The sequence below is a fragment of the Amycolatopsis antarctica genome (assembly GCF_002262875.1).
GTDB classification, from domain to species: Bacteria; Actinomycetota; Actinomycetes; order Mycobacteriales; family Pseudonocardiaceae; genus Amycolatopsis; species Amycolatopsis antarctica.
This window is the reverse complement of record NZ_NKYE01000004.1, coordinates 112,846-170,516: the sequence shown is the minus strand read 5'-3', so window position 1 is coordinate 170,516 and position 57,671 is coordinate 112,846. Positions and strand designations below refer to the sequence as shown.

Annotated in this window: 39 protein-coding genes and 1 tRNA gene (1 of these 40 running past the window's edge); 22 read left to right on the top strand and 18 right to left on the bottom strand. The window is 70.0% G+C overall.

What is annotated here, in order from left to right:
- Positions 1–361: 361 nt before the first annotated feature.
- From CFN78_RS08630 to CFN78_RS29490, 6 genes are all read right to left on the bottom strand, one after another.
- Positions 362–4,963 (bottom strand): non-ribosomal peptide synthetase, encoded by a 4,602-nt coding sequence (locus CFN78_RS08630; protein WP_094862105.1) that lies wholly within the window; start codon positions 4,961–4,963, stop codon positions 362–364.
- 7 nt (positions 4,964–4,970) lie between these two features.
- Positions 4,971–17,465 carry a non-ribosomal peptide synthetase gene (locus CFN78_RS08625; protein ID WP_165777490.1) on the bottom strand — a complete coding sequence of 4,165 codons (12,495 nt, stop codon included), beginning with the start codon at positions 17,463–17,465 and terminating at the stop codon, positions 4,971–4,973.
- 11 nt (positions 17,466–17,476) lie between these two features.
- Positions 17,477–23,872: a non-ribosomal peptide synthetase gene (locus CFN78_RS08620; protein ID WP_094862103.1), complete on the bottom strand. Its 6,396-nt coding sequence runs from the start codon at positions 23,870–23,872 to the stop codon at positions 17,477–17,479.
- Positions 23,873–23,940: 68 nt separating this feature from the next.
- Positions 23,941–25,269, bottom strand: a complete 1,329-nt coding sequence (locus tag CFN78_RS08615; RefSeq protein ID WP_094862102.1) for a serine hydrolase domain-containing protein — start codon at positions 25,267–25,269, stop codon at positions 23,941–23,943.
- A 304-nt stretch (positions 25,270–25,573) separates the two neighbouring features.
- The gene (locus CFN78_RS08610; protein ID WP_205660464.1) at positions 25,574–28,144 is read right to left on the bottom strand and encodes an FtsX-like permease family protein; all 2,571 of its coding nucleotides are present in this window, start codon (positions 28,142–28,144) and stop codon (positions 25,574–25,576) included.
- Between the two features lie 3 nt (positions 28,145–28,147).
- On the bottom strand, positions 28,148–28,816 hold the full coding sequence (locus CFN78_RS29490) for an ABC transporter ATP-binding protein (protein ID WP_205660474.1): 669 nt from the start codon (positions 28,814–28,816) through the stop codon (positions 28,148–28,150).
- A 390-nt stretch (positions 28,817–29,206) separates the two neighbouring features.
- Here CFN78_RS29490 and CFN78_RS08600 point away from each other — a divergent pair, with 390 nt between their 5' ends.
- Positions 29,207–30,463 (top strand): sensor histidine kinase, encoded by a 1,257-nt coding sequence (locus tag CFN78_RS08600; protein WP_094862100.1) that lies wholly within the window; start codon positions 29,207–29,209, stop codon positions 30,461–30,463.
- Entirely contained in the window at positions 30,451–31,095 is a 645-nt protein-coding gene (locus CFN78_RS08595; RefSeq protein WP_094862099.1) for a response regulator, read from the top strand. Before CFN78_RS08600 ends, CFN78_RS08595 begins: the two co-directional genes overlap by 13 nt.
- Before the next feature lie 11 nt (positions 31,096–31,106).
- Here CFN78_RS08595 and CFN78_RS08590 read toward each other — a convergent pair whose 3' ends face one another.
- The 5 genes from CFN78_RS08590 to CFN78_RS08570 form a co-directional block, all read right to left on the bottom strand.
- Entirely contained in the window at positions 31,107–32,288 is a 1,182-nt protein-coding gene (locus CFN78_RS08590) for a pyridoxal phosphate-dependent aminotransferase (protein WP_094862098.1), read from the bottom strand.
- Complete coding sequence (locus tag CFN78_RS08585; RefSeq protein ID WP_165777489.1) at positions 32,285–33,313, bottom strand: isocitrate/isopropylmalate dehydrogenase family protein; 1,029 nt, start codon at positions 33,311–33,313, stop codon at positions 32,285–32,287. The genes CFN78_RS08590 and CFN78_RS08585 overlap by 4 nt, the downstream gene beginning before the upstream one ends.
- Positions 33,314–33,390: 77 nt before the next feature.
- Positions 33,391–34,023, bottom strand: a complete 633-nt coding sequence (leuD, locus tag CFN78_RS08580) for a 3-isopropylmalate dehydratase small subunit (protein WP_094862096.1) — start codon at positions 34,021–34,023, stop codon at positions 33,391–33,393.
- Positions 34,024–34,031: 8 nt separating this feature from the next.
- Positions 34,032–35,435, bottom strand: a complete 1,404-nt coding sequence (gene leuC / locus CFN78_RS08575; RefSeq protein ID WP_240519342.1) for a 3-isopropylmalate dehydratase large subunit — start codon at positions 35,433–35,435, stop codon at positions 34,032–34,034.
- Complete coding sequence (locus tag CFN78_RS08570; RefSeq protein WP_094862094.1) at positions 35,432–36,610, bottom strand: LeuA family protein; 1,179 nt, start codon at positions 36,608–36,610, stop codon at positions 35,432–35,434. The genes leuC and CFN78_RS08570 overlap by 4 nt, the downstream gene beginning before the upstream one ends.
- Before the next feature lie 372 nt (positions 36,611–36,982).
- Between CFN78_RS08570 and CFN78_RS08565 the strand changes: the two genes are divergently transcribed.
- On the top strand, positions 36,983–37,639 hold the full coding sequence (locus CFN78_RS08565) for a CatA-like O-acetyltransferase (protein WP_205660463.1): 657 nt from the start codon (positions 36,983–36,985) through the stop codon (positions 37,637–37,639).
- A 50-nt stretch (positions 37,640–37,689) separates the two neighbouring features.
- Here CFN78_RS08565 and CFN78_RS08560 read toward each other — a convergent pair whose 3' ends face one another.
- The gene (locus CFN78_RS08560) at positions 37,690–39,009 is read right to left on the bottom strand and encodes a carboxylesterase family protein (RefSeq protein ID WP_205660462.1); all 1,320 of its coding nucleotides are present in this window, start codon (positions 39,007–39,009) and stop codon (positions 37,690–37,692) included.
- Between the two features lie 562 nt (positions 39,010–39,571).
- On the opposite strand from CFN78_RS08560, the gene CFN78_RS28705 reads away from it, so the two are divergent.
- Entirely contained in the window at positions 39,572–40,015 is a 444-nt protein-coding gene (locus tag CFN78_RS28705; protein ID WP_165777488.1) for a hypothetical protein, read from the top strand.
- A gap of 702 nt (positions 40,016–40,717) precedes the next feature.
- On the opposite strand, the gene CFN78_RS08555 is transcribed toward CFN78_RS28705, so the two are convergent.
- On the bottom strand, positions 40,718–41,515 hold the full coding sequence (locus CFN78_RS08555) for a GntR family transcriptional regulator (protein WP_094862091.1): 798 nt from the start codon (positions 41,513–41,515) through the stop codon (positions 40,718–40,720).
- 113 nt (positions 41,516–41,628) lie between these two features.
- On the opposite strand from CFN78_RS08555, the gene CFN78_RS08550 reads away from it, so the two are divergent.
- The 16 genes from CFN78_RS08550 (at position 41,629) to CFN78_RS08485 (ending at position 50,299) form a co-directional block, all read left to right on the top strand.
- Positions 41,629–41,970: a hypothetical protein gene (locus CFN78_RS08550; protein WP_094862090.1), complete on the top strand. Its 342-nt coding sequence runs from the start codon at positions 41,629–41,631 to the stop codon at positions 41,968–41,970.
- 600 nt (positions 41,971–42,570) lie between these two features.
- The gene (locus CFN78_RS08545) at positions 42,571–42,888 is read left to right on the top strand and encodes a hypothetical protein (protein WP_094862089.1); all 318 of its coding nucleotides are present in this window, start codon (positions 42,571–42,573) and stop codon (positions 42,886–42,888) included.
- Positions 42,881–43,012, top strand: a complete 132-nt coding sequence (locus CFN78_RS30085) for a hypothetical protein (protein WP_276307328.1) — start codon at positions 42,881–42,883, stop codon at positions 43,010–43,012. The genes CFN78_RS08545 and CFN78_RS30085 overlap by 8 nt, the downstream gene beginning before the upstream one ends.
- Positions 43,009–43,404: a hypothetical protein gene (locus CFN78_RS08540; RefSeq protein WP_094862088.1), complete on the top strand. Its 396-nt coding sequence runs from the start codon at positions 43,009–43,011 to the stop codon at positions 43,402–43,404. The genes CFN78_RS30085 and CFN78_RS08540 overlap by 4 nt, the downstream gene beginning before the upstream one ends.
- The gene (locus CFN78_RS29100) at positions 43,405–43,674 is read left to right on the top strand and encodes a hypothetical protein (RefSeq protein ID WP_094862087.1); all 270 of its coding nucleotides are present in this window, start codon (positions 43,405–43,407) and stop codon (positions 43,672–43,674) included.
- Positions 43,674–43,826 (top strand): hypothetical protein, encoded by a 153-nt coding sequence (locus CFN78_RS29095; protein WP_165777483.1) that lies wholly within the window; start codon positions 43,674–43,676, stop codon positions 43,824–43,826. Before CFN78_RS29100 ends, CFN78_RS29095 begins: the two co-directional genes overlap by 1 nt.
- Positions 43,823–44,035 carry a hypothetical protein gene (locus tag CFN78_RS08530; RefSeq protein ID WP_240519340.1) on the top strand — a complete coding sequence of 71 codons (213 nt, stop codon included), beginning with the start codon at positions 43,823–43,825 and terminating at the stop codon, positions 44,033–44,035. Before CFN78_RS29095 ends, CFN78_RS08530 begins: the two co-directional genes overlap by 4 nt.
- A gap of 139 nt (positions 44,036–44,174) precedes the next feature.
- On the top strand, positions 44,175–45,611 hold the full coding sequence (locus CFN78_RS08525; protein WP_240519339.1) for a type IV secretory system conjugative DNA transfer family protein: 1,437 nt from the start codon (positions 44,175–44,177) through the stop codon (positions 45,609–45,611).
- A 21-nt stretch (positions 45,612–45,632) separates the two neighbouring features.
- A complete protein-coding gene (locus tag CFN78_RS08520; protein WP_094862086.1) occupies positions 45,633–45,845 on the top strand; it encodes a hypothetical protein in 213 nt (70 codons plus the stop codon).
- Positions 45,846–45,855: 10 nt separating this feature from the next.
- Positions 45,856–46,290 carry a hypothetical protein gene (locus tag CFN78_RS08515; RefSeq protein WP_094862085.1) on the top strand — a complete coding sequence of 145 codons (435 nt, stop codon included), beginning with the start codon at positions 45,856–45,858 and terminating at the stop codon, positions 46,288–46,290.
- Positions 46,287–46,520 carry a hypothetical protein gene (locus tag CFN78_RS08510; RefSeq protein WP_094862084.1) on the top strand — a complete coding sequence of 78 codons (234 nt, stop codon included), beginning with the start codon at positions 46,287–46,289 and terminating at the stop codon, positions 46,518–46,520. Before CFN78_RS08515 ends, CFN78_RS08510 begins: the two co-directional genes overlap by 4 nt.
- 20 nt (positions 46,521–46,540) lie before the next feature.
- A complete protein-coding gene (locus CFN78_RS28700; protein WP_133116305.1) occupies positions 46,541–46,849 on the top strand; it encodes a hypothetical protein in 309 nt (102 codons plus the stop codon).
- 6 nt (positions 46,850–46,855) lie between these two features.
- Positions 46,856–47,521, top strand: coding sequence for a DUF2637 domain-containing protein (locus CFN78_RS08500; RefSeq protein ID WP_094862083.1), 666 nt, complete (start codon positions 46,856–46,858; stop codon positions 47,519–47,521).
- 95 nt (positions 47,522–47,616) lie between these two features.
- Positions 47,617–48,972, top strand: coding sequence for a replication initiator (locus tag CFN78_RS08495; RefSeq protein WP_094862082.1), 1,356 nt, complete (start codon positions 47,617–47,619; stop codon positions 48,970–48,972).
- Positions 48,969–49,145, top strand: coding sequence for a helix-turn-helix transcriptional regulator (locus CFN78_RS08490; RefSeq protein WP_094862081.1), 177 nt, complete (start codon positions 48,969–48,971; stop codon positions 49,143–49,145). The genes CFN78_RS08495 and CFN78_RS08490 overlap by 4 nt, the downstream gene beginning before the upstream one ends.
- Positions 49,145–50,299: a site-specific integrase gene (locus CFN78_RS08485; protein ID WP_094862080.1), complete on the top strand. Its 1,155-nt coding sequence runs from the start codon at positions 49,145–49,147 to the stop codon at positions 50,297–50,299. The genes CFN78_RS08490 and CFN78_RS08485 overlap by 1 nt, the downstream gene beginning before the upstream one ends.
- A 79-nt stretch (positions 50,300–50,378) precedes the next feature.
- Here CFN78_RS08485 and CFN78_RS08480 read toward each other — a convergent pair.
- A tRNA-Leu gene (locus tag CFN78_RS08480) sits at positions 50,379–50,455 on the bottom strand.
- Between the two features lie 176 nt (positions 50,456–50,631).
- On the opposite strand from CFN78_RS08480, the gene CFN78_RS08475 reads away from it, so the two are divergent.
- Positions 50,632–51,309: a VldE C-terminal domain-containing protein gene (locus CFN78_RS08475; protein WP_094862079.1), complete on the top strand. Its 678-nt coding sequence runs from the start codon at positions 50,632–50,634 to the stop codon at positions 51,307–51,309.
- A 72-nt stretch (positions 51,310–51,381) separates the two neighbouring features.
- Here CFN78_RS08475 and CFN78_RS08470 read toward each other — a convergent pair whose 3' ends face one another.
- Positions 51,382–52,707: an NAD(P)/FAD-dependent oxidoreductase gene (locus CFN78_RS08470; RefSeq protein WP_094862078.1), complete on the bottom strand. Its 1,326-nt coding sequence runs from the start codon at positions 52,705–52,707 to the stop codon at positions 51,382–51,384.
- Between the two features lie 190 nt (positions 52,708–52,897).
- The gene (locus CFN78_RS08465) at positions 52,898–53,599 is read right to left on the bottom strand and encodes a uracil-DNA glycosylase (protein WP_094862077.1); all 702 of its coding nucleotides are present in this window, start codon (positions 53,597–53,599) and stop codon (positions 52,898–52,900) included.
- Positions 53,600–53,664: 65 nt separating this feature from the next.
- Here CFN78_RS08465 and CFN78_RS08460 point away from each other — a divergent pair, with 65 nt between their 5' ends.
- On the top strand, positions 53,665–55,143 hold the full coding sequence (locus CFN78_RS08460) for a S10 family peptidase (RefSeq protein ID WP_094862076.1): 1,479 nt from the start codon (positions 53,665–53,667) through the stop codon (positions 55,141–55,143).
- Positions 55,144–55,437: 294 nt separating this feature from the next.
- Here the strand turns inward: CFN78_RS08460 and CFN78_RS08455 are convergent, their stop codons facing one another.
- Positions 55,438–57,168, bottom strand: coding sequence for a S8 family serine peptidase (locus CFN78_RS08455; protein ID WP_094862075.1), 1,731 nt, complete (start codon positions 57,166–57,168; stop codon positions 55,438–55,440).
- 308 nt (positions 57,169–57,476) lie between these two features.
- Positions 57,477–57,671, bottom strand: partial view of a Ppx/GppA phosphatase family protein gene (locus CFN78_RS08450; protein WP_094862074.1) — the 3' end only. The gene runs 762 nt beyond the window's last position; only the last 195 of its 957 coding nucleotides appear in the window; the start codon falls outside the window, past its right edge; its stop codon occupies positions 57,477–57,479.

The following is a 57,671-nucleotide window of genomic DNA, read 5'->3' as shown; positions in this document are numbered from 1 at the left end:
AGGCGCGAGCACCGACTGGTGCCCGCGCCTGTCCCGGAAGCCGTTCCCGAACTGCTGATCTACCGTCGCGGCAAGGGTTTCGCCGCCGCGACGGGACGTGGAGCGCCTCAGACAGTCAGGATCACGTTGATGGTGACGGCCACGACGACCACCGCCAGCAGAATCCACGGCCACGTGGGCCGCTCTTTCCTCGGCTTCCAGCCCGAGGACTCCGACATCTGGCACTCCTTCATCATTTCCGGCAGGCCTTATTACCCCCGGAATACGTGTTCGAGATTAACACGGCGAACAACACCTCCACCATCACCGCCGCCCTTTGGTGGGGTTCCACCGGCGGACGGATAACGGTGACCGGCCACCCTTATCCGCCGCCACACAGTTCGCGCAGGTCCGCCATCATCGCGCCGGCCACCCGCTCGATCTCCCCCCTCTCCTGTACCGCAGCGGAATAGGTCCAGGTGAGCTCCAGACATCCCGATTCGACCGCCGCGACGATGTCCACGAGATGGCTGCGCGGGCCGTCCGGGGCGTGATCCGCCCCGCCGTGCGGCAACTGTGCGCGAAGCAACCCGTTCGCGGGGTCGGTGCTGCCGTCGAATTGCCCCAGGTAATTGAAACTGATCTCCGCGCTCGCCGATTCGGCCAGACGTTGGGCCGATTCATCGGCGGAGCCGAGGTACCGCAACGCCCCGTGACCGATGCCGCGGTTCGGCAACTCCCGCAGTCGGCGCTTCACCGTCCGCAGGGCGTCGGTCCACGACTGGTCCGCCCGGACTCCGGGCGCCACCGGATAGATCGAGGTGAACCAGCCGACCGTGCGGGTCAGATCCAGCTCGTCGAACAGTTCCTCCCGCCCGTGCCCCTCCACGTCGACGAGCACGTCCGCACGCCCGGTCCAGCGCGACAGCGCCCGGCCGAGCGCGGTGAGCAGCACGTCGTCGACGCGGGTGCGGTATCGGCCGGGCACGGTGCGCAGCAGGGTCTCGGTGCCCGAGGCGTCGAGGCGGACGGTGACCCGGTCCGTCGAGCCAGTCGTGTTGGCACCCGGCCCGCGTACGGGCAACCGGGTCCGGTCCGCGCCCGCCACTTCGAGCCAGTAGTCCAGCTCGCCGTCGAACCCACCGCCGACGGCATGCTCGCGCATCCGCCGTGACCAGTCCCGGAACGACGAGGTGCGGGCCGGCAGCGCGATCGGCTCGCCCGCCGCCAGGCAGGCGTACGCCTGTTCCAGGTCGGCGAGCAGGATCCGCCAGGACACCCCGTCGACGACGAGGTGGTGCACGGTCAGGAACAACCTCGGCGGCCGCCCGGCACACTCGATCAGCACCGCCCGCAGCAGCGGGCCGTCCGTCAGCCGCAGACCGGCCTGCGCCCGGCGGACGAGTTCGTCCACCGTCCGGTCCCGATCCACCGCCGGCAGGCCGGACAGGTCGTACGTGTCGAAGGCCCAGCGTCCGGCCGCCTCGCCCGGGTTCTCCTGCCGCCAGTGGCCGTCCACCGGTTCGAACCGCATCCGCAGCGCGTCATGCCGTTCGACCAGCACCGCCAGCGCAGCGCGCACCGCCGCCGGGTCGGCGTCCGGTGCCAGCTCCAGCAGCACCGACTGGTTGAAGTGGTGCGGCGAGGCACCGGCGTTCGCGAAGAACCACGACTGCACCGGGGACAGTGGCACCTCCCCGGTGACCGGGCCGGTGTCGGCCGCCTGCTCGTCCTCCGCGACGACGAGCACCGCGGCGAGTTCGGCGACGGTCTGGTTGCGGAACAGGTCCTTCGAGGTGAAACGCAGCCCGGCGGCTCGGCACCGGGACACGAGCTGGATACTCAGGATCGAGTCGCCGCCCAGCTCGAAGAAGTTGTCCCGCGCACCGACCGGCCCCACCCCGAGCACGTCCTGCCAGATCCCGGCGAGCACCGGCTCGACCGGCCCGGAGGGCGCGGTGAACTCGCGGTCCGACCGGTCCACGGCCGGTGCGGGCAGCACCCGGTGGTCCACTTTTCCGTTGCCGGTCAACGGGAACGCGTCCAGGCACACGACGGCCGAGGGCACCATGTACGGCGGCAGTTCCCCCGCGACGGCGGCTCGCAACTCCACCCCGTCCGGCTCTGCGGCCCCCGCGCCGGCGACGACGTAGGCCACCAGGTGCTCCCTGCCCGCGTCCTGCCTGGCCACCACGAGCGCCTCGGCGATCCCCGGTCTGCCCAGCAGTACCGCCTCCACCTCGCCCGGTTCGATCCGGTAACCCTTGATCTTGACCTGGGTGTCGGCCCGGCCGAGGAAGTCGAGGGTGCCGTCGGCGCGCCAGGCCGCCAGGTCCCCGGTGCGGTACAGCCGGGCGCCCGGCTCCGTGGAGAACGGATCGGCCACGAAGCGCCGAGCGGTCAGGCCGGGCTGGTTCAGGTATCCGCGTGCGACACCGGACCCGCCCACGACGAGTTCACCCGCCACGCCGATCGGCACCGGCCGCAGGTGCGCGTCGACGATGTACACGCGGGCGTTCGCGATGGGCCTGCCCACTGGGACCCGCGGCGCCCAGTCGGCGACGGTGCCCTCGAACATGGTGGCGCCGATGGTGACCTCAGTCGGACCGTAGCCGTTGACGAACCGGTGCCGGGGCGCCCAGGTGCGGTGCAGGTCCACCGGGCAGCGGTCGCCGACCGCCAGCACCACGGAACCCTCGGGCAGCGTCGCCGGGTCGATCGCGGCCAGCGCCGCGGGCGGCAGACTGACCAGCGCCCGGCGGGCGCCCGCGAGGTGGGCGTCCAGGTCGAGTTCCGACATGCCCGCGCCACCGGTACCGAGCGAGAGCGTGCCACCGGAGACGAGCGCGGTGAAGGTCTCCCAGACGGCGCCGTCGAAGCTGATCGACGCCAGCGCGGGCACCACCGTGCCGGGGCCGAGATCGAACCGGCCGACGGCCGCGGTGACCATGTCGACCAGCCCGCGATGCTCCAGCAGCACGCCCTTCGGCCTGCCGGTGGAGCCGGAGGTATAGATGACGTACGCCAGGTCGCCGGGCGAGACCGTCACCTCCGGCGGGGTGGACGGCAGCGCGTCGATCGCCGCCGCCTCGGCGGACACCGCGAGGACCTCGGCGGACGCCCCGGCGAAGTCCGGGAGCAGGTCCGCTTGCGTCAGCACCAGCGGGGCCCCGGTGTCGGCGAGGATGTGGTCGCGCCGTTCCGCCGGATAGCCCGGGTCAAGCGGAACGTACGCCGCACCGGCCTTGAGCACCGCCAGCGTCGCCACCACCAGTTCGGCGGTGCGGTCGAAGGACAGCGCCACCAGCGTTCCCGGCCCCGCCCCCCACGCGAGCAGGTGGCGGGCCAGCCGGTTCGCCCGTTCGTCCAGATCCCGGTAGGTCACGGTGTCCGCGCCGGAGGTCACCGCGGGCGCGTCCGGGCGTTCGGCGGCCCGCCGCGCGACTAGCTCGTGCACGCACCGTTCCGGAGGCAGCTCGACGGCGGGGTGCGCCCACTCGCCGGTGAGCCGGGCCCGTTCGGGCCCGGTCAGCAGCGGGCGGGTGGCGAGCGGCGCGTCCGGTTCGGCCACCACGGCGCGCAGCAGCGCGACCAGGTGCGCGGACAGGCGGTGCACGGTGTCCGCGTCGAACAGATCGGTGCTGTACTCGACCGCCGTCCACAGCGTGCCGTCCGGCTTCTCCTCGAACCCGAACACCACGTCGAAACCGGAGGACGCCTGCGGCAGGCGGAACTCGCCGATCCGCAGGCCGTCCAGTTCCAGTTCCTCCGAGGGTGCGTTCTGCAGCACCACAAGAGCCTGCGCGAGCGGCAGCCTGCTGGTGTCGCGTTCCGGCGCGACCACCTCCACCACCCGCTCGAACGGCACCTCCTCGCGGGCGAACGCGCCGAGCACGGTCTCCCGCACGGACGCGAGAAGTTGCCGGAACGAGCCCTCGGAATCCACTTCGGACCGCAGCACCAGTGTGTTCAGGAAGAAGCCGATCAGTTCCTCCAGTTCCGGGTGTCCCCGGCCGGAGACCGGGGTGGCGACCGCGACGTCCGACCGGCCGGAGTAGCGGGACAGCAACGCCTGCACCGCGGCGACCAGCGTCATGAACAGGGTGCCCCCGCACTCCCGGGCCAGCGCCCGCAGTCCGGTGGCCACCTCGGCCGGGACGTCCAGGATGTGCACCGCGCCCGCGGCGGAGCGCACCGCGGGCCGCGGCCGGTCGGTCGGCAGTTCCAGCGCGGGGACTCCGGTCAGCTGCTCGCGCCAGTAGGCGAGCTGCTCGTCGAGTACCGGGCCGGCGAGCCGGCGGCGTTGCCAGACGGCGAAGTCCGCGTACTGCAGCCGGGCCGGTGCGGTGTCCTCGGGCAGCCCGCGCACGGCCGCCGAATACCCTGACCGGAGCTGCTTGACGAACACCGCAAGCGACCAGCCGTCGTGGACGATGTGGTGCAGGCTCAGCACGCACACGTGCTCGCCCGTGGACAGGCGCAGCAGCAGCACCCGCAGCAGCGGACCGGTGCGCAGATCGAACGGGGTGGCGACCTCCTCGGCCGCCAGCCGGTCCACCTCCACGCGGCGGGCGTCCTCGGCCGTCCCCGCCAGGTCCACCAGCCGCAGAGGAACCTCGACGCGGTCGTGGATCACCTGCACGCCCCGGCCCTCCACCGAGTCGAAGGTGGTCCGCAGCGATTCGTGCCGGGCCACGACGCCCTCGATCGCCGTGCGGAACGCCGTCACGTCCAGCTCACCGGTGAGCCGCAACCCGAAGCAGGAGTTGTACTCGACGGACTCGGGTTCGAACTCGTGCATGAACCACAGCCGCTGCTGCGAGAAGGACAGCGGCAGTTCCCCGTCCCGGGGCACCACCGGGATGCCGGCCGGTTCGGCCCGCTCCGTCTCCGCGGTGGAGGTGCCACCGCGCAGCCGTTCGCGCAGTTTCTCGCGCAGGTGCTCGGGAAGCCGGTCGGCCCGGCCGTCTCGTGAGGTCGTCATCGCCCGCTCACTCTCCCGCGCCGGCGTCGGCCGCGGTCTCGGCGGCGGCCTCGGCCTCGAGCTGCGCGATGATCGCGTCCTCGACCAGTTCGGCGATCCCGGCGACGGTGGGCGTGTCGAGCAGGTTCCGGAAGGACAGCCGGACCCCGAAGGCCTTCCTGATCCGGGTGAGCACCTTGACCGCGAGGATCGAATGCCCGCCGAGTTCGAAGAAGTCGTCGTGCGCGCCGATCCGTTCGGCCTCCAGCGCCCCGGCCCAGATGCCGGCGAGGATCTGCTCGGTCTCGTTGCGCGGGGCCACGAATCCGCCCGCCTGCCCGGTCGCCGCCTCCGGTTCCGGCAGCGCCGCCCGGTCCACCTTGCCGTTCGGGGTCAGCGGCAGCGCGTCCAGCACGACGAACCGCGTGGGCACCATGTACTCCGGCAGCAGGCCGCGCAGGTGCTCGGTCAGCGCGGTGCCGTCGGCGAGGCTGGTGGACGCGGACGCGACGTAGCCGACGAGTTCCCGCCGCGCCGGGTCCTCGCCGCGGGCGAGGACGGCGGCCGAGCCGACCTCGGGGTGTTCCGCCAGTACCGCCTCGATCTCGCCGAGTTCGATCCGGTGACCCCGCACCTTCACCTGGTGGTCGGTCCGGCCGAGGAACTCGATCCGCCCGTCGGCGGCGCGGCGCACCAGGTCGCCGGTCCGGTACAGGCGCACGGCCTCGTCGAACGGTGCCGCGGCGAAGCGTTCCGCCGTCAGCTCCGGGCGGTTGAGGTAGCCGCGGGCCAGTCCCGCACCCGCCAGGTACAGCTCGCCCGGGGCGCCGACCGGGGCGAGCCCGCCCGCCTCGTCGAGCACGTAGGCCCGCATGTTCCGGATCGGCAGGCCCATCGTCGGCCGCTCGGCGTCGGCGATCGGCAGCACCAGCGCGTCCACCGTGGCCTCGGTTGGCCCGTAGAAGTTGTACGCCAGCCCGGCCGCGCCGTCCCGCAGCCGCCGCCACAGGTCCGTGCCGATCGCCTCGCCACCGAGGGCGACCCCGCGCGGGCGGTACCCGTCCCGGTCGAGCAGGCCGCAGTCCGCGAGCTGGCCGAACAGGGTGGGCGTGGTCTGCAGGAAGTCGATGTCCTGCTCGGCGAGGTGTTCGGTGAGCAGGACGGCGTCCCGGCGGGTGTCGTCGTCGACCAGGTGCAGTTCGCCGCCGTCCACCATCCACAGCACCGGGTTCCAGGCCGCGTCGAAGGACGCGGGGGCGAGGTGCGCGATCCGCGGGCGACGGTCGCCGACGGCCGTGCCGACCGGACCGAACACCGTGGCGCGATGGCTCTCGTAGAGGTTCACCAGGCTGCGGTGTTCCACCACCACGCCCTTGGGCCGCCCGGTGGAGCCGGAGGTGTAGACCACGTACGCCGCGGTCGAACCGGAGGCGCGGTTCGGCGGCGGGGTGGCCGGGTACCCGCCGGTCGCCTCCTGATCGAGGTTGACGGTCACCGCTCGGGTGGCGGGCAACCGGCCGGCGACGGCGTCCTCGGTGAGCACGAGGCTCGCCCCGCTGTCGGTGAGGATGAACTCCAGCCGGTCCGCCGGGTACGCCGGATCGAGCGGCACGTACACCCCGCCCGCCTTCAGCACCGCCAGCAGGCCCACGATCAGGCCGGGGCCCCGTCGCAGGCAGACCGCCACCAGCACCTCGGGCTGCACGCCGCGACCGGTGAGGTGGTGGGCCAGCCTGCTGGACCGCGCGTCCAGCTCGCCGAAGGTCATCCGCTCGCCCCCGGCGACCAGCGCGACGGCCTCCGGGTCGCGGGCGACCTGCCGGGCGAAGTGGTCGAGGATCGTGGTGTCCTGGCGGTACTCCACCGCCGTGTCGTTCCAGCCGGAGACGAGCCGGTCGCGCTGTTCGGTGCCCAACACCGGCAGCGAGCCGACCGGCGGCTCGGCCGATCCGGTATCGAGGTCGGCCATCGCCTCCAGCATCGCGCGCAGGCCGTCCATGATCCGTTCGATCGTCGTGACGGTGAACAGGCCGGGTTCGTAGGCGAGCCGGAAGGACAGCCGGTCACCGGCGAAGGCGGCGAGCACGAGCGCGTAGTTGGTCGGCTCCAGCGAGGCGAGCTCGCTGATCCGCACGCCGTGCTCGGCACCCATGTCCCCGTCGTACGGGTAGTTCTCGAAGACCACGTAGCTGTCGAACAGGTTCGCGTGGCCCGGCACCTCGCTCCAGCCGCGGACCTCGGACAGCGAGACGTACTCGAACTGCCGCGAGCGCACCTGGGCGTCCTGCAGCTCGCGCAGCCAGTCCAGCAGCGGGCGGTCGTCCTCCACCCGCACACGCACCGGGAGATTGTTGATGAAGATGCCCGCGATCGACTCCACCCCGGGCAGATCGGCCGGCCTGCCGGAGACCGTGGAGCCGAAGCACACGTCCCGCTCCCCCGAGTACGCGGCGAGCAGCCGCGCCCAGGCGCCCTGGACGATCGTGTTGACCGTCAGCCGCCGTTTCCTGGCGAACGCCGTGAGCGCCGCGGACCGGTCGGCGGAGAGCTGGAAGGCGACCTTGGCCTCGGATCCGGACAGCACCACGTCCTCGCCGCGGTGATCCACCGGTAGCGGTGTGGGCGTGGTGAACCCGGTCAGTACCTCACGCCAGTGCCGCTCGGCATCGGCCACGTCCTGCTGCCCGAGCCATTCCACGTAGTCGCGGAACGGCCGCCGCGCCGGGAGGTCGAGGTCCTTGCGGCCCTCGATCGCCAGGTAGTGCTCCAACACCTCGGAGACGATGTCGGCCGCGCTCCAGCCGTCCAGCAGCAGATGGTGTGAGGTCCAGACCACTCGAACCTGGTTGCCGGACAGGGTGATGAGGGTCAGCCGCATCAACGGCACCTCGGTGATGTCCATCCCGGCGTTGCGGTCGAGGCGAAGGAACTCCGCCAGCCGTTCCGGCTGCTCGGCCGCCGGGACCTCGCGCCAGTCCAGGTATCTGATCGGCACCTCGACCTCGGAGTGCACGACCTGCAGGGGCACCTCCAGGTCCTCGTGCAGCACGGCGGTCCGCAGCACCGGGGTCGAGTCGACCACTCGCTGCCAGGCCGCACCGAGGGACCGCGCGTTGCCGATCCCGTCGAGCAGGAAGGCGAGCTGGCCGAGGTAGACGCCCTCGCCCTCCTCGGTGAGCACGTGGAACAGCAGGCCACGCTGCATCGGCGTGAGCGGGTAGAGGTCCGCCACGTTCGCCCCGTCACCGACCAGACGGTCCATAGTAGACTGATCGATGCCGGCGAGCGGGAAGTCCGAGGGGCTGACGCCCCCTGAACCGGCGTCCACGCAGTGCGTGATGATCCGGTGCAGCGCCTCGACCAGCGCGTCACCCAGGCGTTGCACGGTCGCCTCCTCGTAGCAGGCCGTCGAGTAGTAGAGGCTCAACTCCAGCTTTCCGCCGGTGGTCATGCCGACGATGTCGAGCAGGTACTCCATCGCCGAGGCGTCGGCCTGTTCCCGTCCGGCGCCGAACTCGACCTCGCCGAACCGGCCGGAACCGCCGTCCGGCCCGTCGACCCGGCCGAGGTAGTTGAAGCTGACCAGCGGGCGCGGGGACTCGGCCAGCACCTCGCCGGGCGATCCCGCCTGACTCAGCCACCGCAGCGCACCGAAGCCGATCCCGTTGCGCGGCATGGCGTGCAACTGTTCCTTGACCGCCTTCACCAGCCCACCCCAGTCGCCGGCGGCCGGTACGTCGAAGGCCACCGGGAAGGCGCTGGTGAACCAGCCGACCGTGGCGGAGAGGTCGACGTCGTCGAACAGTTCCTCCCGGCCGTGACCCTCCAGCTCGAGCAGCACCCGGTCGCGCCCGGTCCACTGGGCCAGCACCCAGGCAAGGGCCGAGAGCAGTACGTCGTTGATCCGGGTCCGGTAGGCGGCGGGGACCTGGTGCAGCAGGGCACGGGTGTCGGCCTCGTCGAGAGCCACCCTCACGGTCCGGGCGGTACCCGCCGTCCGCTCACCCTCGCGGTCGACGGGCAGCGTGGCGTCCACCTGCTGGCCGGCCCCGAACCAGTGATCCATCTCGTCGTCGAAGCCACCTGCGCCGGTGTGCTCGGACAGCCGCAGGGCCCAGTCCCGGAACGAGGTCGTCTTCGCACCGAGGTCCACTGTGGACCCCGCCAGTGCCTGCCCGTACGCGGTCTCCAGATCGGCGAGCAGGATCCGCCAGGACACCGCGTCCACGACCAGGTGGTGCGCGGTGAGCAGCAGTGTGCCGCCACCGTCGGCCTCGAAGAGCACCGCACGGACCAGTGGCCCGGCTGCCAGGTCGAGGGCGGCCTGTGCCCGGCCGCACAGGCGCTCCAGCTCCGCCTCGGCCCCGGGCCCGGAGGGCAGCGGCACACACTCCAGTGGCCACCGCTCCCCCGGCGCGGCGTTCTCCTGCCGCCACCGGCCGTACTGGGTGGTGTAGCGCATCCGCAGCGCGTCGTGCCGGGTGAGCAGGGCGTCCAGTGCGGTGCGTAGCACCGCCGGGTCGAGCACCTCGTTCAGTCCGATCAGGACGGACATGTTGTGGTGTCCAGGTTCGGCGGTCTGGCAGGCGAAGAACGCCCGCTGAATGGGTGTCAGCGGGGTACGCCCGGTCACCGGCCCGTCCACGCCCGGCGCCGCGGATCGCGGTTCCGCCCGGTCGATCGCCTCCGCCAGCGCCTCCACGTTCTGGTGCGCGAACACGTCCCTGGATGTCACAGCAAGTCCTTCCTGCCGCGCTCGCGACACGACCTGGATACTCATGATGGAATCCCCGCCGAGGTCGAAGAAGTTGTCCTCGACACCGACCGGTACGCGCAGCACCTCTGCCCACACCCTGGCCAGGATCCGCTCGGTGGCCGTGCGCGGTTCCCGTCCGTCCGTTGTGGACTCGGCGGCGGGAGCGGGCGCGGGCAGTGCCCGCCGGTCGACCTTTCCGTTTACGCTGAGCGGAATCGACGTCAGCGTGAGCACCACCGAGGGGACCATGTGATCGGGCAGCTCCGATCCGGCCAGTTCCCGCAACGACGCCGTGTCCACCTCCGAGGCGGGGCCGGCGGGCACCACGTAGGCGACCAGCCTGGGCGGCCCCGCCTGCTCCGGCACGGCCACCACCACCTCCGCGACCGCGGGGTGACGGGCGAGTACCGCCTCGACCTCGCCGGGCTCGATCCGGAATCCGCGCACCTTCACCTGGTGGTCGGCCCGGCCGAGGAAGTCGAGAGCCCCGTCGGCGCGGTACCGGGCGCGGTCCCCGGTGCGGTACAGGCGGGCCCCTGGATCCGCCGAGAACGGGTCGGGCACGAAGCGTTCCCCGGTCAGTTCCGGCCGGTTCAGGTAACCGCGGGCCACGCCGCGACCGCCGATGTAGAGCTCACCGGTCACGCCGATCGGCACCGGGTCGCGGTTTCCGTCCAGTACATACATGTCGACACCGGCCAGCGGACGGCCGATCGGGACGACCGTGCTGCCCTCCAGCCGTTCCTCCGACACGGTCAGCACCGAGGACTCCACGGTGGCCTCGGTGACGCCGTAGGAGTTGAGCAACCTGGTGCCGGGGGCGAGTCTGCGCAGCAACGCGCGTGCGTCCTCGGTGCGCCAGGCGTCCGAACCCACCACGAGGGTGTGCAACGGCGGGAACGTGCCGTCCCGCCCGGCGACCTCCTGCAGCACGGCGTTCACCAGTGAGGGCACCGTTTCCAGGTCCGCGGGCTCGGTGCGTTCGATCAGTTCCAGCAGCCGCGGCGGATCGGTGACCACCTCGGCCGGGCAGATCACCATCGTGCCGCCGAAGCAGACCGAGTGCACCAGATCCGCCACGAAGACGTCGAAGGACAGGCTGGCGAGCGCGATGCGCTGCGGGCGCCTGCCGTCGAGCTGGTAGTCGTGCGCCCAGGACGCCGCCGCCTGCCGCAGGTTCCGGTGGGTGACGGTCACGCCCTTGGGCCTGCCGGTGGATCCGGAGGTGAAGATGACGTAGGCGAGATCGTCCGGGCAGGCCGCGGACACCGGGCGGGACTTCGGCTCGGCGGCGAGTTCGGCGGCCTGCCCGTCCAGCAGGACCACCGATCCCGCGACGGGCAGCCGCGCCGCCTGCGCGGCCTCGGTCACCAGCACCGAAGCGCCGGTGTCGGCGAGCATGAACTCCAGCCGGTCGGCCGGGTAGTTCGGGTCGAGCGGCAGGTAGGCACCGCCTGCCCGGAGCACGCCCAGCACCGCGATCGGCATGGCGGGCCCGCGTTCGACGCCGACGGCGGCCACCGTCCCCGGCCGGACCCCGAGCCGGATCAGCCGGTGCGCGAGCTGGTTCGCCCGTTCGTCGAGTTCCCGGTAGGTCAGCTCGTCCTCGCCGAAGCGCACGGCCACCGCGTCCGGATCGGCGGCCACCCGGCCGTCGAACAGGTCCAGCACCGTCTCCCCCGCCGGGACCTCGACGGCAGGACCGTTCGATTCCCCCGTCACCGCGAGGAGTTCCGCTTCGGCAAGCATCGGCAGCTCGCGCACCGGACGCTCGGTGCCGGTACACATTCCGGCCAGCAGCACCCGCAGGTGCCCGGCCATCCGCTCGATCCGGTCCCGGTCGAACAGCGCCGGATCGAAGGACAGCATCAGTTCGAGCGTGCCCGCGTCGGTGTAGGCGGTGAGGTCCAGCGCGAAGCTGGTGGTGTCCACCGCCCGCAGGTCGCGCAGTGCCAGGCCGTTGCGCGCGGCGGCCTCGCCGTTGCCGGGGTAGTTCTCGAACACCACGATGCTGTCGAACAACGGGGTGCCGGCGGGTACGGCACTGAACGCCCGCAGCTCCGCCAGCGGCACGTACTCGAACTGGCGCGCTTCCACCTGGGCCGCCTGCAGCTCGCTGAGCCAGTCGGCGACCGTCCGGTCCGGGTGCACCGCGACCCGCACGGGCAGGGTGTTGATGAAGTTGCCGATGATCGAGTCGACCCCGGGCAGGTCCGCGGGCCTGCCCGCGACGGTCGCGCCGAAACAGACCTCGCGGCGTCCGCTGTGCCGGGACAGCAGCAGCGCCCACGCTCCCTGCACGAGCGCGTTCACGGTCAGCCGCAGCCGTCGCGCGGTCGTCAGCAGCGCCGCCGTCGCCTCCGGCTCCAGCCGGACCCTTGCCTGCTCGCGGGATTCGGGTTGGTAGCCCGGTTCCGGTGCCCGGTCGAACGGCAGCGGCGTCGGTTCGCCGAGCCCACCGAGAATCCGCCGCCAGTGCTCGTCGGCGGCCGTCCTGTCCCGCTCGGCGAGCCAGGCGAGGTGGTCGCGGAACGGGCGGCGCCGCGCCGTTCCCGGTGTCTCCCCGCGGATCCGCGCTCCGTAACCGTCGAAGATCTCGCCGAGCAGTTCGGACGAGCTCCAGCCGTCCAGGATCAGGTGGTGGAACGCCCACACCACCCGGACGGTCCGCTCGGCTACCCGGACGAACGCCAGCCGAGTCAGCGGCGCGGCGGTGAGGTCGATGCCGCGGGCCCGGTCGTCGGCGATCAACCGGTCCACGGCCTCACGCTGCTCCTCCGGCGTCGCCGCGCGCAGGTCGAGGTAGCGCACCTCCAGTTCGGCACGGTCTCCCGGCCGGTGCACGACCTGCACCGGCCGGGAGAGGTTCTCCCAGTGCACCGAGGTGCGCAGGATCGGTGTGGCGGCAACGGCGTCCCGCCAGGCCGCGCCCAGCGCGCGCACGTCGGCGACCCCGTCGAGCAGGAAGGAAACGTGGTCGAAGTACACACCTGATTCGGGCTCGGCGAGTACGTGGAAGAGCATGCCCCGCTGGGTCGCGGTGAGCGGGTAGACGTCCTCGACCTCGCTGCCGTCGCCTGCCAGCGAGTCCAGTTCGGCCTGGTCCAGTCCGGCGAGCGGAAAGTCGGACGGGCTGACGCCGCCGGCCCCCGGTTCCAGGCAGTGGTCGATCAGCCGCTCCAGTGCGGCGAGCAGTCCGGTGGCGAGGTCGCGCACCCCGGACTCGGTGTTGCGGTGGTGCGAGTAGTGCAGCCCGATCTCCAGTTCACCGCGCTGCACACTCGCGAGGATGTCGAGCGCGTGCGGACGCACCTGTGCGGGATCGTGGTCCCGGCCGAAGTCCTGGCGCTGCTCGCGGCACAGGCCCGTTCCGCTGACGCTGGTGTCGAACCGGCCCAGGTAGTTGACGCTGATCTCCGGATCGACCGGAGGCACCACGGGCTCGGCGCCCTCGTGCAGCCAGCGCAACGCCCCGTAGCCGATTCCCTTGCGTGGCAAGGAACGCAAGGTCTCCTTCGCGGACTTGATGGCTCCGGCGGCATCGCCGGGGCCGGGAACGTCGAGCAGTACCGGGAAGATGGTGGTGAACCAGCCGACGGTGCGGGACAGGTCCGGGGCAGGGCCTCGGCCCGCACCGATCTCCTCCCGCCCGTGGCCCTCCAGGTCGATGAGTACCCGCCGCGCTCCGGTGTGCGCGCCGAGGGCCTCGGCGAGTGCGGCGAGCAGCAGATCGTCCACCCGCGTCCGGTAGACGGCCGGGACCCGGTTCAGCAGTACCCGGGTGCGCTCGGCGCCGAGCCGTACCCGGATCTCGCGCACGGACTCCACCGTGTTCGCCCCGGTGTCGTGTTCGGCCGGGAAGCCCGCGGATTCCATTCCGGCCAGCGCGTTCCAGTGGGCCGCCTCGTCGGCGAAACCACCGGCGGCGGCGTGCTCGCGCAGACCCCGCGCCCAGTCCCGGAACGAGGTCGTCCGCTCGCCGAGTCGCACGGGCTCGCCGCCCGCGGCCTGTGCGTAGGCGGTGTCCAGGTCGTCCAGCAGGATCCGCCAGGAAACACCGTCGACCACGAGATGGTGCGCGACGAGCAGCAGCCGTGGCGGCGTGCCCGTGCCCCCCGCGAACAGCACGACGCGCAGCAGCGGACCGTGCTCGAGGTCGAGCGAGGCCTGCGCGGCGTCGGCCAGCGCCAGCATCCGCGTCTCCCGCTCGCCCTCCGGCACCGCCGACAGGTCCTCTGTGGACAGAGCGATGCCGTCGTCGGTGGCGAGGTTGTCCTGTCGCCACCGGCCTCCCTCGCGGCGGAACCGCATCCGCAGCGCGTCGTGGTGCTCGACCAGGGCGCGCAGCGCTGTGCCCAGCGCGGCGGCATCGGCGTCCCCGGCGAGGGTGACCAGCATCGACTGGTTGAAGTGCTGCGGCCGGACGTCGTGGTTGGCGAAGAACCAGTGCTGCACGGGGGTCAGCGGGACCGCGCCGGAGACGGGACCGCTGTCGCCGTGGCGAGCGCCGGTGGTGGTCGCGGCCAGGGCCAGCTCGGCGACGGTCTGGTGGGTGAACACGTCCTTCGAGGTCACCGCGATGCCTGCCCGCCTCGCCTTGGACACCACCTGGATCGACAGGATCGAATCCCCGCCCAGATCGAAGAAGTTGTCCCGCACCCCGATCACCTCGGCGCCGAGGACCTGCGCCCACACCTCGGCGAGTACCCGCTCGGTCTCGGTGCGCGGCGCGACGAACACCCCGCCGGGGTCGGTGCCCACCTCCGGTTCGGGCAGGGCACGGCGGTCGAGCTTGCCGCTGGCGGTGAGCGGGAACCTGTCCAGCACGACGAACGCGGTCGGCACCATGTAGTCCGGCAGGGCCCGCCCGGTGAACTCGCGCAGGGCGGGCACCGTCGGCGCGGCACCCGGAACCGGCTGCACGTAGCCGACCAGCCTGGTGGCACCGCCCTCGCCGCGAGCCGTCACGACCACCTCGGCGACCTCGGGGTGACGGGCAAGCACCGCTTCCACCTCACCCGGTTCGATCCGGTAACCGCGCACCTTCACCTGGTGGTCGGCACGGCCGAGGAACTCGATTCGTCCCGCGGTGTTCCACCGGACGACGTCGCCGGTGCGGTAGAGCCTGCGGTGCTCTCCCGTGGCGAAAGGGTTGTCCAGGAAGCGTTCGGCGGTGAGTTCCGGCCTGCCGAGGTAGCCACGGGCGACGCCGGGGCCGCCGATGAACAACTCGCCCGGCACGCCCACCGGGGCCGGGCGCATGGCCTCGTCGAGCACATAGGTCTCGGAGTTCGCGATCGGGCCGCCGATCGGCACGATGCCGCCGGAGACCGATTCGACCAGTTCCCAGGCGGCGAAGGTGGTCGTCTCGGTGGGACCGTATCCGTTCACCAGCCTGGCCGGGCCACCCGCGGCGAGGACCTGGGCGACGCGCTCGGCGTTCGCCGCCTCCCCGCCGAAGATGACGTTCGCGAGGCCGTTGAACGCCGCCGGGTCCTCGGCGACCACCTGGTTGAACACCGCGACGGTCAGCCAGAGCGTACTCACCTCGTGCCGCCGGAGCGCGGCGATCAGCGCGGCCGGGTCGAGCAGGGTGTCCCTGCCGAGCACCACCATCGCCGCGCCCGCCGTCAGTGGCCCCCAGATCTCGAAGGTCGCCGCGTCGAAGGTGGCGTCCGCGGCCTGCGCCACCACGTCCCGGTCGGTGAGCGCCACGAAGTCGGCTCCGTCCACCAGCCGGACGATGGCGCGGTGCTCGATCATCGCGCCCTTGGGTGTGCCGGTGGAGCCGGAGGTGTAGATGACGTAGGCGAGGTCGCCGGGCCCGGTGACGACCGGCGGGATTGTGTCCGGACGGGCGGCGATCGCCGCGGATTCGGTGTCCACGCACAGCAACCGGGCCGGTTCCGCGGGAAGTGCGCCGGCCAGCGCGGACTCGGTCAGCACCAGCCGGGCACCGGTGTCGGTGAGCATGAAGGCGAGCCGGTCGGCGGGGTAGTCCGGATCGAGCGGAACGTAGGCCCCGCCCGCCTTCAGCACGGCCAGCAGCGCGACGATCAGCTCCGGACCCCGCGGCAGGCAGACGCCGACCAGCGACTCGCCCGTCACGCCGGCCTCGACGAGATGCTGGGCGAGGCGATTGGCGCGGGTGTCCAGCTCGCCGTAGGTGAGCGTGCCGCGTTCACCACGGACGGCGACGGCGTCCGGTGTGGCGCGGGCCCGCCCGGCGACCAGTTCGTGCACGGTGCTCTCCGCCGCGTACGGCGCCGGGTTCACCGCCCAGTCCGTCGTGACGGTCTCGCGTTCGGCCTCGGTGAGCAGTGGCAGCGCGCCCACGGCTGTGCCAGGGGCGGCGACGATACCGGTGAGCAAGCTGCCGAGATGCCGCTCCAGACCATCCATTGTGGACTTATCGAACAGGTCCGTGTTGTACTCCAGCGCCACCTCCAGCGCGCCGGATTCCCGTTCGGTGAACTCGAAGATGACGTCGAACGCCGAGGAGACGCACGGCGGGCGGAACTCGGTCACCCGCAGCCCGGGCAGCGCGAACTCCCCGCCGGGGACGTTCTGCAGCACCACCATCGCCTGCACCAGCGGCGTGCGGCTGGGGTCCCGCTCGGTGCGCACGGCGCTGGTGAGCGTGTCGAACGGGGTGTCCTGGCGCGCGAACGCCTCCCAGACGGTCTCGGTGACCTCGGCGAGGAACTCGTCGAACGGACGCACGGGGTCCACCTGCGAGCGCAACACCACGGTGTTCACGAAGAACCCGACGAGCTGCTCCAGCTCGGTGCGGTCGCGGCCGGTGGTGACCGTGCCGACGGCGACGTCGGACTGGCGGCAGTACCGGGAAAGCAGCACCTGCACGGCCGCGGTGAGCACGGTGAACAGCGAGCAGTCCCGCCGCCGCGCCAGTGCCGTCAGCTCCGCCGCCAGTGCGGCAGGGAGGTCGAACCGGTGCAGCGCACCGGCCGTGGTGCGAACGGCGGGCCGGGGGCGGTCGGTCGGCAGTTCCAGCGGGGCGACGCCGTCGAGCCGCGTCGTCCAGTACCCGAGCTGCTCGTCCAGCGTCCCGCCGGCGAGCCGTTCCGCCTGCCAGGCCGCGAAATCCGGGTACTGGACGGGCAGCTCCGGCAGCCCGTCCGGCTCGCCGGTGACCGCGGCGCGGTAGAGCGCGCCGAGGTCCCGTGCGAGCACACCCTTCGACCAGCCGTCGGCGACGATGTGGTGCAGGCTCAGCAGCAGGACGTGCTCGCGCTCGCCCTCACGCACCAGCAGCGCACGGATCAGCGGCGCCACGGTCAGGTCGAACGGGCGTCGCATCTCCTCGCGCAGCAGGGAATCGACGGCCGCGGACCGCTCGCCCTCGGCCACCGCGGAGACGTCGGCGAACGGGATCGCCACCGGTTCCGGGTCACCAAGTACCAGCACCGGGCTGCCCTCGTCGGAGGAGAAGGTGGTGCGCAACGTCTCGTGCCGGGCGACCAGTCCGGACAGCGCCAGGGCGAGCGCGGCCGGGTCGAGCTCGCCGACCAGCCGCATCCCGATGGCCGAGTGGTACTCGACGCCCTCGGGTTCGAACTCGTGCAGGAACCACAGGCGGCGCTGGTTGTGCGACAACGGAAGCGGCCCACTCCGGTCCACCCTGGCGATGACCTCGCGCGGGCGGGCGGCCCGTCCGGCGAGACGCCGTTCCAGCAGCTCCGCGGCGGCCAGGTCGGCCGCGCCTGGGTCGGCCGCCGCTCCGTCGATCCGGTCGTCGGCAGGCATCCGGTCCTCCATCATCGTTCCCCTCGTGCGTCCCGGCCACGGCCGGCACTCGCGCCCGCGCCGTCGTACTCGGCGAGGATCTGTTCACGGACTTGGTCTGCCATCGCGCGGATCGTCGGTGCCCGGAACACCTCGCGCGCCGAGAGGGCGACGTCGAACATCTCCCGCACCCGGGAGACGACCTGGAGGCTGAGCACGGAATTGCCGCCGATGTCGAAGAAGTTGTCCTCGACGCCGATCCGGCCGACGCCGAGTACCTCGGCCCACACCTCGGCCAGTGCCTGCTCGGTGGCGTTGGCCGGGGCGACCGGCTCCGGCCCGGCCGGTGCCTGTGCCGAGGGCACCGGCAGCGTCCTGCGATCGATCTTGTCGCTGGCGGTGCGCGGAAACTCCGGCAGCACCACGAACACCGAGGGCACCATGTAGGCGGGCAGTTCCGCGGCCAGGAAGTCGCGCAGTGCGTCCACAGTGCACCCGTGCGGCCCGGCCGGCACCACGTAGCCGATCAGCTCGTGCTGCCCGGGACGGCGGGTTCGGGTGGTCACCGCCGCCTCGCCGACGGACTCGTGCCGGGACAGCGCCGTCTCGATCTCGCCCAGTTCCACCCGGTTTCCGCGGATCTTGACCTGGTTGTCGATGCGGCCGAGGAAGTCCAGCGTGCCGTCCGGCAGCCAGCGCACCAGGTCACCGGTGCGGTACAGACGCGATCCGGGATCCTCGCTGAACGGGTTGCGCACGAAGCGTTCCGCGGTGAGTTCCGGACGGTTGAGGTAACCGCGGGCGAGCCCGGCGCCACCGATGTACGCCTCGCCGGGCACGCCGATCGGTACCGGCTCGCGCCGTTCGTCGAGCACGTACGCCTGGTGGTTCGCGATCGCCGAGCCGATCGAGGGCAGCTTGCCCTCCTCGGCGTCCTCGATGCACAGCATGGGGGTCCCGGTGGTGAGCACGGTGATCTCGGACGGCCCGTAGTGGTTGACCATCGTGAACGGCGCGTGCCTGCCCACCCTGCGCCGCACCACGTCCGCACCGGTCATCAGGTACCGCAGCGAGCTCTCGTACAGACGTGGTTGCGCCAGCAGGGATTCCAGTCGTGGCGCCGGAATGACGGCCATGGTGATCCCGGTCCCGGCGATCCACTCCGCGAGCGCGGCCGGGTCGGCCAGCATCTCGTCCGAGGCGATCCACACGCTCGCCCCGGCGGCGAGGTTGCACCACAGCTCCAGCACGATCGGATCGAAACCCTGTGGTACCACCTGGGTTCCGCGGTCGGCGCCGGTGATCGAGTAGTACTCGCGGTACCAGGTGGCGAGGTTCAGCACCCCGCGGTGTGTCACCTCCACGCCCTTGGGCGTACCGGTGGAACCGGAGGTGTAGACCACGTAGGCCAGGTCGTCCGGCCCGATGCCCGGTTCCGGGCGGCTCGCCGGCATCCGGGCGAGCTCCGGCCCCAGCTCGTCCAGGCAGAGCAGCGTCGCCCCGGCGTCGGCGGCCTCCGCCAGCGAGCCGGCGAACCGGCGCTGGGTCAGCACGATCCGGGCGCCCGAGTCACCGACCACGAACGCCGCGCGGCCCGGCGGCATGCTCGGGTCCACCGCCACGTACGCGGCCCCGGTCTTCATGATCGCCAGCAGCCCGACGGCCATGTCGCCGCAGCGCGTGGTGCGCAGGCCCACCACCTCGCGCGGCCGCACCCCGTGCCTGATCAGCAGGTGTGCCAGGCGGTTGGCACGCTCCTCCAGTTCGGCGAAGGTCGTCGTGCCCTCGGCGGAGCCGATCGCCACCGCCCCGGGGCGGTCATCGGCGCGCGCCGCGATCAGTCGCGGCACCACCGTGTCCAGCTCGTAGGGCATGGCGGTGTCGTTGAATCCGGTGACGACGAGTTCCCGCTCGGCCGCCGAGAGCAGGGGCAGTTCGGCCACCGGTCGCGCCGGATCGGCCACGATCCCGTCCAGCAGCACCAGCAGGTGCTCCGCCATCCGGCGGGCGGTATCCGCGTCGAAGAGGTCGGTGTTGTACTCGATCCGGCCGGAGAGTTCCCCGTCCCGTTCGGTGAACTCGAAACCGAGGTCGAACAGTGCGGACAGGCGGGGCAACTCGTGTTCGGTCATCGTCACGCCGCCGTGCTCGCCATACGAGCCCCGGGTGTTCTGCAGCACGACCGCCGCCTGCACCAGGGGCGTACGGCTGGGATCGCGCTCGGGTTGCACGGCGTCCACCAGCTCGTCGAACGGCACGCCCTGATGGGAGAACGCATCCAGCACGGTCTCCCGGACGTCCACCAGCAGATCGGTGAAGCCGCGGTCCCCTGGCACCCGCGAGCGCAGAACCAGGGTGTTGACGAAGAAACCGGCCAGGTTCTCCAGTTCCGGCCGGGAGCGGCCGGAGACGACGGTGCCCACGGCGATGTCGGACTGCCTGCTGTAGCGGGCGAACAGCACCTGCACGGCGGCCACCAGCGTGGAGAACAGCGTGCCGCCGTGTGCGGTGCCAAGGGCGGTGAGTCCCGCCGTCACCTCCGCCGGAATGGCGAACGAGGCCACCGCGCCGTTGGAGGTCCGCTCGGCGGGCCGGGGCCGGTCCGTCGGCAGTTCCAGCGGGGCGACGCCGTCGAGGACCCGCTTCCAGTACGCGCGCTCGTTCGCCGCGGCGGGACGGGTCAGCTCCGCCGCCTGCCAGTGCGCGTAGTCGCGATAGCGCAGTGGCAACGGCTCCAGCTCGGCCGCGGGCCCGCCGCACGCCTGCGCGTAGAGCGCACAGAACTCGCGGATGAGGATGTTCTTGGACCAGCCGTCGGTGACGATGTGGTGCATTCCCAGCAGCAGCACGTGATCCGCCTCGGCGGTACGCACCAGCAGCGGACGCAGCAACGGACCCTCGCGCAGCACGAACGGTTCGCGGATCTCGTCGGCGAGCGCGGCGTAGAGGACGCCGGCGCGTTCCGGCTCCGGCAGCGAGCACAGGTCGCGCCTGCGCAGCGGGACGGGACCCGGCGGGTGCACGATCTGCACGCCCTGCCCGTCCACCGTGTCGAAGGTGGTGCGCAGCGACTCGTGCCGGGTGGCGAGCGCGTCGAGCGCCCGGCGCACAGCGTCCACGTCCAGGCTCCCGTGCAGCCGGACGGCCACGCTCGAGTTGTACTCGGTGCCGGTCGGCTCGAACTCGTGCAGGAACCACATGCGGCGCTGCTCCGCCGACAACGGCCACGGGCCCGCCTCCGGGCCACGCCCGATCGGATCGCCGTCGGCGGCCTCACCGGTGAGCGCGGCGGCGAGCCCGGCCGGGGTCGGCGTGTCGAACAGGGCACGGATCGGCAGCGCGTGACCAAGCACGGTACGGATCCGGCCGAGCAGCCGCATCGCGAGCAGCGAGTGCCCGCCGAGGTCGAAGAAGCCGTCGTCGATGCCGACCCGGACCACCCCGAGGACCTCGGCGAACAGGTCGCAGAGCAGTTCCTCCCTGGTGGTCCGCGGAGCGCGGCCGGAACCGTCCGCGGCGAACCGGGGCGCGGGCAGTGCCGAGCGGTCCACCTTGCGGTTCGCCGTCATCGGCAGCTCGTCCAGGGTCACCAGCGCGGCGGGAACCATGTAGTCCGGCACGCCGGAAGCCAGGTGCGCCAGCACATCCCGGTGTTCGACCGGCCCGGCGGCGGGCACCAGGTACCCGGCGAGGCGGACGTCGCCGGGACGGTCCTCGCGGGCGATCACCACCGCCCTGGCCACCCCGGGGTGGCGTTCCAGCGCGGTCTCGATCTCGCCCAGTTCCACCCGGAAGCCACGGATCTTGACCTGGTGGTCGGAGCGGCCGAGGAAGTCGAGGGTGCCCGCGGTGTTCCAGCGGGCGAGGTCGCCGGTGCGGTACATCCGCGTTCCCGGAGCCCCGAACGGTGCGGCGAGGAACCGCTCCGCGGTGATCCCGGGACGGCCGAGGTAACCGCGCGCGAGCCCGGCGCCGGTGAGGTACAGCTCGCCCGCGACCCCGGCGGGTACCGGCCGCAGCGCGGCGTCGAGGACGTACACCCCGGTGTTGCGGATCGGCCCGCCGATCGGCGGAGTGGTGGTGTCCTCGGTCAGTACGGCCGCGGTGGACCAGATCGTGGTCTCGGTCGGGCCGTAGACGTTGGTGACCGAGCCGCCCAGTTCGCGCATCCGCCGGGCCTGCGCCGCGGGCAGTGCCTCGCCACCCACGAGCATCCGCAGCCCGCGCACCGCGTCGGGGGCCTCCACACAGACGGCCTGCCAGAGGCTCGGCGTGGCCTGCATGACGGTGATTCCGGCGGACCGGGCCAGCGCACCGAGTGCGGCCGGATCGCGCACCGCGTCCCGGTCGGCGAGCACCACCGCGGCTCCGGTCCGCAGTGGCAGGTAGATCTCCAGCGCTGCGATGTCGAAGGCGATGGTGGTGACGGCCAGCAGCCGGTCCCCCGCGTGCAGGCCTGCCCGATCCGTCATGTCGGCGAGGAAGTTCGCCAGGGCGCGGCGGGACACCACCACGCCCTTGGGCAGTCCGGTGGAGCCGGAGGTGTAGATGACGTACGCCGCGTTGCCGCCGTGCACGGGCGCGGCCAGCTCACCGGGCTCGATCGCGGAATCGTCCAGTGTGGACAGTTCCGTTCCGGTGCCGGGGGCGTCGACGATGATCGTGCGCTCGCCGGAACCGGGAACTGCGTCCACAGTGGCCTCGGCGGCGAGCACGATGGCCGGGGCGGTGTGGTCGAGCATGTAGCCGATCCGGTCGGCCGGGTACTCGGGGTCGACCGGCAGGTACGCGGCGCCCGTCTTCGCCACCGCGAGCAACGCGGTCACCAGTTGCTCGGTACGCGGCAGCACCAGCGCGACGAAGGTCTCCGGTCCGGCGCCCCCGCGCAACAGCAGGCGGGCGAGCCGGTTCGCGCGGGCGTCCAGTTCGGCGTAGGTGAACTCATCGGCACCGCACACCAGCGCCACCGCGTCCGGGGCCGAGCGGACGCGGGCGGCGAAGTCCTCGGCCACACCGGTCTCCTGCACCGGGCGTGCGGTGTCGTTGCGGTCGTGCAGCAGTTCCCGCAGCTCCGCGGCGGAGGCGACCGGGAGACGTCCGGCCGGGACGTCCGGCTCGGCCACCGCCGCGGTCAGCACCCGGGTGAACGCGGCGGCGATCCGATGCGCCGTCGACTCGTCGAACAGCGCGGCGCTGTACGACAGCCCGCAGTGCCCGTCCGGGTCGAGCCGCAGGCTCAGGTCGAACGGCGAGCGGCCACCGGGAACGGGGCGAGGGGTCACCTCGAGACCGTCGAACGGCGGTGGCGCGGCGGCGGGATGGACGTCGACGGTCACCTGGCACAGCGGGTGGCGCGAGGCCGACCGCTCCGCCCCGGCCGCGGCCACCACCCGTTCGAACGGCACCCCCGCGTTGCTCCGCGCCGTGCGGTCGGCCTTCGCGGAACGGGTCACCAGTTCGGCGAACGGGACGGAGCCGTCGGCATCGACGCGCAGCACCCGCGGATCGGCGAACGGTCCGGCGAGCGCGTCGAACTCACGTCGTGCGCGATCGTCCGCCGTGCTGCCGACCGGGATCTCGCCACCGGCACCGAAACCGCGCAGGGTCACCGCGAACGCGCAGCGCAGTACCGCGGCGAGGTCACCTCCCGCGTGTTCGCCGAGTGCGCCCGCCGCGGCGAGAGTGCCGGGATCGAGCCGGACCTCCACCCGGTCGCTGCGCAGGCTCGCCCCCGCCGCGCGCGGCCGGTCCACCGGGAGTTCGATGCCCGAGGGCATCCCGTCGAGGGCGTTCACCCAGTAATCGAGCTGCCGGCCGGCGAGTGCGGTCGGTTCGCCGTCCGGGCCGAAGGTCCGCTCCTGCCACGCGGCGAAGTCGGCGAACCGGACGGGCAGCGCGGGCCATTCCGGCTGGTCGCCCTCGGTTCGCGCGGAGTAGGCGAGGGCCAGGTCGCGCAGCACGATGTCCGCGGACCGTTCGTCGGCCGCGATCCCGGGCAGCACGAGCTGGAGTACGTGCTCGTCCTCGGCGAGCCGGTACAGGCCCGCCCACAGTGGACGGTCGCGTTCCAGGTCGTAGCCGCCACGGGCGGTCGCGGCCAGCAGCGCGCCGAGTTCCTCCTCGACGACGGGCACGACGCCGAGTTCCGGGCAGGCCAGCGCGGGTTCCAGCGGCACCGCGGCCGGAACGCCCTCGCGCCCGATGTAGACGGTGCGCAGCACGTCGTGCCTGGCGACCACGTCCGCCAGTGCCCGCCGCAGTGCGCCGGTGTCGAGGTCACCGGCCAGCGTCACGGCCACCGAGACCGTCACCCCGTTCCCGCCGGTCAGGTCGTTGAGGAACCACTGCCGCCGCTGGGCGGCGGACAGCGGCGTCGGCACGGCGGGCGGGGTGTCCGGGAATCCGGGCACGGCGGTCGTCTCCAGCATGAAGGCCTCTGTCTCCTGACGGGCGTGAACGTCGGATCGCTTGCGGGGCAAAGGAATGGGGCGCCGGATCAGCCGACCGGAGCGGCGTGGACGGTGGCGGCCGCCCGGCGCATCGCGCGGCCACCGAACTGCAGCAGCCCGATCCGGCCGTCGTCACCGGTGCGGGTGAAGCGTCCGGCGAAGGGCATTCCGGTGGGCTCGTCCGTCCCGGTCAGCGCGTGGGCGCGGAAGGTCAGGTCGTCGGCGAACTCCAGCCGGTACCGGTCGCCGTCCGCGTCGACGAGCAGGCAGGCACCCTCGCCGGTGTGCACGGTGAACTCGGTGCCGCCGTTGGTGTACGTGCCGGCGCAGTCGGGTCCGGCAGTGCGCCGGGTCTGCGCGGGCACCGGAACGTCCAGGGTGCCGACGTGCACGCCCTCGTCGCGCAGCAGTTCCAGCAGGCCGTGCCAGACGGCGAGCCCGCCGGACGAGTTCGCGGTGAGCGCGACCGCGATCCCCTGCTCCGGACTGATCCGGATCGAACAGGTGGTGCCCGCACCAGCGCCGTCGAGTCCCAGCCAGGGCCCCTTCGCCGAGTCGTAGACGCCCCAGCCCAGCCCCCAGCCCGCGGCCAGCCCGAACGGCTCCGCGCACGGGACGGCGCGAGCCATCTCCGCGACGGGCCCGGCCGCGAGCAGTTCACCGGAGGCGCCGTCGAAGTACGCCTCCGCCAGCGTCACCAGGTCGCTCGCGCTCGCCGCGAGCCCGGCGGCGGGGGCCAGAGCGGCGGGCACCAGGGCGGGCAGCCTGCGATGCGGCGCGGACGCGGTATGCCCGCAGGCCACCCCGCCGGTGTCCGCGCCGGGATCGGTGGCCACGAAGCGCGGCGTAACCCCGGCCGGGACGAGCAGGAAGTCGGAGATCACGTCCCGCCAGCTCGTACGTGTGACGTTCTCCAGCACCCGCCCGGCCAGCGCGTAGCCGGCACTCGAATAGGAGAACGCGGTTCCGGGTTCGAACAGCAGCGCCGAGTCGCGGCAGGCGAGTGCGTAGCCGCGCAGGGAACGGCCGTCGCCCGCACCGTGGTCGTTCACCAGACCGCTGGTGTGACTCAACAACTGGCGCAGGGTCACCCGGTCGCCGGCCCCGCCCGCGAGTTCCGCGCAAAGCCGCCCTAGGGGGACGTCCAGCTCCAGGTCGCCGTCGTCGGCGAGCTGCATCACCACGGTCGCGGTGAGCACCTTGGTGACCGAGGCGAGCGGGAAGGCCGAATCCGCCTCGACACGGCGCTCACCACGCGCGTCCAGGTGCCCGGTCTCCGCTGTCAGGGTCTCCCCGTCGATCCGGATGGCGCACTGCGCGCCGGGAACTCCGTACGCATCGGCCAGTTCGGCCAGACGCTCCGCGAGGAACCGCATTCTCACAACTCCGAACTGTTTTCCGAAACGGTGTGAAGTGACTCGTCACAGGTGCCGGCACCTACCGCGCGCACAATACGGAAACCTGCGAACAGGAATAGGTTTCCGAATATCACCGCGAGCGGCGAGCACACTTTCCTTGACCTAGGCTAACAGCGGAGGGTTAGTGCGAATATCGTTTTAAGCAGAGACCTAACCACCGAGGTCTGCCAAGAAGAAGACGCAGGAAGGGGCCGGTACCCGGAATTACCGCACACCGGCCGAGAATTGAGTCGCAGCACACATCGTGAATTGTCCGGATGCGCTATTCGCGGAGTCCGATCGCGTCCACCGGCCGGGACCGCAGCGCCAGTTTCGCCGGCAACATGATGGAGAGGAATCCGACGAGCGAGGTCAACCCGACGATGCCGAGGTACATCCACAACGGTATCGACGGTATCGGCGATCCGGTGAGCCCGATGCTCACGGTGACCAGCGGCAGCAGGGGCACCAGGGAGCCGATGACCACGGCGATCACCACGGCGGTGCTCGCCTCGGCGCGCATCATCCGCAGCACCTGCCCGGAGGTCATCCCGACCAGCCGGAGCAGAGCGAACTCCCGCACGCGCGAGAGAGTGGTCATCACCAGTGTGTTCGCCACCGCGATGGCGATGTAGCCGAACACCAGCATCAACGGGATCGCGCTGGTGAACGTGCTGGCCGAGGCCTGTTCCTGCTGGGCCGCGGACAGGCCGGTCTCGTCCAGCACCTCCAGGCCCGGGTACCGCTTCGCCAGGTCCTGCAGGCGCGCGGTCAGCGCCTCGCCGTCCGCCCCCGGGGTGGAGCGCACCAGGATGGTGTCGTCGAGTACCCGGGAACTGTGCTCCCGCAGGGTGTCCAGTGGCACGGTGACGTCGCCGAAGCCGAGGCCGCGGTCGTAGATCGCGGCGACGGTGGGCCGCGCGTGGGTGCCGTCCGGGTAGTGCAACTGGATAGGCTGCCCGGTCGAGACGCCCAGCGTGCTCGCCGCGCCACCGCTGATCGCCACCGTGTCGCGGCCGAGGTCGCGCACCGAACCGGAGGTCACGCCGAGGTCGAGGTTGCGTTCCAGCCCGGCGGGGCTGACGCCCTGCACCTGGTAGTCGAACACCTCGGGAGAATCCAGCAGGCTGGTGGAGGCGTAGAGCTGTGTGCGGACCACGGCGGTGGCCGCCTCGACCCCCTCGGCTGCCAGGACGTCCTCGACGGCGGTGGGCGAGATACCACCGGTGCTGCTGGTGATCGTGTAGTTCGACAGCGTGCCGTCGGTCGCCTCGTCCTCGGCCGCGGCGGCCGTCGTGGTGGGGATGAACAACTGCACCGAGGCGAAGCCGATGGCCAGCACGAGTGGTCCGATACCGGTGGCCAGCCTGCGCGAGTTGGCCAGGATGTTCGCCACCGCAAGGAAACCGTGCACGCCGAACCAGTTCCGCACCCGGCCGGCGAGCAGCTTCGTCGCCGCCGTCACCACGGGTGGCCCGAGCAGCAGGATCGAGATGACCATGATCAGTGCGCCGCTGCCCGCCCCGGCCACCGCGAAGATGCTGCCGAAGAACAGTGGCAGCAGGGACGCGCAGGTACCGAGCAGGAACAGGAAGATCCCGATCCCGGTTCGGGCGCCACCCAGCTTCGGCGTCTCCGTCGCCGAGTCGCCGAGGGCCTCGATCGGTTTGATGGCAACGGCTTTGCGCGCCACCCCCCAGGCTGCGAGTTCCGCGGCGAGGACGCAGATCGCCACGGCGACGAGCATCGGGACGGGGCCGTAGGAGAACTCGAAGTCCTCCGGCACGACCCCGACCAGCGTCAGCGCCCAGCGCAGTACCTGTGCGGCCAGGACACCAGGCAGGCAGCCGATGACGGACGCGACCACCGAGATGATCAGCGCCTCGCCGGCGATCATCCGGTAGATCTGCTTCGGGGTCGCGGCGACCGCACGCAGCAGGGCGAGTTCCCGCCTGCGCTGGTGCACGGTCAGCGCAAGAGTGCTGGACACGACCATGACGGCGATCATGATGACGACGCCGCCGAGCGCGCCGGAGAGTTCGGTCAGGTCGCCGCGCGCGCCCGCGACGTCGTGGAACTCCAGCGAACCCCGGTCGTCGCCGGAGTACACGACGAGGCCGGTGCCCTCCAGCCGTTCCTCGACGCGCTCGGCCAGTTCGTCGGGATCGGTGTCCGGGCGTGCGAGCAGGCCGACCGCGTCCACCGCCCCGCCCCGGCCCGCGATCTCCCCTGCCTCGGCATCGGAGAAGAACAGTGTGGCCTGGCGCGGGGTGTCCTCCGCCTCGCGCATCTCCGCGATGCCGGTGAGCCGGTACCGCTGGACGGCGCCGGTGGTCATCACCGCGACCCGGCCGCCGACCGGGACCCCCGCGGCCTCGGCGAGTTCGGCATCCAGCACGACCTCGCCCGGCCGTGCGGGCGGCGCTCCCTCGCGCAGGTCGTAAGGCGTCAGCGCGGCGGCCGACCAGTTGTGCCCCAGGGAGGTACGGCCGTCGGCGGCGGCAGCGGGGTCGTCCTGGCCGGTGACCACGTGGGCAGGGAAGCCGACCTCGCCGATCACCCGCTGCACGCCGTCGACGCCCTCCAGTTCACGCACCCGCTCGGCGGGAACCGTGGTCTGCTCGGGAAGCGACTTCTCCTTCGACTTGTCGTCGATGGTGACCTCGAGCGTCTGGTTGCCGCCCACCATCACCGGGGCGCCGGTGTAGCGCTGCGCGGCGACCCCCGGCCCCAGACCGGACTCCAGGATGATGCCGAAGGCGGTGATGAGCATCGAGGCGCCGAGCAGCGCGACGAACGCACCGACGAACCCGCCCTTACGATGCCGGATCGTCTTCCAGGCGAGGTCGAACACCGGTCACCACTCCCCGAGGTGGGTCATCCGCTCGGCGATGCGCTCCGGTGTCCCGTCCCGCATCTCGCCGGCCACCTGGCCGTCGGCAAGAAAGATCACCGAGTGCGCGTACGAGGCGGCGACCGGGTCGTGGGTGACCATGACGACGGTCTGCCCCATCGCGTCGACGACGTGCCGCAGCAGTTCCAGCACCTGCCTGCCGGTGCGGGTGTCCAGCGCACCGGTCGGCTCGTCGGCGAAGACCACCTCCGGGCGGGTGGCAAGCGCCCTGGCGATCGCGACCCGCTGCTGCTGGCCGCCGGACAGCTCGGACGGACGGTGCCCGAGCCGGTCGGCAAGGCCGACCTGGCGGACGATCTCGTCCAGCCAGGGCCCGTCCGGCGACTGCTCGGCCAGCCGCAGCGGCAGGGTGATGTTGTCCCGCACGTCGAGGGCGTTGAGCAGGTTGTAGGCCTGGAACACGAACCCGATGCGCTCCCGGCGCAGCATCGTGAGCTGCGCTTCGTCCAGCGTCGCGAGATCGGTGTCGCCGAGCAGCACCGAACCCGCCGTCGGCTGGTCCAGACCGGCCGCGCAGTGCAGGAACGTGCTCTTGCCGGAACCGGAGGGGCCCATGATCGCCAGGAACGACCCGCGCGGGATGGCCAGGGTGATGCCGCGCAGCGCGTGCACCGCGCCCGCCCCCTTGCCGTAGGTCTTCTCGACGCCGTCGAGACGGGCGGCGAACCGGCCGCGCGGCGCGGCCGTCTCCCCCGCCGGGTCCGCGACGGTCTCCGCGGCCGCCTCCGCCGGTACGGCGCTGTCCTGCTCGGCCCGTGAGCCCCTTCCGCGTGCCACCTGGCAGTCCCCCTCGCCGAAATCCAACCGGTGCGGCCACGATATTGGTGCGCGCCCGGCCGTCACCAGACAGTGAAGTGGTGCCTTGACGGTGTAGCCAGCCCCACCCCGCACGCGCCCCGTTCGGGCGATCGACGGCGCGTTCGCGCGTAGTACTCTGGCCGCCGCCCGCCGCCGGTGGCACCGATGCCGCCCGGCCCCGCACGAATCCACGGTGAAAGGGAAATGGGACTCCATTCCGCCTGGTCCACCGTTCGGTCCCGGCTGCTCGTCTCGGCCCCGTACCTGCTGATCGGCGGCGGGACAGCGGTGCTCTCGCTGATCAGCCTCTACCTGGTGGCGATTCTCGCCGTGCTGTCCGTCCTCGGCATCGGCCTGCCGCTGGTGCCGGGGGCGGTGACGCTGCTGCGCCGCTACACCTCGTTCGAGCGAACGCGGGCGAGCGAGGTGCTCGGCGCCCACATCTCCGAGGCGCACCGTCCGCTGCGGGGCGCGCTGCTGCTGCGCGTGCACACCGCGATCACCGACGCGAGCACCGGCCGCGGCGTGCTGTGGCTGCTGCTGCACGGCATCGTCGGCCTGCTGACCTCGGCCGCCGCCCTGACCCTCGTGGTCGGCTCGGTCACCTGGCTCACCGCGCCCTTCGTCTGGGCGATCACCGCCGAACCGGTGAACGTCACCTTCGGTTCGGTGGGCTCGTGGACGAGCGCGGTCCTGGCGGTGCCGGTCGGTGTGGCCTACGCCGTGCTGGCCCTGGTGGTCCCGCCGTACCTGGCCCGGTTCCACGCCCGGATGGCCCGCGCCGTACTGGCCGCGCCGCGCCGCAAACTCGCCGAGCGCGTGGTGGAACTGGCCACCAGCCGGGCGGGCGCGCTGGAGGCGCACGACGCGGAACTGCGCCGGATCGAACGCGACCTGCACGACGGGACGCAGGCGCAGATGGTCGCCGTCTCCCTCCGGCTCGGCCTCGCCACCCGGGCGTACGCGGGCGGCGAGCCGTCCGAGCAGACGATGAAGCTGATCACCGAGGCACGGGAACTGTCCGAGCAGGCGCTGGTGTCGCTGCGCCACGTCGTACGGAACCTGCATCCGCCCGCGCTCACCGATCGCGGGCTGGCCGGTGCCGCGCGCGCACTGGTCGCGGCGTGCACGGTGCCGACGACGCTCGACATCCACGGGCCTGCCGACGGGCAGCGCCCACCCGCCGCCGTGGAGGCGGCCGCCTACTTCGTCATCGGTGAGGCGCTGACCAATGTCGTCAAGCACAGCGAGGCGGACAACGCCCAGGTGCGCCTGGACGTCTCCGGCAGATCGGTGCGGATCCGGGTGGAGGACGATGGCCGCGGCGGGGCGGACGAGCGCGGCGGCAGCGGGATCGCCGGCATCCGGCGGCGCATCGCCGCCTTCGACGGCACCAGTGAGATCGTCAGCCCCACCGGGGGACCGACCATCGTACGAGTGGAGATCCCGTGCGGATCGTGATCGCGGAGGACAACGCGCTGTTGCGCGAGGGCCTGGTGCTGCTGCTGACCAGTGCGGGGCACGAGATAGCGGCGGTCGCCGAACGCGGCGAGCAGATCCTGCCCGCGCTGCTGGAGCACCGGCCGGACATCGCGATCGTCGACGTCCGGCTGCCACCGGATCTGCGCGACGAGGGGTTGCGGGCGGCGATCGCCGCCCGCGAGCGGATGCCGGGGTTGCCGGTGCTGGTGCTGTCCCAGTACGTCGAGCACAGCTACGCGACCGAGTTGTTCAGCCAGGGCACCTCCGGGATCGGTTACCTGCTCAAGGACAGGGTCGGCCGCGTCGAGGAGTTCCTGGACTCGATCGACCGGGTCGCGGCGGGTGGCAGCGCGATGGACCCGGAGGTCATCTCCCAGCTCATGGTGCGGCGCAACGCCGACGACCCGCTCGCCTCGCTCACCCCGAGAGAACGGGAGGTGCTGGCGCTGATGGCCGAGGGGCACGCCAACGCCACGCTCGGCACCCTGCTGGGAATCGGCGAGACGGCCGTCAACAAGCACATCGGCAACATCTTCGCCAAGCTCGACCTGCCACCCGTCGGTGCGGGGCACCGACGGGTGCGCGCGGTCCTGACCTACCTGCAGGCCTGAAGTCCGGCGAGTCAGCGGGCGTAGGCGGTGAGCCGGTCGCGGACCTCGGTGAGGGCGGACATGGTGCGGTTGAACGCCACCCTGACGAACTCGTCGCCGCTGTGCCGTTCCCCGGCGAAGAAGTACTTTCCGGGCGTCACCAGCACTCCCGCCTCCCTGGCCAGCCGGTAGGCGAAGGTCTCGCAGTCCTCGGTGGTGACCGGCCGGATGTCGGCCATCACGTAGCAGCTTCCCTGCGGCGGGACGCAGCGCGCGCCGAGCGCGGTGAACGCCTCGACCGTGATGTCCCGCTGTGCCAGCAGGTCCTGGTCCGGTTCCCAGAACGCCGGGTCCCCGGCGGCGGCCTCGGCGATCGCGTGCTGCAGTGGGGTGGACGCCACACCGGTGACGGTCACGTGTACCTCGCGCAGGGCCGCGCTCAGTGCCGGCGCCGCCCGCAGGTACCCGATCCGCCAGCCGCTCACCGCGTGACTCTTCGACAGGCTGCCGATGACCACGCAGCGCTCCCGCAACTCCGGCAGATCCGCCACCGACACGTGCTCGTTGCCGTCGAAGACGAACTTCGCGTAGACCTCGTCCGAGATCACCGCTACGTTCCAGCGTTCGCACAGTTCCGCGATCTCGGCCAGTTCCTCGCGGGAGAGCACGTGACCGGTCGGGTTGTTCGGGGTGTTGAGCACGATCGCGCGGGTGCGCGGGCCGAACGCGGCAGCCAGTTCCGCCGGGTCGGCCCGCCACTCCGGGGCACGCAGCGGGACGAATCTCGGCACCCCGCCGGCGAGCGCGACGGCGCTGACGAAGTTCTCGTAGCACGGATCGAGCAGGATCACCTCGTCACCAGGGTCCACAATGGACAGCATGGCGACGGCGAGGCCCTCGGTGGCACCGACGGTCATGGTGATGTCGGTGTCCGGATCGGCCGGGGTGCGCAGGCTCCCGGCGATGAGCCTGCGCAGGTCCGGGTTCCCGATCGGCAGCCCGTACTGGTTGCGGCCCTGGCGAATCGCCGCGCAGGCGGCCTCGACCACCGCGGGCGAGGGATCCGGCGCCGCGGGGGTGCCGACGGCGAGATCGATCGCGTCGTACTTGGCGCCCTCGGACAGCAGCCCGAACAACATTCCCGGGGCGAGGGCATCCACCCGGGCCGAGGTCAGCGATCTGGTCGCGGGCCCGGCCGTCACCGCGCCCGTCATCGCAGACCCGCCCGGATGGCCTCGCCCGCGTCCACGGTGCCCAGTTCGCCGCCCAGGTCGGGCGTGACCCGCCGCTGCGCGATCGCCGAGTTCACCGACTCGCGGACGGCCGCCGCCGCCGCGGTGTGCCCCAGGCGTTCGATCAGCAGTGCCGCGCTGAGGATCGCGCCGATCGGGTTGGCGATGCCCTTCCCGGCGATGTCCGGGGCGGTGCCGTGTACGGGTTCGAACAACCCGAAACCCGTGTCCCCGTTGATGTTCGCCGAGGTCGCGGTGCCGAGTCCACCGGCCAGCTCGGCCATCAGATCGCTGAGGATGTCGCCGTAGGAGTTGTTGGCGACGATCACGTCGAACCGGGTCGGGTCCTCGACCAGCTTCATCACCGCCGCGTCCACGTACAGGTGCGAGGTCTCCAGCCGCGGATGCCGCCCGGCGGCCTCCCGCCAGTACCGCTGCCAGAGCTGCCCGCCGAACTTCACCGCGTTCGACTTGTCCACCATGCACACCGAGCGACGGGCGATGGAGAAGGCGAAGTCGACGATGCGGGACACGCCGTGATGCGTGTTGATCTCGGCGTCCATGGTCATCTCGAACGGCGTCTGCTTACGCAGCACGCCGCCCATCCCCGCGTACAGGCCCTCGGTGTTCTCCCGCACGATGACGCAGTCCACCGCGCGGCGGGTCTCGTCCCGCAGCGGGCTGAGCCGGTCGTGGAACAGTTTGGCGGGCCGGTAGTTGACGTACAGATCGAGGTCGAAACGCAGGCGCAGCAACACGTCCCGGGCGTAGTCGGTACCCGCGACGCGCGGATCGCCGACCGCGCCGAGCAGGGTGCTGTCGCTGGTGCGCACCCGTTCGAAGTCGGCGTCGGTCAGCGCCTCGCCGGTCTCCAGGTACGTACCGGCGTTGACGTGGTCGAGCATGTCGATGTCCAGGCCGAGGTCGAGCGCGTCCAGCGTCCGCAGCGCCTGGTCAGTCACTTCCGGTCCGATGCCGTCGCCCGGGATGACCGTGATGGTTGTCAAGATTTCTCCTCGTTCGCGGGGCATTGCGGTTCCACGGGGGCGGCCGGGCGAGTGCGCGACGACCCCGCGGAACCCGGTCAGTTGGCCGCCAGCCGAAGGTTTCCGGACGGGATCGGGTCGGTCGGCGCGAGCCGCGGCAACCAGGAATGCCGTGCCCGTTCGTAGTCCGCGATCAGCCCGTCCTTGCCGAGGGTCACCGCGATGTCGTCGAGCCCTTCCAGCAGCAGCCTGCGCGCACGGCGGTCCACCTCGAACCCGTGCCGCAGCCCGTCCGCCCGCAGTTCCCGGCTATCCAGGTCGACGGTGATCTCGAAGGCCGGGTCGGCGTCGGCCCGGTCGGCGAGTTCCGCCACGACCTCCTCCGGCAGCTCGACGGCGAGCAGGCCGTTCTTGAAAGCGTTGCGGCGGAAGATGTCGCCGAAGCTGCTCGCCACGACGACGGCGAACCCCCAGTCCCGCAGGGCCCAGACGGCGTGCTCCCGGGAACTGCCGGTACCGAAGTTGTGCGCGCCGATCAGGACGGACGCCCCCGCGCGGCGCGGATCGTTCAACGGGAACTCGGGATCCTCCCGCCAGGTCACGAACAGGGTGTCCTCGTAGCCGCTCTTGGTGAGCCGCTTGCAGAACTCGGCGGGAATGATCTGGTCGGTGTCGACGTCACCGCGGCGCAGTGCGATCGCCCGGCCGGTGTGCTGGATCAACGGTTCCATCGGTTTCCTCACGACAGGCTGCCCGGCGCGGTCAGCCGGCCGGCGATCGCGGTGGCGGCGGCGACCGCCGGGGACACGAGGTGGGTTCGCGCCTGCGCGCCCTGCCTGCCCTCGTAGTTGCGGTTCGAGGTGGAGGCGCAGCGCTTGACGCCCACCAGCCGGTCGGCGTTCATGCCGAGGCACATCGAGCAGCCGGAGAGCCGCCACTGCGCGCCCGACGCGAGGAAGACCTCGTGCAGGCCCTCCTCCTCGGCCTGCCTGCGCACCTCCATCGACCCGGGCACGATCAGCATCGTCACGCCGTCGGCCACCGTGCGTCCGTCGAGCACAGCGGCGGCCGCGCGCAGGTCCTCAATCCGGCCGTTCGTGCAGGAGCCGATGAAGACCGTGTCGATCTCGATGCTGTCCATCCGGGTGCCGGGCACGAGATCCATGTAGTCCAGTGCCCGTTCGGCCGCGGCCCGCGCCACCGGGTCGGTGAAGGAGTCGAGCTCGGGGACCTCCTCGCGCAACGGGACCGCCTGCCCGGGGTTGGTTCCCCAGGTGACGAACGGCGACAGGGTCGTGACGTCGATGGTGACCGTGCGGTCGAACGCCGCGCCCTCGTCGGAAACCAGCGACTCCCAGTACGTGACCGCAGCATCCCATTCGGCACCGCGCGGTGCGGCCGGCCTGCCTTCGAGATAGGCATAGGTGGTCGCGTCGGGGGCGATCAGCCCGGCACGCGCACCGGCCTCGATGCTCATGTTGCACATCGTCATCCGGCCCTCCATCGAGATGCGCTCGATGGCGGGACCCCGGTACTCGATGATGTGCCCGTTCGCACCGTTGGCACCGATCCGGGCGATGAGGGCCAGGATGAGGTCCTTCGCGCCGACGTCGGCGGGCAGCTCCCCGGTGAACTCGACGGCCATCGTTCTCGGCCGGGCCAGCGCGAGGGTCTGCGTGGCCAGTACGTGCTCGACGTCGCTGGTGCCGACCCCGAACGCGAGCGCGCCGAACGCGCCGTGGGTGGCGGTGTGGCTGTCGCCGCAGATCACCGACATGCCGGGCTGGACGTAGCCGAGCTCCGGGCCCACGACGTGCACGATGCCCTGCCTGCGGTCGCCGAACTGGAACAGTTCGATCCCCGAGTCGGCGCAGTTCCGGCGCAGCGTCTCGACCTGCGCCTTGCCCATCGGGTCGGCGATGATCAGCGAGTTCGTCGGGACGTTGTGGTCCTCCAGCGCCAGCGTCAGGTCCGGCCTGCGTACCTTCCGCCCGGCCAGCCGCAGACCGTCGAACGCCTGCGGGGAACTGGCTTCGTGGATGAGGTGCAGGTCGATGTAGAGCAGGTCCGGTTCACCCGGCTCGGCTTGGACGACGTGCCGCTGCCAGACCTTCTCGATCAGCGTCCTCGGCGCCGGCGTCACGCCGACACCCCCGCCGACAGCTTGTCGGTGATGATTCCGCGCAGCTCCGACATGCTCACGCATTCACCGTTCGTCCGATTCGCGATGTACTCCTCGTACAGATCGTCGATCACCGAGTCGTTCATCGGCAGTTCGAGTTGCTCGAACAGGAATCGCAGAATGCTGCGGCCGGAGTGCCTGCCGACGAGCATGCTGCGTTCGCGGCCGAACCGGTGCGGTTCGATGTATTCGTAGGTGATCGGATCACGCAGCATTCCGGCCTGGTGGATTCCGGCCTGCGTGGCGAACGCGTTGACGCCGAAAATGGCCTTGTTGCGCGGAACCTGGAGACCGATCGAGCGGCGCAGGATCTGGAAGGCGTCGTACAGTCCTTCGGCACGTGCCGTCGTCCGCGCACCGAACTGCTCGCCCTTGTAGGTCAGCACCGCGATCAGTTCCTCGAGCGAGGTGTTGCCCGCGCGTTCACCGATTCCGGCCAGCGTCGCCTGCACCTCGTCCGCCCCGGCCTGGATCCCGGCGAGCGCGTTCGCCAGCGAGAGCCCCAGATCCTCGTGGCAGTGCGTGGACAGGATCGCGTCGCCCATCCAGGACTTGACCCTGGCGACCTGCGCGCCGTACTCGTCCGGCGTCGCGCAGCCGGTGGTGTCGGCGAAGGCGACGGCGTCGGCACCGGCGGCGAGCGACTCCTCGATCAGCGGCCGCAGCAGGGCGTCGGAACCGCGGGAGGCGTCCTCGACGCCGAGTGTGATGTGCTTGGCCCCCAGGCTCTTGCCGTACTTGATCGCGTCGATCACCTCCGCCTGCGCCTCGCTCTGGCTGATGCCCCGCTTGAACCGGAGGTGTGTCTCGCTGCCGGTGGCCATGATCTGGAGGTGGTGGTCGTCGGTGCCACCGGCCTCGAGTGCAAGCCGCACGTCCTCGCGTACGGCCCGGTTGAGCGTGGCGATCCGGGCCGTGGTGACCGACTCCGCGATCAGCTTCGTGGCCGCGAAATCAGCCGGGGAGGAACTCGGGAAACCCGTTTCGATGACGTCGACGCCCAGCGCCTCGATCGCCATCGCGATTTCCAGTTTCTGCTCGGGAAGCATCGCGTTTCCCGGAGCCTGTTCACCGTCACGCAGTGTGGAGTCGAATATGGATATGCGTCGCAGATCAGATTTTCTCTCGTTGGACATGATCGTAACTCGCTTCTAACGTGGGCGCCCTGGACACACGCCGAGTCTGTTGATTCGGGCTCAGTCTCTTCCAGGCCGCCACCGTTGGGCCAGCGCTCTCACTCGATGCTGAAATACGCTGGTCAGCAATGTTGCGACGGTATGCGGGGTGCGGGATTTTCCGGGGTGATCACGGCAACTCGGAATTATTTCGACCACCGGATGGCGGTGTGCCGTCCGCCGGGCCGATCTTCCTGCCCGAGGAGTACGGCCGGTTCGCCGCGGCGGGCAAGCCTGATTCGCCGTGCGATGAAAGGGCCGCGTCAGCGTGGTAGCCACGCCTCGGCGTGCCGGATTACCGGCTACCGGCGGCGGGCTGGCACGATCGGGGGCGTGTGCACCCCGCGGCCGATCGACACGTCCACCTGGGCGCGTCACGCGCATTTCGAGCACTACCGGAATCGCAGGCCCACCTACTACGCGATCACGGTCGAACTCGACGTCACGGCATTGGTGGCCCGGCTACGCGCGACCGGCCGGAAGACCTATCCGGCCCAGATCTGGGCGCTGGCCACGGTGGTCAACCGGCACGAGGAGTTCCGGATGACCGTGGACGAGCAGGGGCGGCCCGCTATCTGGGACGTGGTGGACCCGTCGTTCACCGTGTTCAACCCGGGCCGGGAGACCTTCGCCAACGTCCGGGCACCGTTCGATCCGGACTTCACCAGCTTCCACCCGGCGGCGGCCGCACTGATCGCCGAGCACCGCCACGCCACAACGCCGTTCCCGCAAGGTTTTCCACCGCCGTCGAACCTGTTCGACATCTCCAGCATGCCGTGGACCTCGTTCACCGGCTTCACCCTGCACGTCGAGTCCGGCTGGGACCACTTCGCTCCGGCCTTCACCCTCGGCCGGTACCTCGAACGCGGCGACCGCACGGTGATGCCGCTGGCTCTGCAGATCCACCACTCGGCGGCCGACGGTTTCCACACCGCCCGGCTGCTGAACGAACTGCAGGAACTCGTAGGTTCACCGGACTGGCTGACCTGAGGGCTTCATATGCAGTATGAGACGACGACGGGCCCGGATCGCGCTCGCCGTCAGTCCTCGGGAAAGGTGACGGTGTCGCTCACCGCGTTCGCCATCTCCGGGGCCACCGTGCCGGTGCGTGCGAAATCGGCCCAGACACGGCGAACCAGCCTGCCCCTGCCGTCGATGTCGGCCCAGGTGCTCGAACCGAGCAAGCGCGTGCCCTCCCACACCCGGCGCGTCCCCATCAACAGGGGAATGTCGGTGATGTGGGCGGCTCCGAACCCGCTGCCGGCCGGATGCCAGCTCATGCGGTACCGCACGGCCGTTCCACCCGCCTGCCGATGCCTGCGCACGAAATCCTTCGCGGGAGTTTCGTAGACCCGGCGAGTGGACGGGGTGACGAGCAGGCGCCTGAACACGCGCCCCAGCAGCGGAACCCGGAACAGGAGTTCGACGGCGGGCACCGCTCCGGCGACCATCGCCGTCTCCTCCGCGGTGGAGCCGATGAGAACGTCGATGTCCCGCGCCACCCGGCGCCAGGCCTCGTCGCGGTCGGCCTCCTCCGGCACCGGGGGCAGGCCGTACTGGACGCCGAACGGCATCCCGGCCGGCAAGCCGGAACCACGCGCCGCACGCTCTGCCACAGCCTGCGTGGCAACGAGTTCGGCGGCCGGGGCCGTGCGCGAGGGTTCGCCCAGGGCCGCGAGCATGGCGTCGGTCATCGCGGCGCGGCCGTGGGTGATGCCCAGTGGAGCGCTCTGGATGATCGCCCGGCGGAACAGGTCTTCCGCGCCCTCGCTGATCATCAGGTGCGCGATCGCGTCACCGCCCGCCGACTGGCCGAAAAGCGTGATCGACGCGGGGTCGCCGCCGAACGCGGCGATGTTGTCCCGGACCCAGCGCAGCGCCTGAAGCTGATCGAGTAGTCCGAGGTTGGCCGGAACTCGCGTGCCGTCGCCGAGAAAGCCCAGCACACCGAGCCGGTAGGTGATCGCGACCACGATCACCCGCTGCTCGGTCACCAGTGCGCGCGGGTCGTACACGTCGAGGTCGCCCGCCCCGGTGACGTAGGAACCGCCGTGGATCCACACCATCACCGGCAGGCGCTCGTCATCGGCGAGGCCGGACGGGAGAGTGACGGACAAGCGCTGGCAGTTCTCGTCGCTTCCCAGGTGGTCGTCCCCGATCAACCGGACCAGCAGTTCGGACCGCCGCTGTGGCGCGGCGGGCGCACGCTCGCAGGCAGCGAACGGCTCGTCGAACGGCGGCACCGGGCGTGGCCTGGTGAAGCGCTCCGCGACCGCGTACGGAACACCGAGCACCCGGACCACATCGCCGTCGACCCTGCCGACGACGGGTCCCGAGGGCGTGTCGAACGTCTTCCTCACTCCGCCTCCCACACGATCGCCGCCCCTGTGCGGTACGGCTGCGCGATACGGCCCTCGCCGAGTTCGCCGAAGGGGTCCCCATCGACGCTACGGCAGACGCCAGGTCGCGGCGCACACGGCGCTTCCCCGTACGGGCGGCGATGGTGAGCGTCAACGTCGGCGACGGTGCCCGGCTGCCCCGCATCGATGGTGCCCCCGACGGGGTTCGAACCCGCACTTGATCGATTTGCAGCCTACCCGGTGCGTCATCTGCCGTGAGTTGCCGATCATGCCCGTCACCTGCGGCGCAGCGTCCACGAAAGCCCCCAACGTTTGCCGACGTTGGGGGCCTTCTGGCGTTGATACTAGGCCGAAAGTGGTCCTGTTGATCTTTGCTGCGCCGGACCACGGTAACGGTCACCGTCTTCTAAGCGACCCTCCGTTAGCGCCATGCGGCGGACCGCTTGACCTGGAAGCTCCTGACAACCGGAAGTGGGATGAAGTGGCAGAAGAGTCGATGATCGCGTTACGGGACGGCTTCAGGAAGGTGAACCCTAACCCTGCTATGCCAGTCCCTCGTCACGTGCTGGCCAGACTGGACGTGCTGACGTCCGACCAAGATCGTGAGATGTACGGCCTGTGGGCCGACGAGAATGGTGAGAAAAAAGTACGTGGCGTTGCGACTGTGTTCACCAAGCAGGTCGTAGCAGAAGCGACATGGAGCGGGGAATCTGCGACGCAGCGCTATGGGGATTCGCTTTGGGAGGTTCGTGCCGTCGCATGGCCTCGCAGGCTGCTGACCTCAATCTCAATCCCGTGGGACGACGATCCAACTGCAACTCATCCGAACGAGATCTGGGGGGACGCCTACGAAGAGGGCAGTTGGCCTCGGGGGGCGACCATCCTGCTGCATTACCCATCTCCGGGCCACGACGTCAAACTGCCGAGCCGACACCTTGGCATCCCCAACATCGACTTCCGTAGCTTCGTTGCAACTTTGAATGCGGATCTCACCGCTCCTATGTGACCTCCCAGCAAGTGGGGTTCTTCCGCCATCCCGTCGACCTGGCGTCAGCCCGATCACGTCGTGTCCAGGGTGCAACCTTCGCGCTGATCCGCCGGCCGATTCTGCCAGGCTTGCACCCTGGTCGCGGCGTGATAGCCCTTGTGGAGGTCGATGGGATGGCGGCAAGACCACCACGGACGCAACGTCCGCGCTCCCCCGACCATCCTGGAGACCTGCCCGTCCGGCGAGGACATCTCTTCTCGGGTGAAGCGAAACCCTTCGGGCGGCTCCTGCGGGGCCGTTGGCCGGGTCGCGGGCGCGGGGACCGGCCGCCAGGCCGCAGCCCCGCTTGCCCTTGCGACCTGTTGGCCAATCGGCGGCCCCGCAGGGGCCGCCCTTGAACAAGTAAGGAAACTCTGAACACGAGGGCTACGTTCGCCCTGTGACGCTCGCGTCTTCGGGCTCTGGTTCAGGGCGCGATGGGAGGCTCGCTGCCGCCGGGAACGTTGCCTTGCACCGCCAGCACTCGGTGGCGTGGAACAGGACGGCTCCCTCGCCGCATTCAGGGCATCCGTGAAGCCTTCCCGGCTCAACCTCGCCGAAGTCGGTATCAACGAACGGCGTGGACGCCCCGTATGGCCACTGTAGGTTCGTAGCGCTTGTCGAGCGGTCCTTGTACGGGGCGTCCACGTGATCGGGGTGGTGCTGGCCCATAGGTCTCGCCTAGCTCGGTCGGTCCATCAGGTAATGGAACTCGTAGCGGTCTGCCGGGAACACGATATCTGCCGCCTCGACCGGAACGAGGTTGTCGTCACCGTCACGGGTGGCTCGAACCGTCTGCCTGATCTCGACCACTGACACGCCTGGTGGAATCACCAGCTCTGTCGCTTCCCTGTCCACCGGCGGCCGGATAAGAAGGCGCTCTTCGATCTGGCGCACGGTCCACCCGATGGCTGCAAATCGTGCATTCAACCCGTGCTCCCCGTGCGGTCCCTCGTGGGGGTGCTCGATAGCCGTTCCGGCCGTGATCGAGCGTGGCTCCCACGACGTTGACATGCTCATGGGTCGATCGTCTGCGGTGATGCGGTACATGGTCGCTGTCACGTCGTCACCGGGTTCGAGATCAAGTCGCTGTGCGACCCACTCCGAGGCGGGCAGTACCGACGTCGAATGTTCAGCGGACGGCTTTCGTCCAGCGCGCCCGGCTTCGTGCACGTAGGTCCGCTCGGCCTGGCCGAAGTGCCGGTGGGGCATGGTCCGAACCATCCGTCCGGGCTTCGCCACGAAGGTGCCCTTGCCCACCGTCGTATAGACAAGTCCTTCACTCCGGAGCAGGTTCAGCGCCTTCTTCGTCGTGATCATGCTGACGCCGTACTGCTCGCAGAGGGCCGCCGCACTTGGCACCGGGGCGTCTTCGAGCAACAGCCCTGCGCGGACCTGTTCCCGGATGTCTGCCGCGATCTGCATGTACTGAGGCGTCGCCTTCTCGCTGCTCACACCCGGGTCGTTGCTCTTCGTCATCAGTTGCCTCCCGCTGCCACTGAAACTATTTGGTGGGTATGCGTTGACATACCTGGTCTGTTGTTGCAGACTAGGTATAGAACACGATACCAGCCGAGCAAGCGGAGGACAGCATGCGGAACATCCCGATCGACCTCAGCGGGTTTCGTCTCACCGTGACGGAGGACCCGGAGATGAAGATGCGCAAGGACGAGAACGGCCGGGAGGTCACGGTCACTGATCAGGAGGGCGTGGCGAAGTTCGTGGTCGCGCTGATGGTGAAGACCAAGGGCCAGAAGGGCGAGGAGATCCGGGTGACCCTGGATACCGATCCGGGCGAGGGTTTCTCCGAGGAGGACGGCACGCGGGTGGAGCTGATTCAGCCTCGGGTGTCGCCGTACTCGTTCAAGAACGCCAAGGGCGAGACGGTCTCGGGTGTGGCGTTCAGCGCGGCGGGTTTGAAGCCGCTTCTGTGATGCGTTCCCCGTCGCGCTGACGGCCCTTCCCAGGCTGGCTGGCGGCCCGTTTTCGAGTCGGGCAAGGGCACTTCCTGTTCTTTGAGAATTACATAGTGAGCCGAGCTATGCCCAAATTCGCGCCGTTTTGTGGTGGCGCGCCTTGATTCCCGACGCATTTCTGTTCGGGAGTCTTGGCGTTTTACCAAGGAACTATATGTGTCGAGTGAATGGGAGAAATCTGATGGATGAGAACGATTACGCGGCTGCCGCTCTGTCGGACTGGCCGTGGCTGCACCTGCCGGTGGATGGGCTGTCGTCGTACGACCCGCACGGTCCGAAGCGCGGACTCTGACGGAATTTACTTACACAAGATGGGAGCAGTGATGGGCACTCCGTATTGGTATGGCGGTAGCGGGTCGCGGATTATCGCGCTCACCCCTTGCCCCGAGGGCGTAACACTGTCGGTGATGCGTTTTTTCCCTGATCGCGAACCACACAGTGAGTGCGTGACGGTAGTTAGCTGGCCGGAAATGGACTTAATTGCCCGAGACATGCCGGAGGTTGTTAGCGACTCGCAGCGTCTTTCTGCGGAGAGGGGGTTGTGATGGGTGCGCATGTGTGTTCGGCAAGTTTCTGGCTTTCGTCTACTCGGGTCGCTACCTGCACGGTGTGCGGCTCGCAGTGGCAGATGTGACGACAGGAGGGACGACGTTGATTAGCAGAAGTGGACTGAACGATCTGATCGGTGATTACGAGAAGGCGCACAGGTTGTTGGATCAGGTTGTGTCGATCCTCGAAGACGCCTCGGTGATGATCTCCGGCGCTGGCGAGGGGTTCACCCGCCAGTCGGTGGACATGATCAACCACGGGAACGACTTGTGTGTCCAGCTCCGCAAGGTACGAGACCAGTTGAAGGATGTGACACCCGATGACTAACGGCATGTGTTACCTGATCTGCCTGACCCTGATCGCCGCCTTGACCGTGGCGCTACCCGTAGTCGGCATCGCCACCCTGGTCGGTGCCGCGCACGTGGTGTGGAAAACGAGGGCAGCGGCATGAGCGGGCAGGAGGACTTGTTCGGCAACAGCATCGACATCACCGCCGACACCACTGAATCGACGGTAAAGACCACGAATGATATGGGCCTCATTGAGCACGTTATCGGTATCGCGTCCGCCTCGGGTTATGTGCTGGTTGGCACCGGGGAAAAGGTGTTCCGGAAGATCTCGAACGATCAGATCGAGGGCACCCCCGCCTATGAGGCTGACGCGGTACACCAGTTGATCACACGGAAATGGTTGAAAGTGGGTGGTACGCACGTTTATCGCTGTGGTGGCCGGGAAGGCCCGGCACGGTCGGTGCTGGTTCCCCGATCCACGAAAGAGAAAGCACACAGGTGGCGCGCGCTGAAACCCCTCACCGGGTCGGCGCGACTGAGGAAGGCGGGCTAAATGGTGTCGCAGACGCTCAACAACCACGCACGACGCAAGTACTCCGATTTCGAGAACGCGATCACCGCAACGCGGATGGCGTTGGATGAGCTGGACAAGTTCACCCGCACGTTCACCGAGAAGTCCGATGCCCGTTTCCACGGGTGGCGGGTGCCGAGCAAGAAGGAGATCCGGGCCGCGATCAGCCAGGCATCAGCGGAGCTGGACACGCTGCGCCGGGAGGCCACGAAGTACAAGGCCCAGTTGATCGCCAACGGCTGGCGCGTCTGATGGCCGATGTGGTGCACCACGGCGACCGGTCGTGGTGGTCCGGGCAGGTACGCACCCTCTGCGGCCTGGTCCTCGACCCGGACGCGGAACGCGTGTACTTCGCCACCGTGACCTGCCCCGCCTGCCGCACCGAACTAGGGAGAACACCATGAGCCGCAACCAGTTGGACCGTCGCCTCGATGACGTGGACAAGACGATGAAGTCGCTACGGAAGTCGATGCTGGGGATGCAGATCCGCACGGCCGGGTTCAAAAAGGACCACGACCGGATGGCGAAGTCGGTGGGCAAGGTGACCGCCCTACTGGCCGATGCCGGGCCGCTGATGAAGACAGCGAAGAAGACCAGCAAGACGCCGAAGTAGCCGCGACCCGCTCGACCGGTCGCCGCCGTATGTGTCGCATAGCCGGGGCCGTGCGCCCCCTCCCGTGACCAGGTGTCCGGGCATAGGGGGTCACGGCCCCCTCTTCATGCCCACACCGCACGAGAGGAACCCGCCTGTCATGGCAACCAGCAGAAAGAACACCAAACCCGCCAACAAGAAGAAGGACCACACGGTCCTCAAGGCCGAAGCTCGGGCCGCGCTGTGGATGGCCCGACACCCCGGCATCACCGGCACCCCTGCCGCGCTGACCGCCTCGATCACCCAACTCGGCCCGGTCACCACCGGCACCGCCCTGGCCGGGCTCGTCACCGCCGGGCTCGGCTGGTGGCGCACAGCCCCGGACTCGTTCTCCCGCTACGGCGCACCGGTGCTGCGATCGGCCTCGCACCGCTGGACCCGCTACCTCGGCCCCTCCTGGCGCAAAACCCTCGAAGCCTGCGACCTGACCAGGGAGGAACGCCGCACCGGCAAAACGCTGATCCCCCGGGTGCTCAAGGTCTCCGCCCCGACGCCGTCGATCGATGTGATCCGGGTCCGACTGGTCAAGGGCCAGTGCGTACGCACCTTCCAACAAGCCCAGGAAGAACTGGCCGCCTCCCTCGGTGCCGATGTCCTCGGTATCCAGAAGGAATCGCCCCGGGTCATCACCATCACCGCGGTGCACGGCAACCCGTTCGACCAGATCGTTCCGGCCGTGGACATCCCCGACGACCCCGACGACGTGGACCTCACGGCGATCGAGTTGGGGGACACCGAGTACGGGCGAGCCTGGACCGAACCCCTGGTCGGTCAGCACTGGCTCATCGCCGGGGCCACCGGCTCCGGTAAGTCGAGCCTGCTGTGGAACCCGTTGCGCTCGTTGGGTCCGATGATCCGCGACCGCTTGGTGCGGGTCACGATGATCGACCCCAAGGGCGGCATGGAAACCGAGCAGGGCATCCCGCTCTACTACGACCACGCCACCTCCGCCGACGACGAACTCACCGACGACGACGGCGACACCTGGTGCCCCATGCTCGCCGCGATCACCCGCTTCCGCGACCGCATGAAACAACGTCAAGAGCTGCTGCGGGCACGTGGGGAACGCAAGTTCACCCCCGGCCCGGACACCCCGTTCGAGGTCCTGTTCATCGACGAACTCGCGATGCTGACCGCGTTCGGCACCTCCGCCCGCGACATCAACCGCATCCTGGCCGAAATCCTCACCCAGGGCCGCGCCTGCGGATTCTCTGTCCTGGCCTACGTGCAGGAACCCACCAAGGACATCGTCCCGATCCGGGACCTGTTCACCCGCCGCATCTGCCTACGCGTCGGATCCTCCACCTTCGTAGACCTCGTACTTGGGGACGACGCACGGATGCGCGGCGCACTAGCCGACGAGATCCCCGAAACCGAGGACTACGCCGGGATCGGCTACCGCACCGACGAACGCTCCCGCACCCCCATGCGCGTACGCGCCGGACACACCACCGACACCGACATCACCGAACTCGTCACCACCTGCACACCCCACCACCCCGCAGACGGTCCGCACCTCGTGCCCGTCGCCGCCTAACCGTCCAGAAAGGACACACCCGTGATCGAAGTTGACTGGCAGGACCGATTCGCTGACGCGCTGAACAGCATCCGCGCCGCCCTGGGCGATCTCAACGGCCCGCGCACAACGCCACCCGGAGCCGCCGAGAACACCACAGCATTCCGCAACTCGTGCGTCGATCAGGCACGCAACCTTCTCCGCGACGCGGCCCGCGCCGTTGAACGCGCCCGTGATGCATCCGACTACCAGTAAGGAAACCGTTATGTCGCAGCAACTCGTGTCACTGTCCACTGTGACCACGCTCGCGCTGGCCGCGTCCCGCTACGTCGATTCCACGCCCGCCCCCACACCGGCTCGGGTCGCGCTGAACCCCCATTCCCGGTGCATCGAAATTCAGCCCCGCGTGGGCTATCAGGCCCCGGCTGTGGAGGTGCTGGGGTCGCTGATGGTGTGGACACACCGCCTGAGCGGCATCACCGCCACCTGGTGGTGCCCGGCCCCCGATCGGCTGCACATCACGATCACCGGCCGACTCGCCCCCGGCATTACCGCCCGCGTCTATGACGAGATCCCCACTACCGCGTGCCGGTCGCTGATGGTCCTACCCGGCGATAGCCCGGAAACCGTGACAGCCGACGAACTCTACGTCCTGGCAATGGCGCTACGCGACATCTCCGAAACGGAGGGTGCGGCGTGATCACGATCCAGTTCGTCAAAGCCTGGCTCAAATACGCCGCGCTCACGGTGCTGGCGGTGGTGATCGAACGCGGCACCATCCGCGACCCGCTGTGGTTCGCCACCATCACCGGCCTGACCGTGCTGATCTTCACCGGCATCTCGCTGGCGCTCTACCGGGAATGGCGCGCCGAGCAACGCGGCAACGGCACCTATCACTACCAGTTCGTCCAGCACCTCGACCACGACTGACAAAGGGAGGCGAACACCCCATGAACGCCAGCATCCCTCCACCGGAGTCCGACGTGTGGACACAAGCACTGCACACCCTGGAAGACGCCTTCGCCATCGCCCCGGTCCGTGGCACCGATGATGTCCGGTTCTGCGGTGTCGGCGTCGGCAACACCGCCGTCGAAGCCTCCGCCGACCAGATCCATCTACGTATCACCCATACCCGGGGCCACAGCACCCGTCCGGTCGCGGTGTGGGAACTGTCCATGCCACCGGCCTACGCCCGCTACCTCGCCGCCGTCCTCGACTCCCACGCCCGCTACGTCCAGTCCGCACCCACCAAGGAGTAACCCGCCATGACCGCCGCCCGTGTCACCACCTGCCTACGGATCACCATCGCGGCCGTGCTCGGCAGCATCGGCGCGGCCGCCGGGTTCACCCACACCCACGATTGGGCCGTGGCCAACGGACAGGCCGGATGGATCGCCTGGGCCGTGGCCGTGGTGATCGAGGGCATGGTGGTCATGGCCGGGTTCGAGATCCACGCCGACCGCCACCACCACACCGGCCCGGCGCGGCGGGTCACCTTCCCGATGGTGGTACTGGTGGCCGGGTTTGGTATCCAGATGACCGCGCAAGTCGCCCTCGCACCACCGAGTCCCGCCGGGTGGCTGGTCGCCGCGACACCCGCCCTCGGGTTCCTCGTCGTGGTCAAGCTGCTGATGCGCCGCGCACCCACCCACACCGGCACGGCCCCGGCACCGGCCCCGGCACCGGCCCCGATCCCGGTATCGCCTGTCCCACAACACATCCCAGCTCCGGCCCCGGCGGGTTCGACGTTGGCGAAGTTGCCCGCCTCCCCACGCGAGCGGATCACCGCCGTCACCGAGCACGCCCACAGCAGCGGCCGTGCGGTGACCGCCGACGACATCACCGACCTGATCAGCCTCCCCGACCCGGTACTGGCCGCGCTGGTGGACGAGCTGAACACCACCGTCAACGGCCACCCGATCACCACCTGAACCGTCGCCCCGCGCGCATCACCTGGCAGGGCAGGCCATCCCCGAGAACCCCTGGTGGCCTGTCCTGGTCTCACCCTGTCCAGATCGGAGCACCCATGACGCCCGCACCCCACGAACTCGCCGACCGCATCACCCGCCGCCTCTCCCGTGGCCGGACTACCGGCGACATCCGCGCCCTGGCCGTGGCGACCGGTGGATGTTCGAAGCCGGTGCACCTGTCCGGGCACCGCACCCTGACCGACCTCTCCGGCACCGTCCTGACCCGTACCGAGGGCACCGTGTACGCCCCGTGCGGCAACCGCCGCGACAGCGTGTGCCCGGCCTGCTCCGACCGCTACCAAGCCGATGCCTTCCACCTCATCCGCGCCGGCATGTGCGGCGGCAAAACCATCCCCACCGACGTGGCCGACAAACCGCGACTGTTCGTCACCGTCACCGCCCCCTCCTTCGGCACCGTCCACACCCGACGCCAACACCGCCGCACCGGCCGTCCCCTGCCCTGTCCGTGCGGGGAGTACCACCACCCCGCCGACCCGCGTCTGGGTACAGCCACAGACCCCGACCGATACGACTACCGTGGCGCAGTCCTCTGGCAGGGACATGCCGGAGATCTGTGGCAGCGCACCATGATCCGCCTCCGACGCGCCCTCGCCACCGCCGCCGGTCTGCGCGTCAAGGACTTCCCCGACCACGCGCGCCTCTCCTACGCCAAAGTCGCGGAATACCAGAAGCGCGGCACCGTGCACTTCCACGCCCTGTTCCGCCTCGATGGCCCCGATGGGCCCGACGACCCCGCCCCCGCCTGGGCCACCGCCGAGCTGATCGAGCACGCCATCCGCACCGCCGTCGAAACGGCCGAGGTCACCACCAGACTCATCCTCGACGGCACCCCCGACGTCCACACCTTCCGATGGGGCACCCAACTCGACATCCGCGCGATCCGCCCCGAACACGCCCCCGCCACCGACGACACAGGCGGCGAGATCTCCGACCGGGCGCTGGCCGGATACATCGCCAAGTACGCCACCAAGGGCACCTCCACCAGCGAGGCCGCCGACCGGCCGATGCGCTCCGAACTCGACATCGACGCCCTGACCATCCACTCCCACCACAAAGCCATGATCCGCACCGCCTGGGACCTCGGCACCAACCCCGACCTGGCGTTCCTGCGGAAATGGGCGCACATGCTCGGGTTCCGGGGCCACTTCCTCACCAAAAGCCAACGCTACTCACTGACCTTCAAAACCATCCGAGGCCAGCGCGCCGAATACCGGCGTGCCGAATCGATCACCGCCACCGGACACGACCCCAACAGCGTGCTCGTCATCAACGACTGGCGACACACCGGCAGCGGCTACAACACCCCCGCAGAACGCGAACTCGCAGAAGCCATCTACGCCAGAAAACGCCAACACCGCAAAGAAAAATACACAGAGGAGAACACACCATGAGCGCCAAACTCTGGACCATCACCGACCTGTCCGACCACCTCGGCGTCCCCGTAGGAACCCTCTACCAATGGCGCACCAAAGGCTACGGCCCCACCGGACGCCGCATCGGCAAACACGTCCGCTACCGCCCCGAAGACGTAGACACCTGGATAACCAACCAGGACGGTGCCTGATGCCACGGACGCCGATGGATGTCGGAACACATGGCACGGTCCGATTTGTGGCTACTGCTACCGGCTACCGCGCCCGTGCGCGTTACCGTGGTTATGACGGGGTGATCCGCGATGCCAGCGGCTCGGGGGCGTCCCGGACCAAAGCTGAGCGAGCCGTGAAGAAGGCCGTCGCGGATGCTCTGAGGACGCCGGTCGGTGGGGAGCTGTCACCGCGTACCCGGTTCTGCGAGGCAGCGGAGCAGTGGTTGGAGATCCAGCAGGAGCGAGTGATCGCCGGGGAGCGGGCTACCGGAACGCTGGACAACTACCGGAGCATGCTGCGTAACCACGTCTTGCCCGCGTTCGGTGAGCTGAGGCTGAACGAGGTCTCGATACCTCGTCTGGACCGCTTCTTTCCCACCCTGGCAAGGAAGACGAGTGCGGCTCATGCGCGCACTGCGCGGGCGGTCGTAAGCGGAGTGCTCCGGCATGCCGTGCGCAACGGGGCACTGACCGCGAACCCGGTCCGTGAAGTCGAGGCCATCGAGGGTGGTTCCCGGAAGAAGGTCCGGGCACTCACTCGGACGGAGCGGAAGGAATGGTTGGCCCAGCTCGAAGCGGACCCGGTGGCCGTGGCGAAGGATCTTCCCGATCTGACGCGGTTCATGCTGGCGACCGGGGTTCGTATCGGGGAAGCGCTCGCGTTGTACTGGGAGGATGTGGACCTGATCGCCCCGGCCGTGGTGATCGAGTGGACGGTGGTCCGGGTTCGCGGTGAAGGGCTCCGGCGGACCGACCCGAAGAGCGCATCTGGGGAACGCACTCTGTCCCTGCCCGAGTGGGCGGCGGCCATGCTCAGGGAACGCCAGCGGATCGCGGTCTCCGAGAATCGAGCCGGTGCACACCCGGTGTTCCCCGACACGCTTGGCGGACTCCGGGACCCGTCGAACACCCGCCGGGCGCTCCGGGAGGCCCGTGGCAGCGATGGGTTTGCGTGGGTGACCTCGCATGTCTTCCGCAAGACGGCGGCCACCATCCTCGACAACGCCCGGCTGACCGCTCGTGAAATCGCTGATCAGCTCGGCCACTCCAAGCCCTCGATGACGCAGGACGTCTACATGGGGCGTGGCGAGATCTCCCCGGCTGCTGCGGCGGCGCTGGAAGACATTATGTGAGGGTAAGCCTCGTTTGTGGGCCGAAAGTGGGCCTGTCGATCTTCGCGTCCCCCTGGCGCAAGCCTGTGACCTGCGCCGATGGTGCCCCCGACGGGGTTCGAACCCGCACTTGATCGATTTTAAGTCGACTGCCTCTGCCGATTGGGCTACGGGGGCCGGGCCAGCTTATTCGGTGGCCGGAAACAACCGATCACGCGCCCATGATCCGCGTCACCCAATGGAGTTATTCATGCGGCCAGGGTGTCGATCTGTGCTGGTCACCACGTTCCCGAGACATGGCTGTGTCGTGTTCGTAATGTGGCCGTTATCGCACCCCGAGGATGAGGAAACTGATGACCGGCCGACATCGTAAACGCTCTCGCAGTTGGGTGCTGCCGTCCGTGATCGCGGCCGCGGCGGCCTCCGTGCTGATGCTCGCCGCCTGGTTCACCGGTGGCATCGCGAACGACGCGACGACCGGGCAGGCTGCCGCGGCCCTGAGCATGCGCACCGCCCCCAGCACGACGACCGCGCCCCCGGCCCCGCCATCCAGCACCACCACGACACCACCGCCCCCGGTCACCACAACGACCGAACCGGAACCGACCACCGAGGAACCACCGCCCACCACCGAGTCGCCTGAGCCGACCACGACGACCGAGGAGAAGAAGGCGTCCTGCCCCACCTCGCTGGAGGGCACCAAGCCACACGTCGCGCAGGTGGGCAACCACGTCAAGGGCAAGTTCGACGTCGATTCCGTCGGCGGCAAGGCCGGGCGCTCCGGCGACAGCGACCACCCGTCCGGCCTGGCACTCGACTTCATGGTCGGCTCCGCGACCGGCGACGAGATCGCCGAGTACGTGCTCGACAACCAGGAAGAGTTCGGCGTCGAGTACGTCATCTGGAAGCAGCGCTACAACGACGGCGGAAGCTGGTCGACGATGGAGGACCGCGGCGACGAGACCGCCAACCACTTCGACCACGTGCACGTCTCGTTCGAATCCGGCGCGGACGTCTCCGTCACCTGCTGACACCCCGCGCGTACGAAGAAGGGCCCCGCCCCGGAGTTGATCCGGCGGCGGGGCCCTTCGACCACGTACGGCTCAGGACTTGGACGCCCTGGCGAACTCTTCCTTCGGGTTGTTGATCTGCCCGAGCGAGACGACTTCCCGGCGGAACAGCCCACCCAGCAGCCAGTCGATCGCGATGCGCGCCTTGCGGTTGAACGTCGGCATCGCCTTGACGTGGTAGGCACGGTGCATCAGCCACGCCGGGTAGCCCTTGACCTTGATGCCGAAGGTGTCCGCGACCCCCTGGCCGAGACCGAGGCTGGCCACCGAACCCACGTTCTTGTGGTAGTAGTCCTTCGGCTTTCCGCCGCGGATCGCGGTGATGATGTTCTTCGCCAGGTGACGGGCCTGCCGGACGGCGTGCTGCGCGTTGGGCGGGCAGGTGGCCGTCGGGTCCTCCTCGGTGCGCGAGAGGTCCGGCACGGCCGAGTTGTCCCCCGCCGTCCACACGTCCGGGTGCCCGACGACCTGCAGCGCGGCGGTGGCCTGCACCCGGCCGCGCTTGTCGATCGGCAGATCCGAGGAGGCCAGCACCGGGTTCGCCTTGACCCCGGCGGTCCAGATGATGGTGTCGCTGTCGAACTCGGTGCCGTCGCTGAGCACGACGTGCCCGTCCTCGAAGGACTTCGCCGCCGTCGACAGGTAGACCTCGATGCCGCGCTTCTCGAGCTGCTCGGCCGTCCACACGCCGAGCGTCTCGCGCACCTCCGGCAGGATCCGGCCCGCGGCCTCGACCAGCACCCAGCGGATGTCGGACGGATCGATGTTCTCGTAGTACTTGCACGCGTCGCGCGTCATGTCCTCGAGCTCGCCGAGCGCCTCGATACCGGCGAACCCGCCACCGACGACGGTGAACGTGAGCAGCTTCTTGCGCAGCTCGGGGTCGAGCGTGCTCGCCGCCTCGTCCATCTTCGTCATGACGTGGTTGCGCAGGTAGATCGCCTCGCCGATGGTCTTGAACGCGATGCCCTGCTCCGCAAGGCCGGGGATCGGCAACAGGCGGGAGATGGCACCGAGGGCCACGACCAGCACGTCGTAGGACAGCTTCTCGACGTGCCCGTCGGCGGCCTCGACCGTGACGGACTTCGCGGCGTGCTCGATGTCGGTGACGCGCGCGGTGAGCACGTGACACCGCCGCAGCACGCGGCGCAGCGGCACGACAACGTGTCGCGGTTCGATGGAGCCGGCAGCCGCCTCGGGGAGGAACGGCTGATAGGTCATGTGGGGCTGGGGGTCCACCACGGTGACGGAGGCTTCGTTGGCGCGGAGCTTCTTCTGCAGTCCGAACGCCGTGTACAGCCCGACGTACCCACCACCGAGAACCAGGATCCGAGTCGGTTCCGACTTCGTTGCGGCCATGCCCCCATAGTCGCACCCCAGGCGCCGATTTGCTCGTGGACCCTGCCCCCTTGTGACCGTCGTCGCGCGAGGTTCAACCCCGAGGGTGAGACGATTCAGAAAGGTCCCGGGACCTAGTACCCGACCCGGCCGCTCAAGGCTCGCACCGGGTGACCCGGCAGGCACCGGGGGTGGCCGGCCGGAGCGCCTTTCACAGTCCCGCGGCCTCTTTCGCCGAGCCGAGCACCTCGCGCAGCATCTCCGGGGTGAGCCTGCCGGTGAAGGTGTTCTGCTGCGACACGTGGTAGCAGCCGAACAGGTTCAGCTGCACCGGCCCGTCCAGTCGTACGTGCGCGCCGTGGCCGAACCGGGGCCGCGGACGCGGGATCCGCCAGCCGGCGTCGGCCAGCACCGGGAGCAGCGCCTGCCAGCCGAACCCGCCGAGCACCATGACGGCACGCAGCGTCGGCCGGAGCAGCTCCAGCTCGCGGGCCAGCCACGGACGGCAGTTGTCCCGTTCCGCGGTGGTGGGCTTGTTCGCCGGGGGCGCGCAGTGCACGGGGGAGGTGATCCGGGTGCCGTAGAGGGTCAGGCCGTCGCCCGTGTGGGTCGCGTGCGGCTGCGAAGCCAGGCCGACCTCGTACATCGCCTGGTACAGCACGTCGCCGGAGCGGTCCCCGGTGAACATCCGGCCGGTGCGGTTGGCGCCGTGCGCGGCGGGGGCGAGGCCGACGACGGCGAGCGCGGCGTCCGGCGGCCCGAAGCCGGGCACCGGACGCCCCCAGTACGTCTCACCGGCGAACGCCGCCCGTTTCGTCGCGGCGACCTCCTCCCGCCAGGCGACCAGGCGTGGGCAGGCCCGGCACCCGGTCAGCTCGGCGTCGAGTTCGGGGAGGGTCGGCACGTCGATCACCGTCGCATTCTCACCCCGGCGGACGCTCGCTGCACCGGGGGCGATCTCGGCGCTAGTTTGGTCGTATGCCCGAATCCAAGACCGATGACGAAGCCGAGCGGACCACCGCGCCTGCCGAACCCACCGACGATCTGGTCACCACCAGGCATTCGCTGACCGTGAAGCGCCGCAAACTCGCCTACACCGCGCAGACCGGACGGGTGGTGCTGCGTCGCGAGAAGCTGACCGACGGCACGTTCGACGGTCACGTGGCCACGGCGGAGGTGTTTCTCACCTCGTACACCCTCGACGGTGCCGAACCGGGCAGCAGGCCGGTGACCTTCGCCTTCAACGGCGGGCCCGGATCGTCGAGCATCTGGCTGCACCTCGGCGTGCTCGGCCCGCGCCGCGTCGTCTCCGGCGACGTCGACTCCCCCGAACCGCCGCCGTACGGCCTCGCCGACAACCCGGACACCCTCCTCGCACACAGCGACCTGGTGTTCATCGACCCGGTGTCCACCGGGTTCTCCCGGGCGGCGTCCGGGCAGAAACCCGGTGACTTCCACGGCTTCAAGGCCGACATCGAGTCGGTCGGCGAGGTCATTCGGCTGTGGACCTCGCGCAACGGCCGCTGGCTCTCGCCGAAGTTCGTCGCGGGCGAGTCCTACGGGACGATCCGCGCCGCCGGGCTGGCCGCACACCTGCAGCAGCGACACGGCCTCTACCTCAACGGCGTGCTGCTCATCTCGTCCGTGCTGAATCTCGGCTCGGTGGACTTCAGCGAGGGCAACGACCTGCCGCACGCCCTCTACCTGCCGACCTACGCGGCGATCGCGCACTACCACGGTTTCCACGGCGACCGCCCGCTCGCGGACGTGCTCGCCGAGGCGGAGGAGTTCGCCTCCCGCGACTACCCGTGGGCGCTGTCGAGGGGCAACCGGCTGACCGAGGCGGAGCGCGCCGAGGTGGTCGCCACCACCGCCCGGCTGACCGGACTGAGCGAGTCCTATGTGGATAGAGTGAATCTGCGGATCGAGCACATCAGGTTCTTCACCGAGCTGCTGCGCGATCGTGGGCTTACCACCGGGCGGATGGACGGCCGGTTCACCACCTGGGAGCCGGACGGCGGACGCGAGCACATGAGTGACGATCCGTCCGTCTCGCGGGTGATCGGCGCCTACTCGGCCGCGTTCAACCACTACGTGCGCGACGAACTCGGCTATGAGAACGATCTGCCGTACGACATCCTCTCGCTGGACGTCAACAAGGCCTGGTCGTACTCGGACTTCGAGGGACGTTCGGTATCGGTGGTGGACGACCTCGGCTCCGCCATGCGCGCCAACCCGCACCTGAAGGTCCACGTCGCGTTCGGCCACTACGACGGGGCGACCCCGTACTACGCCGCCGAGCACGTCGTCGCGCACCTGCCGATCCCGGACGCGCTGCGGGAGAACATCGACACGGCGTACTACCCCGCCGGTCACATGATGTACATCCACGAACCGTCCCGCGTCCAGCAGGGCAAGGACCTCGGGGAGTTCGTCCGCAACGCCGCCAACCGCTGACCCCGCCCCCGCCCGGCCACCCGGTCGCCGTGTCGCGCGCCCCGGCACCCCGTGTCGCGCGCCCCGGCAGGGTGTGTCGGGCGTTCCGGCAGAACGACTTCGATCGCTTGCCCCACAGCGGGACGAACGGGTGCGGCGAAGCCCGACACGGCATGCCACAGCGCACGACACGGGGTGCTGAAACGCCCGACACGGGGTGCCGGAGGGCGTGACACGGCGGGGGGCCGGTGGGGTGGACGTGGGACGGCCCCGCCTGCGCTGTGCGCCTGCGGGGCCGTCGGGGTCGAAACGGTGTTACTTGACGAACTGTTTGCCGTGCTTGATCGCCGAGTAGGCGTCAACGGCACCGTGGCCGTAGAAGCCGTTGAACTGCGGCGTACCGGTGCAGGTCGCGGTGAACGACTCGTCGCGGCCCTCGTCGATGTAGTCGACGGTGCCGGGGACCGGGCAGGCGATCTTCGCCGCGGTGCCCTCCAGCACGCGCTGCACGGCGTCCGGTGCCATGCCGAACTCGCCGCGCTTGGCCTTGCCGAACTGCGACACGATGACCGCGGCGACGCCGGTGGCGTGCGGTGAGGCCATCGAGGTGCCCTGCAGGTACTGGTAGTACCCGACCCGGCCGTCGGCGGCGGTCTGCTTCTGCACCCCGGCCTCGACGCCCTCCGGTGTCACGTTGCCCGCCTCGTCGACCATGCCCTCGGCGATGGCGACATTCTTCGGGTACGTGGACAGGATCAGGTTCTCGTTGGTGTTGAACCAGTCCGTGCCGAAACCGTCGCGGAAGTAGCCGCCCGGCGCGGACACCGAGATCTGCTCGGTGCCGTAGTTGGAGTAGTCGGCCTTCGCCTGCGAGGGGCCGAACGCGGAGACGCCGATGGTGTGAGCGCCCTCGACGGGCAGCGAGACGCAGCTCGCGTTGTCGATGTCGCGTTCCTTCTCGTTGCCGGACGGGAAGTTCGGGCTGGTGACGTCCGGCTGCGGCGCACCGAGGTCGGTGTGCTGGTTGCCCAGCGAGGTCACCTGGGTGACGCCCTTGGAGTGGGCGTACTTCAGGGCCCGGTTCACGGCCTTGGTCGTGGTGCGCTGTTCACGCTGCTGCTCGGGCGAGTCCGCGGCGTTGGAGTCGCAGTTGTAGAGCCACGGGTCGACGTAGAACGACATGTTGGTGACGTCCACGCCCGCGTCGCCGGAGTAGGTGATCGCGTCGACGACGGACTGCAGGAAGAAGCTGCCCGAGTCCTGGCCGGCCCGGAGGTTGACCAGGCTGACGTTCGGGGCCACACCGGAGAGGCCGAACCCGTTGGCAGCCGCGGCGATCGTGCCCGCGACGTGCGTGCCGTGCCCGCCGTCGTCGTGGCCGACCGGGTCGACGCAACCGCGGAACTCGCACGGGCCGTCGACGACGTTGCCGTTCTCGTCCGCCGGGATGTCGCGGGTGAAGTTGCGCGAGGTGGCCTCGTCGAAGTTCGGCGCGATGTCCGGGTGCGAGGCGTCGACACCGGTGTCGATGACGCCGACCTTGACGCGCTTGTCACCGGGCTGGTCGGTACGCGACATGTCCGAACGGACGGACTTGAGGCCCCACAGCTTCTCGTCCAGCGGGTCCAGGCCGACGGGCGCGGCGGGCTTCTGCTGCGGCGTCGCCTTCTTCCCCGCGCGCTGGCCCTCCTTCTCGACCACGTCGGGGGCGGGGCGTTCGGCGTTCTTCGGCGCGTGGCCGATCGGGCGGGCCTTCGCCGCACCCTCGACCGCGGTGTTCGCGGAGACCAGCTCGGCGAATCCCTGCGCGGGCGCCGTGGCGGTGATCAGGCCGATGGCGGTATTGGTGTGGACCACGGTGCCCCCGGCATCGCGGACAGCCTGCTCCGCGGCTGCCGGGGACTGCCCTTCGGCCGAGAGCACGGTGAACTCGGTTGCCGGGCCGGTCGGCTGCGGACCCGCCAGAGCGACGGGGGCGGCGACCGCGGTGATGCCACCGATGAGGGGCACCGCCAGTGCGGCGACCAAGAGTTTGGACCTTCTCACGCGAATTCCTTCCTCGCACAGTGTCAGGTGCAAACTACGTCAAGCACACCTCGCGTGGAACGATTCCTGATCGAACCTTTATCAGCAGCCGACTTTCGTATTGTCGGCAAATATCCCCCATGCGGGAATCGTGCTCGACTGGTCCGCAGCCGTGCGGAAATCCGCCGGTGACAGCGGGTTCCTGGTCGGGGCCACCACGTGGGCCGGTGTCCACTACGGACAGCGCATGAACGGTCGCGGCGAGGAATCGCCTATCCCGAAATTGTCGGGTACGACTTTCGTGCGGACCGCCTGGCGATGGAAAATCGTTACCCGGCGAGTGAGAGCGCGATCCCGTCCAGAATGTCGTGTTCGCTGACGACCAGATCGGACGGACCGCCCCGCGCGGCGAGCTGTTCCGCCAGTACCTGGACCACCACCGCGCCACCACCGATGACGTCCACCCGGCCGGGATGGATGACCGGGTTCGCCGCCCTCGTCTCGTGATCGACGCTCAGCAGGCG

Bases quoted from the DNA above. Each gene is read 5' to 3' on its own strand.
- CFN78_RS08630 (WP_094862105.1), bottom strand. From the start codon at position 4,963: ATGACGACCTCACGAGACGGCCGGGCCGACCGGCTTCCCGAGCACCTG.
- CFN78_RS08625 (WP_165777490.1), bottom strand. From the start codon at position 17,465: ATGCCTGCCGACGACCGGATCGACGGAGCGGCGGCCGACCCAGGCGCG.
- CFN78_RS08620 (WP_094862103.1), bottom strand. From the start codon at position 23,872: ATGCTGGAGACGACCGCCGTGCCCGGATTCCCGGACACCCCGCCCGCC.
- CFN78_RS08615 (WP_094862102.1), bottom strand. From the start codon at position 25,269: ATGCGGTTCCTCGCGGAGCGTCTGGCCGAACTGGCCGATGCGTACGGA.
- CFN78_RS08600 (WP_094862100.1), top strand. From the start codon at position 29,207: ATGGGACTCCATTCCGCCTGGTCCACCGTTCGGTCCCGGCTGCTCGTC.
- CFN78_RS08590 (WP_094862098.1), bottom strand. From the start codon at position 32,288: ATGACGGGCGCGGTGACGGCCGGGCCCGCGACCAGATCGCTGACCTCG.
- leuD (WP_094862096.1), bottom strand. From the start codon at position 34,023: ATGGAACCGTTGATCCAGCACACCGGCCGGGCGATCGCACTGCGCCGC.
- CFN78_RS08570 (WP_094862094.1), bottom strand. From the start codon at position 36,610: ATGTCCAACGAGAGAAAATCTGATCTGCGACGCATATCCATATTCGAC.
- CFN78_RS08555 (WP_094862091.1), bottom strand. From the start codon at position 41,515: ATGACGAAGAGCAACGACCCGGGTGTGAGCAGCGAGAAGGCGACGCCT.
- CFN78_RS08550 (WP_094862090.1), top strand. From the start codon at position 41,629: ATGCGGAACATCCCGATCGACCTCAGCGGGTTTCGTCTCACCGTGACG.
- CFN78_RS30085 (WP_276307328.1), top strand. From the start codon at position 42,881: ATGACTAACGGCATGTGTTACCTGATCTGCCTGACCCTGATCGCCGCC.
- CFN78_RS08540 (WP_094862088.1), top strand. From the start codon at position 43,009: ATGAGCGGGCAGGAGGACTTGTTCGGCAACAGCATCGACATCACCGCC.
- CFN78_RS29100 (WP_094862087.1), top strand. From the start codon at position 43,405: ATGGTGTCGCAGACGCTCAACAACCACGCACGACGCAAGTACTCCGAT.
- CFN78_RS29095 (WP_165777483.1), top strand. From the start codon at position 43,674: ATGGCCGATGTGGTGCACCACGGCGACCGGTCGTGGTGGTCCGGGCAG.
- CFN78_RS08530 (WP_240519340.1), top strand. From the start codon at position 43,823: ATGAGCCGCAACCAGTTGGACCGTCGCCTCGATGACGTGGACAAGACG.
- CFN78_RS08525 (WP_240519339.1), top strand. From the start codon at position 44,175: ATGGCAACCAGCAGAAAGAACACCAAACCCGCCAACAAGAAGAAGGAC.
- CFN78_RS08515 (WP_094862085.1), top strand. From the start codon at position 45,856: ATGTCGCAGCAACTCGTGTCACTGTCCACTGTGACCACGCTCGCGCTG.
- CFN78_RS28700 (WP_133116305.1), top strand. From the start codon at position 46,541: ATGAACGCCAGCATCCCTCCACCGGAGTCCGACGTGTGGACACAAGCA.
- CFN78_RS08500 (WP_094862083.1), top strand. From the start codon at position 46,856: ATGACCGCCGCCCGTGTCACCACCTGCCTACGGATCACCATCGCGGCC.
- CFN78_RS08495 (WP_094862082.1), top strand. From the start codon at position 47,617: ATGACGCCCGCACCCCACGAACTCGCCGACCGCATCACCCGCCGCCTC.
- CFN78_RS08490 (WP_094862081.1), top strand. From the start codon at position 48,969: ATGAGCGCCAAACTCTGGACCATCACCGACCTGTCCGACCACCTCGGC.
- CFN78_RS08485 (WP_094862080.1), top strand. From the start codon at position 49,145: ATGCCACGGACGCCGATGGATGTCGGAACACATGGCACGGTCCGATTT.
- CFN78_RS08475 (WP_094862079.1), top strand. From the start codon at position 50,632: ATGACCGGCCGACATCGTAAACGCTCTCGCAGTTGGGTGCTGCCGTCC.
- CFN78_RS08470 (WP_094862078.1), bottom strand. From the start codon at position 52,707: ATGGCCGCAACGAAGTCGGAACCGACTCGGATCCTGGTTCTCGGTGGT.
- CFN78_RS08460 (WP_094862076.1), top strand. From the start codon at position 53,665: ATGCCCGAATCCAAGACCGATGACGAAGCCGAGCGGACCACCGCGCCT.